Source organism: Deinococcus sp. (genome assembly GCF_018260555.1).
Taxonomy (GTDB): domain Bacteria; phylum Deinococcota; class Deinococci; order Deinococcales; family Deinococcaceae; genus Deinococcus.
Genome location: NZ_JAGLBB010000001.1, coordinates 57,672 through 109,832, shown reverse-complemented (window position 1 = coordinate 109,832; position 52,161 = coordinate 57,672). Strand labels below are relative to the sequence as shown.

Below are 52,161 nucleotides of genomic sequence, written 5' to 3'. Positions count from 1 at the left end.
CGCAGCGCCGTGTTTCCCCTGACGCCCGAGCAGGACACCCAGACGCGCGAGGTGATCGCGGATCTGACCGCGCAGGCCGCGTTCGACCGGCCCATCGTGACCAGCATCGAGCCCGCCACCGAGTTCCACGTGGCCGAAGCCTACCACCAGGATTACTACGCGAATAACCCACGCCAGCCGTACTGCGTGGCCGTCATCGCGCCGAAAGTCGCCAAGCTCCGCACCTATTACGCCGACCGCCTGAAGGGCTGATACGGACTCTGACTGATGATACGGACTCTGACTGATGATACGGACTCTGACTGATGATACGGACTCTGACTGAAGGGTCTACGCCATCGCTTCCATCCCAGCGGACGCCCGTGGGAGGAGGGCGGGGTGCGGGCGACGGGTTGGCAGTCCCGTGCGGTGGGGGATTGTGACCCGAACAGACGGCAGACTGTCTCACCACCGCTTTACTCGCGCCTTTCCAGTTTCTCCAACCGTTTCAGCAGGTCCGCGCGGCTACGGGCGGCCAGCGGGTGCTTCAGCATCCGGCGCAGGTCGTCCGGCGTGACCGGCTGGCCCCGGAAGGTGCCGTGCAGGTCCAGGTGAAACAGGTCCCCGATGCTGGGCGCGCCGTCCAGGGCAGCGGGCGTCAGGGTGACCGGGTCGCCCGCCTGCACCGTCCCGGTCTGAAGAACGCGCGCGTACAGGCCGGGACGGCAGGCCAGCGCGAACCGCCGTACGAACGTCGGGTCGCCCAGGTGCGCGGCCAGCGTGGCGCAGGGAATGCGGGGCGCCGTGAGTTCCAGGATCACGCCCTGCGGCCCGGTACCCAGGTGCAGGCGGTCGCCCACGCGGAAGTCTGCGCTGTCCGGCCCGCCCAGGGTGAAGTTCTCACCGAACAGGCCGGGCCGCACTGCCAGTCCCTGCGCGGCCCACCAGTCGTAATCCGCGCCCGTGTACAGGTACACCGCCTGATCCGGCCCGCCGTGATACCGGGTGTTCAGGACGTGATCGCCAGCCAGGCCCAGCGTGCCCACCTGAATGGGCCCCCCGACCGGGCGTTTGTCGATACCACTGCGGGCGGCGCGCGCCCCGACCTTCAGCGCGGTCGCCTGCCCGACATTCACGTACCGGAGCTGGGCGGTCCCCGGAGGATGTGTGATGACAGGCGGCTGCGTGGTCATGCCCGCAGGCTACGGCACGCGCTCCCCTCGCGGAGCACGCTACCGCGTGCGCTGGTGACCTCCGCCCCCGTCTGCGGCGCGTCGGTGTGATGAAATGAAGGCTGTGAGCCCCGAGCCCCGCCCCCCCCGCCCCGCCTCTGTCACAGAGGCGTCCGCTCGTCGTCCGGGTCCGTCCCCGCAGCCTGCCCCCGATGCGGCGCTCGCGCAGGCCGGGCGCGTGCCGACCCTGGCGGTCCTGATGGGCCTGCTGATGACCAGTTCCACGCCGTTTCTGGCGGGCCTGCTTCAGGGTCAGACGCAGAACCTGGGCCGCAACGTGCTGTACACCTGCCTGACCGTGTTCCTGCTGGGCATGGTGTGGCGCGGCAGCGTATGGGCGTGGCGCCTGACCGTTGGTTTCTCGATGGTGGCGGGCCTGCTGGTATTCATCGTCGGCATGCTGGCGGGCTCGGTCGCGTGGCAGGGCTGGCTGGTCAGTGGTGCGGGACTCGTGTACCTGCTGCTGGGTACAGCGCTGGTGGGTACGGCGTCCATCCGTGCGTTCCTGAACAGTCGCTGGGCTGCCCGCACGCAGGGGCGCGTGGGGAGCCGCACATGAGCGGCCGGCGTTTCACGGTGGTCGGTACGAACAACCCGTTCACCTGCGGCCACTGCGGCGCGCCAGTCCAGCCGCTGCGCAACGGCAGCGTGCGCAACCACTGCCCCGAGTGCCTGCACAGCCGCCATGTGGACGTGCAGCCCGGCGACCGCGCCTGCACCTGCCAGGGCATCATGGAACCCGTCGCGGTCGAGCAGAGCGGCAAGAAAGGCTGGATCATCACGCACCGCTGCCAGAAGTGCGGATTCGAGGGTCGCAACCGCGCCGCGACCGATGATCCCGGACAGCCCGACCGCTGGGAGGCCCTGATCGCCGTCAGCGCCCGAAGACGCGACTGACCCACCATACGCACACCACCCAGGCACCCGAGCGGATCATCACGGAAATCACCCTCCGTCATGCCACTCCAGCGCAGACCCCTGCCGCCTCCTGCCAGGGTGCGCTCTGGGAGAGGACTTTGGATGGGTGCCACAAACAACGTGACGGCCGAGCAGAAATGCTCAGGGGGGCCAATTCGCTCTGCGGGGAGGGCGAGCCAGGGAGTCAGAGCGACAGACGGCAATCTCAGGAACCCGTCTGCCGTTCAGCAGCCCGCTCAACCAAGATGCGGCGGCATGCGCACGATGGTGAGCATGTACTGTCCGAGCGCCTGGATGGCCGCGTAGAACCGTCCGAACTCGACGGGTTTCACCACGTAACTGGCCGCGAAGGTCTGGTACGAACGCAGGATATCCTCCTCGGCCTGGCTGGTCGTCAGCATGATTACAGGAATCGTCATCAGGTTCGGGTCGCGTTTGATTTCCTGCAGGAATTCAAGTCCGTTCATGCGGGGCATGTTGATGTCCAGCAGAATCACGTCCGGACGGGGAATGCTCCCGGCCCCCACCTGCGCGCCGCCGCGGTGGGCGGCGCGCAGCAGTTCCAGTCCTTCCACGCCGTCACGGGCGACATGCAGGTTATTCAGCACGCCGGCCTCCGCAAAGGCCTCGCGGGTCAGGACGATATCTGCCTCGCTGTCCTCGACCAGCAGGATCTCGATGGGGGTCGGCAGCGCGGGCTGGGAGCTGTGGGCTATGGGCATGGCGGGTTCCTTGGGGTGGCAGGGTGCTGGGGTGGCTCTGATCGTGGGTCGGGGTGGCAATGGGGTACCGTGCCCCCTGGCTCGGTCAAGTCTGACAGCCCACTCTGAGTGCTGAGCCTGAGCAAACTTTACGCACCCGCCACGCAGCCTTGATGATCCCTTGACACATGCGTTGGCGGTGGTCAGGTCGAGGGAGAGGCATGCGTGCTTACTACCCCCGTGCAGTGTTCGGCGGCGCCGCCGCAATTTCTTCCGCACCTTTATCCGGCATGACACCTGTACCCGCGTGGGTAAACACCGCTCCTGCCCTATCCCTAACGAACGTCTGTTAGCCTCGGTCGCATGTCCTGGACCCATACCCGCCAGATCGGCCACGCGCAGGTTCACTCGCTGACCGACGGACAGTTCCGCCTTGACGGGGGCGCCATGTTCGGCAGCGTCCCCAAAACCCTTTGGGAACGCGCCGCGCCCGCCGACGACCTGAACCGCATCCGCCTGCGCATCAATCCCCTGCTGATCCAGATGGGCGGCGAGAACATCCTGATCGAGACCGGCTTCTGGGATCAGGGCGGCGAGAAATTCGAGGGCCTGTACGCCCTGGACCGCGACGAGACCGTTTTCCGGGGCCTGGACCGCCTGGGCCTGACCCCGGAAGACATTCACCTTGTCATCAACACGCACCTGCACTTCGACCACGCCGGGCGCAACGTCACCCTGCTGGGCGACCCGACCTTCCCGAACGCCCGCTACGTGGTGCAGCAGCAGGAACTCCGGGACGCCCTGCACACCCATGAACGCAACCGCGCCAGTTACATTCCCGCGTACATAGAGCCCATCCGGCACGCGGGCCTGTTCGACCTGATCGAAGGCGAACACGAGCTGCGCCCCGGCCTGGGCGTCCTGCCCTTACCCGGCCATAACCTTGGCCAGCAGGGCGTGGTCCTGCGCAGCGAGGGACAGACGCTGGTATACGTCGCGGACCTGATTCCCACCCTGGCCCACGCGCCGCTGCCGTACATCATGGGCTACGACCTGTACCCGGTCACCACGCTGGAAACCCGCAAAGCCCACCTGGGCGCGTGGTTCGAGCAGAACGCCATCATCTGCACCCCCCACGACCCGGACGCGCCCTTTGCCCGCCTGCACGAGAACCCCAAGGGGGGATTCACCCTGCAAGCTGACCGCTGAGACGGACTGCGATTGATTCGCTGCGGTTCCGATTGGGTCGGAACGGATGCCAGGCGGAAGAACAGACGCCCGTTTGAGGTTTGCAGCGGAATCCGTATGCGGCTCCGTACAAGGCCCGCCAGAAAGGACCGGGCGGGCCGTTCGCTGCCATCCTGGGAAGTAGAGCGGGGCAGGCCACCACCCCACTTTTCACGTTTTGCCTAGGCCGGGTGCAGCCCCGCGAATTCCAGCCCGGTCGTTTCGGGCCAGTCCAGGGCGATGTTCAGGCTCTGGATGGCGTGCCCGGCGGTGCCTTTGACCAGGTTGTCGATGGCAGACATCAGGACGACACGGCCGCTGTCCATGTCCATCTCGAAGCCGATATCGCAGTAGTTGGTGCCGTCGAGCAGCATGGGGTCCGGGTAGCGGTGGATGCCCTTGGCGACCTTCACGATGCGGATGAAGGGTTCCTGGGCGTACACCTCGCGGTAGGCGCTCCACACGTCGCGGTCGCTGTACCCGTCGGGAATCCAGGCCTGCGCGGTCGTCAGGATGCCGCGCACGCGGGGGGTGCTGATGGCGGTCAGGTGCAGCGGGAAGTGCCCCGGTAACTCCTGCTGCGCCTCGGCAGTGTGGCGGTGCCCGACGGGTTTGTACACCCGCAGGCTCCCGGCGCGCTCCGGGTGGTGGCTGCTGTCGCTGGCGCTCGCTCCGGCGGCGCTGCTGCCGACCAGTCCAGTGGCGATGATGTCCTTGGGCAGCAGTACGCCCAGTTTCAGCAGCGGGTACAGGGCCAGGATGACGCTCGTGGCGAAGCACCCGGCGCAGGCGATACGGGTTGCGCCGCGCAGGTCCTCGCGGTGCAGTTCCGGGTTGCCGTACACCCACTCGCCCAGTTTCGTGGGGGTGGGGTGATCCTCGCCGTACGTGGCGCGGTACACCGCGGGGTCTTTCAGGCGAAAGTCGGCCGAGAGGTCCACGATGATCTTGCCCTTGGCCTCGTACTCATCGATCTTCTTGGCGGCGCTGCCGTGCGGGAGGGCCAGCACGATGATGTCGGCCTCGTCCAGCTCGGCCGCGCGGCGGAATTTGAGGTTGGTGCGGCCGCGCAGGTTGGGGTGCACCATGCTGACCATGGTTCCGGCGTTGCGTTCGCTGGTGACCTGCGTGACGTTCAGGTGGGGGTGGTTCAGGGCGAGGCGCAGGAATTCGCCTCCGGCGTAGCCGCTGCCGCCGACAATGGCGACCGTTTTCTGATCGTGCATGCTCATCGCCGCGCAGCATACCCCGACCCGACCTCGCCTGTCGAGTGATATGTCATCTGGCTGTCAATGTATCAAATGAAAACCGCCTCCGGGGTGATCCGGGGGCGGCCTTCAGGCAGCAGCGCTCAGGCTTTCGCGGGCTGCGCGCCCTCCTTGCGGCGGCGGTTCCACTCCTCGAAGTACACCACCAGCGGCGCCACGATGTAGATGCTGGAGTACGTGCCGATCAGGATACCGACGAGCAGCACCAGACTGAAATCCCGCAGCACCGGCCCACCGAAGATCAGCAGGCTCAGCAGCGGCAGCATGGTGCTCACCGAAGTCATCACCGTGCGCGACAGCGTCTGGTTGATGCTGACGTTCACGATCTCGCGGTACGGGCGGCCGCGCATCTCCCTGATGTTCTCACGGATGCGGTCAGACACGATGATCGAGTCGTTCAGCGAGTACCCGATCAGCGTCAGGAGCGCCGCCACGCTGGCAATCGAGAACTCCAGGCCCAGCAGCGAGTACAGACCCATCACGATGGCCACGTCGTGCACCACCGCCAGGATGCTGCCCAGCCCCATGATGAAGTCAAAGCGGAAGCCCACGTACACCAGAATGAGCCCCATGCCCAGCAGCACGGCGTAGATGGTCTTCTGCGTCAACTCCTGACCCACGGCCGGCCCCACCGTCTCGGTGGACTGAACCTCGCCCTGCGGAAGCGCCGTGATCGCCCCGGTCAGCTTCCGAACCTCGGCGGTCGTCAGTTCCGGCACCTTGATGGTGTACGTCGCGCCGTCCACGCCGGGCGTCACGTCACGCTGCACCACGGTGCTCTGCCCGTTGATCTTCTCCACGCCCGCCCCGGTCGCGGCCTCCCGCACCTGCTCGGTCGTCGTGGCGGATGAAGTCTTGATGGCGACCGTCGTGCCGGACGTGAAGTCCACGCCGTAATTCATGCCCTTGCTCGCCAGGACGCCCGCACCCACCAGCGCCAGCAGCACGCTGAGCGTCGTGATGAACTTCGCCGGACGGATGAAATCAATCCGCGTGTCCTTGATCCACTGCGGCGCACTCATGTGCGGCCTGCGCTGCGAGAGCCACTCCATGAACCACTTTGCGAACACCAGGTTCGAGAAGGTCGCCGCGACCACGCCGATCATCAGCGTCACCGCGAAGCCCTTGACGGGGCCCGTCGAGTAGTTGTACAGCGCCAGCGCAGACAGCAGGTGCGAGGCGTTCACGTCCAGAATCGCGGCCCTGGAGTGATCGTACCCGGCGCGGATCGAGTTCTTGATGCCCTTGCCCCGGTACAGTTCTTCCTTGATGCGCTCGAAGGAAATCACGTTGCCGTCCACGGCCGCGCCGATGGTCAGCACCAGGCCAGCGATACCGGGCAGCGTCAACGTGGCTCCAAAGCCCGCCAGCATCCCCAGAATCACGATGCTGGAGAACAGCAGACCCAGCGCCCCCACCAGCCCAAACCAGAAACCGTAGTAAGCGAACAGCATCACGAACACCAGCGCGATCCCCACCAGGGCCGCCGTGGCGCCGCTGCGAATCGCGTCGGCCCCCAGCGTCGGCCCGATGGCCTTCTCGGCTTCCGTCCTGATCTTGATGGGCAGCGCCCCGGACTTCAGCACCAGCGCCAGCTGACTCGCTTCCTGCGCGTCGAAATTGCCACTGATCTGCACGTCACGGAACAGACGCTGCTGAATGGTCGCCACGCTCTGAATCTGATCATCCAGCACCACCGCCATCAGCTTCCCGACGTTCTTCCCGGTGAACTCCCCGAAGGTGTTGGCCCCCTTGTCCGTGTTCTGGAAGGTCACCACCCACCGCCCCGTCGTGGGGTCCGTGGCACTCTGCGCGTTCGAGATGACCTCGCCCGTCGCCTCGACCGGCCCCAGCTGCGCCGTCGTGTAGCCGCCAGTCTGCGGTTTCTCGCTGGCCAGCTTCGGGTCGGGTTTCGCGTTCGCCTGCACGATCCGGAATTCCAGGCGGGCCGTCTGCCCAATGATCTCACGCGCGCGGCTCTGGACGGCGGGAGTGGCCCCCGGAATCTCCACGACCACGCGCTTGCCTCCCGCGACCGTCACGGTCGGCTCGGCCACGCCCAGCGCGTTCACGCGGTTCTCGATGACGGTCTTCACGCGCTCCAGTTCTTCCTTGGTCGCCGACCCGGACTCTGGGGCCAGCTCGATCCGTAGGCCCCCCTTGAGGTCCAGCCCCAGCGTCATGAACTGGAACTTGTCGTTCCAGACGCTCCACACGTTGTCCTTATGTTCCCAGGGACGCCAGATGTACGCCACGCTGGCCAGCAGCACCAGCAGCAGCAGCAGGCCCGTGATCAGGCTCGGTTGACCGGCGGACGGCGCGGCGCGGCGCGGCGGCGGACGCCGACCGTTCTTGTTGCGATTGTTGCTGTAAGTCACGAACACACTCCAGAGAAAAGATTGAAAGAAAGCGGTAGGAAAGGAAGCGGGACATCCCACCCGTTTGGGAGGGCTGATTCAGGGCGGGTCCACGCGGCGCAGGCAGCGGCGGTCCAGCCGCCGTCCGCTCAGCCGCCGTCGGACTGGCGCCGCCCCAGCACGCTCAGGTCCACGCGGCGCTGCGGCGCGGTCCACACCCACGGGTGCACCACGGCCAGCAGGCGCGGCGCAGGTAGCCGGTATGGTTCCGGCGGCGGCGCAGAGGCCAGCGGGACCGGCGCCGGTGGCGACGGAGCCGGCCGGGCTTCCGGCAGCGCCGGCGCGACCCGGCCCGCCGACAGGCGTGCCCCCACATCCGGCGCGGGCACCGGCGTGCCCAGCAGCACGGCCAGCAGCGACATGAGCGTCAGCAGCCCAGGCCACGCATGCAGGTGCACCTGCCACGCACGGACGGAAGACGGCAGACGGTTCAAAGCGCCGCAGCATACCAGACCCGCGCCCTGTCCCGATCCCACCCGCACACCATGCGCGCCCCAGGTCTTCAGCCCTGGCCCTGGTCGTTAGCGGCCCCTTAACACGTTCTGGGCAGACTGCCGGTGTGGCCGAGCTCCGGAGTCAGCCACGCGCCGCACCACACCCCCATCTACCCGCCCGGCCTCGCCGCGCCCGCCGTCTCGTGAACGGCCCGCGCCGCACCCCGGACCTCCACCCAACCAGCACGGAGCGTGACCCCATGAAGAACCGACTGAAACGCCTGCCCCTGATCGCCCTGGCCGCCCTGCCCCTGACCGTGGGCCTCGTATTCGCCCAGCAGGGCAGCGTCAGCACCGCCGACACCACTGGCACTGACATCGCCGCCCAGGCGCCGCAGCGCGTGAAACCCACCCAGCCCGGCCAGATCCAGAAGGGCCAGACCCAGCGCGGACAGACGCAGGGCCAGGCGGACCGCGCCACTCGCAGCGGCACCAACTACACTGACACTTTCATCAAGAACCTCGCAGCGCAGCTGAACACCACCCCCGGCAAGCTCCAGGCCGCCGCTCTGAAGGCCGGAACGACCACCATTGACGCCGCCGTGAAGGCCGGGGACATCCCCGCCGACCGCGCCGCCGACATGAAAACGCGCCTCGCGGAGAACCCCTTCGCGTTCGGCGGCCGTGGCCCCGCCGGCCGCGGCGACCATGGACCCCGTGACGGCGGCGGCCCCCGTGGCGGCGACGGTCGGTGTGGCCCGCGCGGTCAGCAGCCCGGCGCTCCGGCCGGCAGCGCGGATCAGGGCAGCACCGGCCAGGGCCGTGTCAATCAGGGCAGCGCCGCTGGCAGTGATACCACCCGCGGCACCTGAACCCCGCACCCTGATCCCTCCAGAAGCCCCCCGTCCCCGTGGCGGGGGGGTGGTCATGTGAGGCGCCCACGCCGTCAGCGGGCAGGCACAATCGGTAGGGTGACTGCCTTTACCCTCAAGACCGCCCGCGTCCCGTCCGGACTGGGTGTTCGCTGGCTGGCGTGCTGGCTGCTGCTGACCCTCCTGAGCTGGTACGGCGTGACCCTGACGCCCCTGGCGCGGCGGCTGGCGGGCGAGACCGGACCGCCCCTGACGGGCAGGACTCTCAACTCACCCTGACCGGCCAGGAGGACGGCGTTCCCTTCACCGTGACCCTGGAACCCGCGCCCGCCCGCAACACCCGCCTGCGTGACGATCACTGGCGACTGTTCGTCCCGCCTGCCGCGAACGAGTGAAGGCCACAAAGGAAGCCGGAACCCCACGCGGAGGTTCCGGCCTTTACGGTGAAGCTCAGTTCTGCTCGACTTCCACCATCTCGCTGGCTTCGATGATGTCGCCTTCCATCACGTCGTTCCAGTCCACGTTGATACCGCACTCATAGCCGGTCTGCACTTCGCGGACGTCGTCCTTGAAGCGCTTGAGGCCCACGATGGTGCCCTCGTACACGACCTGCTTGCCGCGCGTGACCTTGGCTTTCGCGTTGCGTTTCAGGCTGCCGTCCGTGACGTACGAACCGGCGATGGTGCCGCTCTTGGGGTGCTTGATCAGCATGCGGACCTCGGCGCGGCCCAGGTACTTCTCCTCGAATACGGGTTCCACGTTGCCCTTGATCAGGCGGTCAACCTCATCGATAAGTTCGTAGATGATCCGGAAGGACTTGATGTCCACGTCCTTGCTGTCCGCAACTTTCTTCACGCCGCCCGAGGCAGTCACGCTGAAGCACAGGATGGTCGCCTCGGCGGTGCTGGCCAGCAGCACGTCACCCTCGGTGGGCGCGCCGATTCCGGCGAGCATCACGTTGATCTTGACATCCTCGCTTTCCTTGCGGGCCAGGATGCCCTGGATCGCCTCGACGCTGCCCTGCGTGTCGGCGCGCAGGATCAGGTTCACGGTGCGCACGCTGCCGAGCGGCCCCATCATCTCTTCGAGGGTCAGGCGGCGCTGCACGCGGGCGTTCTCGGCGTCACGGCGGTCACTGGCGCGCGCGGCGACGATCTCGCGGGCGGCGTGCTCGTTCTTGGCGCTCTGGACTTTCTCGCCGCTGTTGGGCACCTCGCTGAAGCCCAGGACCTGCACGGGCGTGCTGGGTCCGGCTTCCTTGATGCGCGCGCCGTTACTGTCGGTCATGGCCTTGATCTTGCCGTAGTTCTCACCGACGACCAGGAAGTCGCTGACGTGCAGCGTGCCTTCCTGCACCATGACGGTTGCCAGAACGCCCGCCTGCTTATCGACCTTGCCCTCGATGATCACGCCACCGAAAGTCCCGTTGGGGTCGGCGCGCAGGTCCTCGAGTTCGGCCGTCAGGCTGATGTACTCCAGCAGGTCCTCGACCCCCTCGCCGGTCTTGGCGGAGACAGGCACGACCACGAGGTCGCCGCCGTACTCTTCGGGCACGAGGTTCAGCTGGGTCAGGTCGGTCTTCACGCGGTCCGGGTCGGCCTGCGGCAGGTCCACCTTGTTGATGGCGATCAGCATGGGCACCTTGGCAGCCTGCGCGTGCGCGATGGCCTCGCGCGTCTGGGGCATCAGGCTGTCGTCGGCGGCAATCACGATGATTGCGATGTCCGCGACGTTCGCGCCGCGCGCACGGATGGTCGTGAACGCCTCGTGGCCGGGCGTGTCGATGAACACGATCTTGCCCTTGCTGGTTTGCGCCTCGAAGGCCCCGACGTGCTGGGTGATACCCCCGGCTTCCTTGGCGGCGACCTTGGTTTTGCGGATGTAATCCAGCAGGCTGGTCTTCCCGTGGTCCACGTGACCCATGATCGTCACGACCGGCGCGCGGTGCGGCACTTCCCCGCCAGAGGCGGGTGCGGCGGCCTGCGCGGCGGGCGCGGCACTGTCGGCTGCGTCATTTGCCGGAGTGCTCCTCTCAGGCGTGGCGGCGGTCTGCGTGGTCGCCTCGCTGGCCGGCGCGGCTTCCTCGGCGAGCATTTCCTTGATCAGGACCACGGTTTCTTCCTCGATGGTGCTGCTGACGCTCTTGTACGAGACGCCCAGACCGTCGAGCAGTTCCAGCATCTTGGCATTCTCGACACCAAGGTCCTTGGCGAGGGTATAAATTCGAACTTTCGACATGCTCACCTCCGGTGAGACCCGTCACGGCCCCTGGGGGGCAGCGTGCGGGGTTGATTCGTTTGAAGCGGCTGTGGCGGCTGAGGAGGCTGGTGCGGCGTGGCCGACTCCGTTCCCCGTCCAGAACGCGCGGGGGCGGCCGTGACCAGACGGGGCTCCCCGCCGCAAGGTGTCAGCGCCGTTGTCAGGGCGGCCGCCACCTGCGGGGCCTGCGCGCCGAAGGCGCGGCGCAGGCGGCGGTCCTGCCAGCACTCCGGCGTGTCGCTGCACACGTACGCGCCGCGCCCGGCCCGGTGCCCCGTGCTGAGGCTCCACACGCCGTCCACCCGCGTCAAGCGCGTGAACGCCGACTGGGGCCGCCTGCGGCGGCACGCCACGCAGGTCCGTTCCGGCGTGTGCCGGTTCTGCGCTTGCTGGCCCTGCGCGTGCCGGTTCTGCGCTTGCTGGTCTGGGGCGTGGGTGGGAGCGGGGGAGACCGTCAACACTTACTCCTGAACGTCGTCGGGGCTGGCGACCGCGACCGACTTGCTGTCCTTGAACAGCGCGTCGAACGCGGACTGGGCAGTGCCGCTGTCGCGACCTTCCTGCTCGTCGGCCAGCGCCTGCTGCATCGCGGCGTCCAGGTCGCTGATCGCGGCCGTTTCGCGCAGGTCGATCTTGAACCCGGTCAGCTTGGCAGCCAGGCGCACGTTCTGCCCGCCCTTACCGATCGCCAGGGACAGCTGGTCGGGCGTGACGGTCACGGTCGCCTCGCGCCGGTCGGGCAGCACCTCGATCAGACCCACCTTGGCGGGCGACAGGGCGTTACGGATGAAATCGCGGGTGTTCGCGTCCCACAGGATCACGTCCACGCGCTCGCGGCCCAGTTCGCCGGTCACGGCCTGAATGCGGTTGCCCCGGTGACCGATGCACGCACCGATGGGATCCACGTTGCTGTTATGAGAGAACACCGCGACCTTGCTGCGCTGACCGGCCTCACGGCTGATCGCCTTAACTTCCACGATGCCGTTGGCGACCTCGGGAATCTCCTGCCTCAGCAGGTAATCCAGCAGGCGTTCGTCGGCGCGGCTGGCCAGGATGGTCGGGCCCTTGGGGGTCTTGCGGACCTCTTTCAGGTAGATCTTCACGCGGTTGCCCGGCGTGAGTTTCTCGCCCGGAATCTGCTCGCGGGGCGGCAGGATCGCCTCGCCGGCCCCCAGTTCCACGAACCAGTTGCCCTTGTTGTCACTGCGGACCACCTGCGCGGTCAGCACCTGACCCTCGCGGTCCTTGTACTCGTTGAACACCACGTTGCGTTCCGTTTCACGCATCTTCTGCGTCAGGGTCTGCTTCGCGGCCTGCAGGGCGATCCGCGAGAACTTCTCACGGTCCACGGGGAACTCCATCTCCATGCCGACTTCCACGCCGGGATCGAGTTCCAGCGCGTCGGCCAGAGAGATCTGCATGTGCTCGTCCTCGATCTTCTCCACGACCTCACGCACCACGAGCACTTCCAGCTCGCCGCTCTGCGGGTCCAGGTGAACTTCGATGCGCTTTTCCGGCTCCACGTTGCGGGTGTACGCCTGTGCGAGCGACTGCTCGAACGCCTCGATCAGCTGCATCTCGTTGATGTTACGGGCCTGCGCCACTTCACGCAGGGCGTCGGCAAAGTTGAATTCTGGCTGGGTCATCTCACTCTTTTCCTTTACTAGAATCCGGGCGGGCCGCCCGTGGCAGACCCCGCCCGAGTTAACGGTGGCGGTCCGGGAACTCCGCGAGGTTCGCCTGGAACGACCCGGCCCTCAGGGTCACGCGCTCACCAGCCACATCGAACGAGATCATCTCGCCGTCCACTGCCGCGATCGGGGCGGTGAAGGCCTGACCCTCACCACGCACGCGGGCCTTGAGGCCCAGCATCCGCTCGAAGTGGCGCGCACGCGTCAGCGGCCGCTTGCTCCCGGGCGACTCGAACTCCAGGCGGTACTCGCCGGCGATAGGGTCCACCCGGTCGAACTCGGCTTCCGACGCGCGGCTGGCCTTCGTCAGGTCCTCCACGGTCACGGGCTGCTCGTCCAGACGGTCGATGCGGACCAGCACAATCGGCTGCCCACCCAGATTCTGCACCTGCACTTCCAGAACCTCGAACCCCAGCGGGGTCAGGGCGGTCTGCGCGATCTGCATCAATTGATTGTTACTTCCGTTGTTATTCATATTGTGTCGGCCGGGAACCAGCCTGGAAACCACCCCCTCCACGAAAAAAGGTGGGTTGCCACCCACCCCTCGTTCGAGGAATTACCCACCCAGTATACCCGAACACCCACCTGCCGCGCGCCTCCGCTCACAATGGGGCGTGACCGCCCCCCTTGCAACGCCGCCCGCCGCCCCGTAAGATGTCAGGCCGCAGCGGGCGGTTAGCTCAGCGGTAGAGCGCTCGCCTTACACGCGATTGGTCGGGGGTTCAAATCCCTCACCGCCCACCACATACAGCGTCTCCGGACATTCCATCCGGGGACGCTGCTTTCGTGTACGAGCAGGGGGCGCGACTGGTCCGTAGATCCTGGTTGTCGGCGAAACTGACGCAGTGCGTATCACTCCATTTCCAGCAGCGCGCGGTGCGCCAGCCCCCGCCCGGAGGCGAGCTGCCACGCGGCGCGGGTGTCGCCCCGCGTGACGGCCCCCATGAACTTCGGGTCGGCACCCAGGGTGGTCAGCAGCCAGAAGTCCCCCCAGACCTCTATGCCCCACTCCTGGCGCATGGCGCGGGCGGCGGCCACCCAGATGGGTTCGGACAGGTGCTCCAGCGGCGCAATGAAGTGCAGTTCGCCGTCGGTGCCGGGCGTGCGGGCCACCTCGCGGCGGTACTCGGCCTGCTCACGGCGCGTCATGCGTTCCAGGCTGCCGCTCTCGCAGTACGTGGCGGGGAAGGCGCTGAAGGTGTCGCGGCAGCGGGTGGGGCGCGCCGCGTACTGACTGCACCCGCCGGTCTCGCGGTTCAGAATCGGGCAGTACCCGACCTCGTCGCGGTGGCGCTGCACGTATTGCTCGTCGCTGCGCGCGGTGCGGGCGTTGGCGACGGCGGCGCGCGCGTGCGCCTCTACCGCGCGGGCCTGCTCGGGGTTCAGGGCGGCCGTCATGATCAGCGCCTCGGCCAGACTGACGCGGATGGGCATGTTGCAGCACGCGAAGCAACCCGCGCCGCAGAACACCTGGCCGCCCTGCTGCGTGTAGCGGCCGAGCCAGCGCGAGGCCTGCTGCTCGTACCGGGCGTACCCGTGCCGGACCGGGTCGGTCACGTTGGAATGGGAGGTGGGTGAGGCGTCCGTCATGGCGCGCAGCGTAGCGCGGGTATACTACGCGTACCGTGTTCCGACGCTCCCGCACCCCGCCCCCGGCCACAGGCAGTCCCGACCCGCGCAAGACCGGCATCTCGGTGTCTGGTGGGCGGCTGGACCTGACCCTAGTGGCCGCCGGGTATCCGGCCGACCTGATGGGCGGCGCCCTGAGTGGCCTGCGCGCCTTGATGCGGCCGCGCGTGCTGTCCGGCGGCACCCGCGGACTGTCCGGGCAGAATGGCCCAGAGCTGGCCGCGCTGCTGGACCTGGACCGCTGCGACCTGCGGGACGCGACCGTGTCGCTCGTCGTGCCTCACCACCGTGAACCCTGGGTCGGTCAGGGCGAAGCCGGCAGGCGGGCAGGCGAGGTCATCACGCCGTATGCCCGTAGCGGGGCCGTTACAAACGCGTTCGTGCGGGTGGGCGGCCTGGAACGCCTGAAACCGCAGGGCGGCAGGAACGGGGGCGCCCGGCTGATGGGCCTGCTGGAGAAACGGCCCCGGTGATCACGCCGCGTGCGCAAGCCCCCGCCGCCCGGAGTGCCTGTTGACCCCCAGACGCCCCCAAATCGGCGGGGAACCCACCCCGCGCTTCCCGGTTCTCGAAGCCCGCTTCGGGACCCTGACCCCCATGGACGCGGGCATGCAGAGCCGCGTGTACGTCACGCCGGACGACGTGATCGTGAAGGTCTACCGCAACCACCAGGGTGACCACTGCACCGAGGCCGACAACCTGCGCCGGGCTGGCCTGGGCGACTGGGTGATCGACGCGCTCGAGGCTGACGGGGTCGAGGCGCTGATCATGAAACGCTTTCCCGGCCACCCGCTGCGGCCATCTGACGTGACGCGCGCCGTGCCCGCCCTGCGCGGCGTGCTGAGCGAACTGCACCGCGAGCAACGCGGCCGCGTGGACCTGCGCCGCGTGCGCGAACGCCTGCAACGCTTCCGCAGCGCCCTGGCCGCCTATCCGCTCGAAGACCTGTTCGACGCGGTCGAAATTCCGCTCGAACGCGGGTTGCTGGATCAGCCGGCGTCGTTCTGCCACCTGGACTTGTGGCAGGACAACATCCTGATCACCGACCCGCCCGCCCCCGAACGCCTGCTGGTGATCGACTGGACCAAGAGCGCCTGGGACGACCCGCTGCGTGACCTGGCCCTGCTGAAGACCGGCACGCTGGACCTGCTGCCCCCCGATCAGAGCCTGCGCCTGGCTCTGGAATTCCTGCCGGACCACGCGCCCGCCACCCTGACCCGCTACCGCGCGTACCTGGCCATGACGGCCCTGCATGACCTGTACTGGCTGCTGATGAACGAACCGTACGAATTCGACGGCCAGCGCGCCCAGAAGGTCCCGCGTGCCTACCACGCCCTGGCCCGCCTGCCCGCCCTGCCCTGAACGAGGCAGTCGGCATCTTTATTGCGGTCGCTGCACTGACCGGCGCGGCACCGGGTGAACGGCATCCGGCCTGAGGGGCGCCCGGAGCCGGTATCGTGAGCGGCATGGTCACTGTCGTCACCCATCCCCTGGTTCAGCACAAGCTCTCGGTCATGCGTGACGTCCGAACGGGCGTCAAGGAGTTCCGGGAACTGGCGGGCGAGGTCAGCCTGCTGCTGGCCTACGAGGCCATGCGCGACCTGGAAACCGTGCCCGGGACCATCCAGACGCCCATCACGCAGGCCGAGTTCCCCATGCTGAGCGGCAAGAAACTGGCACTGGTCGCCATTCTGCGCGCCGGGCTGATCATGACCGACGCGATTGTGCAGCTGGTTCCGGCCGCCAAGGTCGGGCACATCGGCCTGTACCGTGACCCGCAGACCCTCCAGCCGGTCGCGTACTACAACAAGCTGCCTTCGGATATCGCCGAGCGCCGCGTGTTCCTGACCGACCCCATGCTCGCCACGGGGGGCAGTGCCGCGGCCGCCATCGACCGCCTGAAGGAGGCCGGCGCGACCAGCATTAAACTGATGTGCGTCCTGGCGGCGCCCGAGGGGATCGCCGTGATCGAACGCGAGCACCCGGACGTGGAGATCGTCGTGGCCGCCGTGGACACCCACCTAAACGACCACGGCTACATCGTGCCGGGCTTGGGTGACGCGGGGGACCGCATCTACGGCACCAAATAAGTTCCCGGGACCGTCAGGCCGGGCCGGGGTGGTCATCCCAAAGAGGGTTGAACACCCAACTCTCCCGGCTCAGGCTGAGCCTGTCCGCCCGTTCCCGCCGAATTTTCTGGCCTCTTTTCGCCCTCTGTCTCCGGTCCGCGCGGACCCGGCGCCCTGCTTTCACCTCCAGGCGGAGCTTGCACCGGGAGTCGTCGGAACCTGACCGGAAGCCGTGACCGGGCCGTCACCCGGCCGTCATCTACAATCGGGGCCTTTATGGATTCTTTGCAGGCACTTGCTTCTCAATTCGGTATTGCCAGTCCGTCCGGGCGAGGCTTTCTCAGCGTGCTGGTCACGTTCTTCACCGCGTGGCTGTTCACGTGGGCGTTCATTCCGCGCCTGCGGGAGTTCGCCATCCGGGTCGGCTGGGCGGACCAGCCCAACGAACGCCGCCTGAACAAGGAACCGCTGCCCAACGCGGGGGGGCTGGCCATCTACGGCGGGTTCCTGGTGAGCATCATCGTCGCGTGGGCGCTGCGGCCCATCGCGGTGGACATCGTGAACATTCAGGTGCTCGCCATTCTGCTGGGCGGGTCCCTGCTGGTCCTGGTGGGCTTCATTGACGATCAGTACGGCCTGACGCCGCTGTCACGCCTGCTGGTGCAGACCCTGGCCGCCGCGCTGCTCCTGGTCAACGACCTGCGCATCGACTTTAACGCCATTGGGTTCCTGCCGGTCGTGTCCGAACCGCTCGGCACGGTCCTGGGGAGCCTGATGACCATCGTGTGGGTCCTGGCCCTCACGAACGCCGTGAACCTGCTCGACGGCGTGGACGGAGTGGTGGGCGGCGTGGCGTTCGTGGCGAGCTTCGTGCTGCTGGCGACCGCCGCGCAGTTCCCGGACCGCGCGGCCGCCGTGGTTCTGCTCGCCGGCCTGTCCGGCGCGGCCCTGGGGTACCTGCGGCACAACTTCAACCCCAGCCGGATCCTCATGGGAGACGCGGGCAGCACCCTGTTCGGGTACACGCTGGCCGCCGTGAGCCTGCTGGGCACGCTGAAATTCAGTGCCGGGGCCAGCCTGCTCGTGCCGCTGATCGTGCTGGCCCTGCCGCTGCTGGACACCACCCAGGTCGTGATCGGCCGGCTGGCGCGCGGCATCCGCAACCCGCTGGGACACCCTGACAAGACCCACATTCACCACCGCGTCCTGGCCCGCACGGACAGCGCGCGCCGCACCGCCGTGATCCTGTGGCTGGTCGCGCTGACCTGCGGCGCCCTGGGCATGAGCCTGCAGGGACTGCCGCCCACCGTGATCGGCGCAACGATCCTGGTCGTGCTGGTCTGCCTGGTGTTCGTGGCGTACCGCCGCGTGCGCGCCCACCAACGCGAGCAGGCCACCCCCCCGCAGGCCACCACCGGGCAGGCCAGCCGCACCGATTCCAGTGAGGTAAACTGACATGACCCACTCCACCGATCCTCAGGCCGCAGTCCCCAGCCGTGACTTCACGGTCGTGCTGGCCTTCGGCACCCGCCCCGAGGCGACCAAGATGGCTCCCGTCTACCGCGCCCTTGAGGACACGCCGGGCCTGCGCCCCCTGATCCTGTCCACCGGGCAGCAGCGGCAGATGCTGGACGCCGCGCTGGGCGTCTTCTCGCTCACGCCGGACCGCGACCTGAACGTCATGACCGACCGGCAGACCCTGGCGGACCTCACGGCCCGCATCGTCCCGCAGGCCGGGCGCACCCTGCGCGAGATGGGCGCCGACATGGTCCTGGTGCACGGCGACACCAGCACCAGCTTCTGCGTGGCCCTCAGCGCCTTCTACGAGGGCATCCCGGTCGGGCATGTCGAGGCCGGGTTGCGTAGCGGTAACCTGCGAGAACCCTTCCCCGAGGAAGCCAACCGCCGCCTGACCGGCGTGCTGTCCACCCTGGATTTTGCGCCCACGAACGGCAGCCGCGACAACCTGCGCCGCGAGGGCAAAAGTGACCACGGCATCTTCGTGACCGGCCAGACCGCCGTGGACGCCGTCCGTGAGGTCGCCGGGCGCGTTCCGCTGCGCCCCGAGTGGCAGGCGCGTGTGGACGCCGCTCAGCCCCTCGTGACCGTCACCATGCACCGCCGCGAGAACCAGCCCATGATGCGCGAGATGGCCCAGGCCCTGGCCCGCGTGGCGCAGGCGCACCCGGACCATCACTTCATCTACCCCGTGCACCTCTCGCCCGCCGTGCAGGAAGCCGTGCGGCCCGCGCTGGAAGGCGTGCCGAACTTCGAACTGACCGAACCGCTCGACTACAGCGACATGGCCCCCCTGATGGCCGCCTCGCGCCTGCTCGCCACTGACAGCGGCGGCCTTCAGGAGGAAGGCGCAGCGCTGGGCGTGCCGGTCGCGGTCCTGCGTAACGTCACGGAACGCCCGGAAGGAGTCGAGGCCGGTGTGCTGAGACTCGCCGGGAACGACCCCGCGCAGCTCGAAACGGTCCTGCGTGACCTGCTGGGCAGCGAGGCTGAACTGGCTCGGATGCGCGAGTCCCGTAACCCCTACGGGGATGGTCAGGCCGCCGGACGGATCGCCCGCGCCACCGCGTGGCATTTCGGGCTTCAGGACCGCCCGGCCGACTGGGAATAGAGCGGCTCTCTGGACGGAGGCACCGGGGGAACGGGATTCCCGGTGCCTCCCTTCTGGTTGGTGCCGGGCGCCGTGGCCGCCCGCCCCTGCCGCCTTCCACGAGCAGAGGTGCGTCGTGCTCCATGCCTTATGCTGGTCGCCTGTGACTCCTGAAGGCAACCCACCCGCCACGCACGCCCCCCCACACCTGGCGGTGGTGCTCAACCCGAACGCCGGGGGCGGCCTCGCGCTGCGCTCCTGGCCGCGCCTGGAACGCGAACTGCACGCCCGGCACCTGAGCCACGAACTGATCCGCGAACCCAGCGGCGAGGCGGCGCTGGCGCGGCTGCGGGCGCTTGCGCCCGGCACGGCCGTCATGGCGGTCGGCGGGGACGGCACGGTCGGTGCGCTCCTCCCGGCGCTGGTCGGCACGGGTCGGCCCCTGGCGGTCATGCCGCTGGGGACCGGGAACGATTTCGCGGGCCTGCTGGGCCTGCGCCCCGGGGCGTTCGCCGAGGCCCTCGACCGCCTGAACTACCAGCCGCGCGCCGTGGACGCCCTGCGCGTGACCATCCGCCAGGGGGACGGCGCGGGTCGCAGCCACCTGCTCCTGAACGGCCTGGGCATGGGCTTTGATTCCGACGTGACGGCGAACATGACCCGCGCGCCCGCCCGGCTGCGCGGCTTCGTCCGTTACGCGTGGGCGGCGGTCACCTCCATCCACGAACTGAAGCTCACGAACGTCACGGTGAGCGCCGACGGGCAGCCCGTGTACGCCGGGCCCAGCGGCGTCGTGGCCGTCATGAACGGCACCCGTTACGGCGGCGGGTTCCTGATCAGCCCGGACAGCGACCTGCGTGACGGGCAGGTGAACGTCGTCGCGGGCGGCGACATGAACCGCCGACAACTCACGGCCCTGATGCTGCGCGTCCTGCGGGGCCGCCACCTGAACCACCCGCGCGTTCACACCCGCGCCGCCCGGCAGGTCACGGTCCGCTGGGACGCGCCGGTGCGCGTGCACCTCGACGGCGACCTGCACGGCCGCGTGACCGAGGTGCACGTCGAGACCCTTCCCGGCGCCGTGCACCTCCTGAACGCCTGAGGGAAGGGGTGATGGTGAATGGGTGATGGGTGATGGAGCGCCGCGCTGGCCTCCATCACCCATCAACTTTCAACCCACTCAGGGCGTTACTTCAGTTTGGCGAGGGTCGCCTTGGCGGCTTCCAGGTCGCGTTTCTCCCAGAAGGTGTTCGCGGGAATGCTGATGGCCTTCTGGAGTTGCGTGGCGGCGTCGGCCTTGCGGCCCTGGAGGATCAGGGCGTTGGCGTACTCGATGCGGTGGATGGCCACGTCGGGTTCCAGGCTGATGGCCTTCTCGAAGTTCGGGATGATCTGGTTCTTGTCGGCGCCGCTGGCCCGCACGGCGATAAAGCCCTTGGCGTCCAGGGTGGCATTCCAGAGTCCCAGCGCGACGTACGATCCGGCGAGCTTCGGGTCGAGCTTGATGGCCGTGTCGAGGTTCTTCTTCACTTCGCCGGCCAGACCGAGGCTCTGCAGGATCCCGGAGAACTGCGCGAGGCGGCCCTGGGCGCGCGCCGTCTCGAAGTACGCATCGGCGTTGTTCTTGTCCTTGGCGATGGCCTGCTTGGCGAGGCCCTGCGCTTTTTCGAACAGCGCCTTTTTCTGGTTGTCGGGCACCAGCGCGGAGCCGAACGTGGTCGCCTTGGCGGCCAGCGCGAATCCTTCGCTGCTGTTCAGGGCGGCGGCGGCAGCGGCGGCCTCCTGCCACTTGCCTTGGTCGAACAGGCTGGTGGCAGCCTGCACGGACTGAGCAGACGCGGTGACGCTAAGGGCGAGGGCGGCCGTAATGATGATTGAACGCATGAACTTCCTCCAGTGAGGTGGTGCTGTGAATTTAATGCTGTCGCGAAGTATACACATCCGCCCAGCCCGAATGCTGACGAGCCCGTCAGGTACGGCGCGCCTGTCTTTTCCTGTACTGGGTGCATGTGTCCGGGCGGATGCGCTAGGCTCCGTGGCGACATGGACTGGAAGGCCGTACTCGCTGACCTGCGCGCCCACCTCCCCCCCGGCGGGGGGGGGCAGGCGCGCGGCAGCCTGCGCTGGCTCGAAGGCCAGATGCGCAGCAGCGGCGCCAGCCCCAGCAGCGTACGGAACATCATCTACCGCGATATCGGCACGCCCGCCGACCGGGCAGCGCTGCGGGCCATCCTGACCGAACTGGCCCGCGAGACCGGCCGTCCCCTGCCGGACTCGCCGGACCCCGCCGCGCCGACCCCCGTGCCGGATGAACTGGACCTGCTGGGCCGCAGCAAGAAACGCGCGTACCGGCAGTTCCTGGCGGGGGTGCGCGCGGGCCGCGCTCCGAAACTGATCGTGTCCGGCCGGGCCGGGGCGGGGAAGACTGTGCTGCTGTCGCACGTGGCGCGCACCCTGGCTGCGCAGGGCGTACCGGTGCGGCAACTGTTCCTGTCGGGCGAGGCGGCCGGCACGCTTCAGGCCCCCGCGCCGGCCGGGTCGTCGTTCGCGGCGCTGGCGCAGGCGCAACTGGACGCCGCGCGGCAGGCCCTGCCGGTCAGCGGGACGCTGCTGGTGCACGTCGCACGGGACCTGACCCTGCACGGCGGTCCGCCCCGGTTGCCCGGCGGTCAGCCGGTAGACCCCGCCACCTGGGCCGTCAGGACCCTGCTGGAGCGGGCCTCGGCGGGTGTGGCGGTCCTGCTGGCCGTCGAGGGGGACGCCCCGGTTGACGTGCCGTGCGAGGTGATCGAACTGCGCCCCCCCACGACCGCCGAGGCCCGCGAGTACCTGATGACCCGCCTGGGCATCCCGCGCGCCGAGGCCGAGCGGCTGGTCCGCGAGACGGGTCGTCACCTGGATCGCCTGACGCTGCTGGCCAGTCTCAGCGGGGACGACGTGAGCCCCGCCGCCCTGCTGGGCGACCCGGACTCCCGGCGGCTGACCGAGGCGACCGCCGCCCTGCATGCCGCGGGCTGGCCCGCCCTGACTCCCTGGCCCGACGCGCTGCTGGGCACCCTGCTGGGCGGGCCGCCCTCCGCGCTGCCGCCGCACGCGCGGGCGCTGCTGCGCGGCTCGGCCGACCTGGGCTGGAAGCCGGCCCCGGTCCTGAGTGCCGCGTGGCCTGTCGTGGCCCGCGCCGCCCTGGTGCCGTTCCTGCGCGCGCTGGCCAGCGCGCCCGGCGCGGCGGGCCAGTACCGACTGGGCGCGCTGGCCGCCCTGAACGACTGGACGGCGCTGGCCGCGCACGTCACCGCCCACCCGGACGATATCCGTCACCTGCCGCCGCTGTGGCCGGCGCTGCGGGCCGCTCCGACCGGCCCGGACCGCGAAACGCTGGCCCGCGCGGTCGTCACGCACCACGCCGGGCGCGGCGAGTACAACGAGCCACGCGCCCGTGACGCCCTGTTCACCCTGATGGAATCCTCCCGCGATCCCGTGCGCGCCTGGGCCCGCGTGAAACTCGCCGAGAGCAGTCTCGAAAGTGGGAACATGGACGCCGCCCGCACCCAGCTGGAGCACCCGGACGTGACCGCCATGACCGCGCAGACGGCAGCCCTGGACCCCTGGACGGTCGCCGCGCAGGCCGACGCACTGCTGGTGCAGGCCGCGCTGGCCCGCTGGCAGGGTGACCTGGAAACCGCGACCCGCGCTGCCAGCGACCCCCGCGCCGCCCACGGAGGCCCCCGCGCACTGCTGTGGCGCGGCCTGATCGCCAAGGACGCCGGCCGCTGGCCCGAGGCGCTGGACGCCCTGCGGGCCGTCCCGGATTCCAGCCCGCTGCTGTCGGCCCGCGCCCGCTACCAGCAGGGCGACCTGCATCTGCGCCTGGGCCAGCCGGCCGCCGCACTGGACGCCCTGCTGGACGCCGCGCGCCGCATGGAGGCCGCCGGGGGCAGCGCCGAGGAGGTCTCGCGCATCCTGGCCCGCACCGCCACCGCGCAGCGCCGCCTGGGCCGCGCCGACGACGCCTGGATTCAACTGAGGGGCGCGCTGGACCTCGTTCCGGCTGATGACCGCCGTCACGTGGACGGCGTGCCCCGCGCCCGCCTGCTCTCGGAGGGCGTGCCGATCCTGCTGGCCCTGGGCCGCCACGACGAGGCCCTGGCGCAGGCCGTGCGGGCGCTGGACCTGCTGGGCCGCAGCGACGTACGCCCCGCCGAGGCCCGGTACCGCGAGCGCCGCACCCGCTACCGCGTGGCCCTGACGTACCTGACACGCGGGCTGGGCCGTCCGTACCTGCAACCCCTGCGCGGCCCGTCGCGCGACCACCCGGATCTCGCGCAGGCCCGCGCCATCCTTGACGACCTGCTGAGTCCCGGCCACCCGCCAGCTGCGGGTGCAGAGCGGGTGGGTTCAGAGCCGCCGATTGCAGCGCCTCCAGGTTCAGCGCCGCCACGCGGTGACCGGGAAGCCATGCTGCTCTTCGACATGCTGCTCAGCCGCGCCCTGGCCGAACCGGAACGCGGCGCGGCCCTGAGGTTTACCGGTCGGGCGCTCGACATGGCCGCCCACGCCTACGAGGAAGCTCAGGCGCGCGCCATGAGTGCCGAGGTGCAGCTGCGCGGTGACGGCGCGCCGGGCGGCGCGGCCCTGCCCGACCTGAACCGCGCCCACGCCCTGCTGCGCCGCGTGCACTCGGGTCTGGGCGGCACGCACACCCCGGACCCCGGCCTGCACGCCCAGCTGCTGGCCCTGGAAGCCCGCGCCAGCATCCTGGAAGGCGCGCCCACCCTGCGCTGGCTGGCCGACGAACTGCGCGCCCCGGCCCTCGCGGCCTTCCGGGGCGGCGTGTGGCGCGAAGCCGCCCAGGCCCTGGAAGCCGTGCATCCCGACCCCGCGGGCGTGCTACGTGAACTGGGCGTGCCGTTCGAGACTGGACTGACGCGCGTCTCGGACGCCCTGCGCCTGCATCACGCCGACCCTGCCTGAACGCCGCGGCGGCGGGCTGTGGACGGTGGCCCGGCCCGGACGTGCAGCGGGCGGGTTCAGAAGTGGGTATGCTGTGCGGCGTGAGTACCAGTGAACCGCAGGCCGGGGGCCGCGCTGCTGTCCGCCTGTTGCAGGGTTACGTGTGGCATCCGCAGGAGGCCGACATCGAACTTGAACATTACCTGCCGCACGAGCTTGACCTGACCCAGGGCACCGCCGAGGATGAGGAGGCCGCGCACGTCCTGTGGGACGGCGTGACTCCACCGTTCGCGTTCTTCGAGAACGGCGAACCGACCGCCTCGCAGGCGTTCTACCAGTTCACGGTGCTGCGCGTGTACGGCGAGAGGCCCGACAACGACGCCCTGCACGACGACGCCAGCGCGGCCAGTCAACTGCTGGAGCCGCTGCTGAACGGCACGCCCGAAGGCTTCGGCTGGCAACTCTGGGAGGACCTGCGCGACCTATGACCCGGACACCTAGGACCCGGACACCTATGAACCGGACTCCGTCTATTTCATTCGCGCCCTGCCCAGGCACCGGCTTGCCAACGCCGCGCCCGGAAGCCGCCGCCCCTGAACCCGCATCCGCCCGGATGGGGCAGTGGGTACACGCTATTTTGCCGGAGTGCGTATGAGTGCGTCCCTGGACTGGTTCGACCTGCGCGTGGAGGGTGACCCGCACCCGCGCCGCTTCGATTCGGCCGCGTCCGCGCGGGTGTACCTGCTGCGCGTGGAACGCCTGAGCGAGGAGGCGGCCGACGAGCTGCTGATCGCCGGCGAGGTGCATCCGCCGCTGTCACGCCGCTCGCTGGAACTGCGGCCCCTGCACCGCGAATGACCCCGGACGCCGCCGCCGAAACCACCGGGGACGTGCAGAGCACTCCGGGCCCCGTCGTGGCGATTCCCGTGTACGCCGGGGTCAGTGAACTGGACCTGGGCGTCATGATGACCGTGTGCCGCCTGTGCGGCGGCGAGGGCGCGGCCCTGACCGTGAACCGCTCGCGGGCCAGTATCGTCACGGCGGGCGGGCTGGTCAGCACGCCGCATGTGCTGTACGCAGCGCTGCCGGAACCGGCGGGCCTGCTGCTGCCCGGTGGCCCCGGCGCTGCGCGCGCTGCGCGGGACCCGCTGCTGCGTGCCTTCCTGTCGGGGCACGCGGCCCTGCCGACCGGCGCTTCGGGCAGCGGGGCGCTGCTGTGCGGCGAGGCGGGCACCCTGACCGGGCGCGTGGTGGGCGGTCCGGCCGACTTGAGCGACACGCTGTGGGGGTTTGGCGTGGCGGGCGTGCAGGCCGGGCAGGTCGTGACCGACGGAACGTTGATGACCACGCCGCCGGGCCTCCCTGCCCTGCAAGCGGCGCTTCATGTGGCCGCGCACGTGTGGGGCGAGCAGGCCGCCGCGCAGGCCGCAGAGCAGATCGGGTACCGGCCCGGCTGATCCCGGTCCGCCTGAATACCGGCCTGCGCGCGTTCGTCTGTCAGGCGAACCGGGCGCGGGTGATACGCTGGAGGCATGGATCAGGCCGCGTTTGACCGTTACCTTGCGCTGCGGGCCGAGGTCGCCCGTCACAACCGCGCGTACCACGAACTGGACACCCCGGACATCCCGGACAGCGAGTACGACGCACTGGCCCGCGAATTGCGCGCCCTGGAAACCGCGAACCCCGACTGGTCCGTCCGCGCCGCCGAAACGGACGGCAGCGAACTGAGTCCCGCTCAGGCCGTGGGCGGCGCGCCCGCCGGGGCCTTCGTGCCGGTCAACCACCCCACGCCCATGACCAGCCTCGACAACGCCTTCAGCGACGAGGAGCTGGGCGACTGGCGTGAGAAACTCGCCCGCGCCCTGAACCTCCCGGCCGATCACGACGACTTTACTTTCACGGGTGAACTGAAAATCGACGGCCTGAGCGTCAACCTGTACTACCTGAACGGCGAACTCCAGTGGGCCGCCACGCGCGGCAACGGCGTGACCGGCGAGATCGTGACCGCGCAGGTCGCCACCGTGCCCGGCATTCCCAAGAGCCTGCCCGGCCTGAGCGGCGAACTGGAGGTGCGCGGCGAGGTGTACATGAGCCGCGCGGACTTCGCGGCGTTTAACGAGCAGGCCGAGGAACTCGGGACGCCCCTGCTGAAAAACCCCCGCAACGGCGCGGCGGGTGCGCTGCGGCAGAAGGACCCGGAAGTGACCCGCACCCGCAACCTCCGCGCGGTCTTCTACTCGCTGGGCCGTCGTGACGGCGTGCCCGTCACCACGCAGGGCGAGGTGCTGGCGTGGCTGGCCGCGCAGGGCTTCCCGGTCAGCGCGTACAGCGAGACCCTGCGCGGCGTAAGCGCCGCCGCCGACTACCACGCCCGCATGACCGCCCAGCGCCAGAATTTCGAGTTCGACGCGGACGGCACGGTCCTGAAACTGGATCCGCTTCGCTTGCAGGAGGAAGCGGGCTTCACGAGCCGCGCGCCCCGCTGGGCGATTGCGTACAAGTTCCCGGTCGAGGAGGTCGAGACGATCCTGGAGGCCATCACCGTGAACGTGGGCCGCACCGGGAAACTCGCGCCGCTGGCGCACCTCGCGCCGCGCCTGATCGAGGGCAGCACGGTCAGCCGCGCCACGCTTCACAACGAGGACTTCATCCGTGACCTGGACCTGCGGATCGGGGATACGGTCGTGGTCCGTAAGTCAGGGGGCGTGATCCCGCAGATCATGCGCGTCCTGCACGAGAAACGCCCGGATGGCGCCCAGCCTTTCGTGTTTCCGGCCCACTGCCCCGAGTGCGGGCACGAGGTCAGCCGCGCCGACGGGGACGCGAACACCTACTGCCCGAACCCCGCGTGCCCCTCGCAGGCCTCCGAACGCATCCGGTACTTCGTGTCGCGCGGGGCGATGGACGTACGCGGGATCGGCGAGAAACTTGTCGCGCAACTCATCGAGACCGGACTGGTCCGCGACGCCTCGGACCTGTACGCCCTGACTGCCGAACAGCTCGCGGGCCTGGAGCGCGGCGGCGACAAGAAAGCGCAGAACATTCTCGCGCAGCTCGAAGCGAGCCGCACCCGGCCGCTGTGGCGACTCGTGAACGCGCTGGGCATGAGCCACGTGGGCGAACGCAACGCACAGGCACTGGCCCGCGCCTTCGGCACGCTGGACGCCCTGCTGGCTGCCACGCCCGAACAGATCGAGAACGTGCCCGGCCTGGGCGGCGTGATTTCCCAGAGCGTCACCGCGTCGCTGGCCGACCCGAGTATGCGCGGCGTGATCGCGAGGCTGCGCGCCCACGGCGTGAATCCGGCCGGGGAAGCGGTCACCCGCGGCGAGCAACTGCTGGGCCTGAACTTCGTGATCACCGGCACCCTGACCCGCCCGCGCGACGCCATCAAGGCGCAACTGGAGGCCGCCGGGGGCCGCGTGACCGGCAGCGTGACCGGCAAGACCAGCTTCCTGATCGCCGGGGAGGAGGCGGGCAGCAAACTGACCCGCGCGCAGGAACTCGGCGTGAGCGTCCTGACCGAAGCCGAACTGGCTGACCTGCTGCGCGACCGGGGCGTGACGGACGGGCCAGACGAAGGCGGGCCGGGCGCCACGGCCCCCTGAGCGCGCACAGGACCGGCCGGAAGCACGGCCGTTGCGTATAAACTGGGAGGGAATGGCGCGGGCCGGGCATCAGTGGCGGGCCGCGCGTGGAGGCAACACCAGCATGACGACCAACACCGAAATCGAAATCAGCAAGAGTGTCCTGACCGACATCGCCGCCACGACCCTGGACGGCATCGAGGGCGCCGAGATCGCCGCGGCCAGCCTGAAAGTCGGAGAGGTACTGCGCAACCAGAATCCCGGACGCAAGGCCCGCGCGCTGCGCGTCACCCGCGAAGGCAACGACGTGACCATCGAAGTCGGCCTGAACGTCGAATTTGGGCGCAACCTGCTGGCCCTCAGTAAAAAAGCGCAGCAGGCCGTGCGTGAGAACATCGAACTGATGACCGGCCTGAAAGTCCGCGCCGTGAACGTCACCGTGCAGAACGTCTGCGTACCCAAGGGCAGCGGCGCATGACGCGCCGCCGTGAGAAGGCTGCCGCGCCCGTCGGTACGCGCCGCGCCGCCCGCGAATTTGCGTTCCGGGTGCTGTTCGAGGCGGATCGGGGTGACCTGCCCATACAGAGCGTCTTTAACCGCGCCGAGAACGCCATGCGCGCCGGGGACGACACCTTCCCGGTGCTCAGCGAGGAGGCGCTGGTGTTCGCGCAACAACTCGTGAGCGGCATCAGCGCCGCCCGCCCAGACATCGACGCGACCCTGCGCCGCACCATCCGCGGCTGGAGTTTCGACCAGATGGCGCAGACCGACCTGAACATCCTGCGACTGGCGACCTTCGAGATGACCGGCACGGACGAACCCCACCCGCCCATCATCGAGAGCGCCGTGCGCATCGCCCGGAAGTTCGGCGGTGACGACTCCGGCCGCTTCGTGAACGGCGTGCTCGCCGGGCTGAGCCGGGCGCTGCCCCGCCCGGAAACCCCGGCGGCGCCCGCCCCGCAACGCGAGGTGTTCGAACAAACCCCCCCGCCCGCTGCCGGTTCCGAAGCCCAAGCGCCCCACCCCGCCGCGCCCAGCACGCCCGGCGAACCCGAGTGACCACGGACCGGGCCGCCGCCCGGAACCTGGGCGGCCCACTGGCAGCCGCCGCGCTGCTGAGCGCCGCAACCCGGCTGGCTGCCACCCTGCCCGTCACGCCGTCTGTCGCCTTTATCCGCGTTGGCGACGACCCCGCCAGTGAAAGTTACGTGCGTGGGAAGGCCAGGAAAGCCGCTGAACTTGGACTGCGCAGCCACGTGCACGCCCTGCCGGCCGACACCACCCAGGCAGACCTGCACGCCCTGATCGGCACCCTGAACGCCGATACCGGCGTGCACGGCGTGCTGCTGCAACTTCCGCTGCCCGCCCACCTGAACGCCGACGCCGCCCTGGCCTGCATCGACCCGCGCAAGGACGTGGACGGCCTGCACCCGGTCAACGCCGGTCTGCTGTGGCAGGGACAGCCGGGCCTGCGCCCCTGCACACCCACCGGGGTGATGGCCCTGCTGGACCACTACGGGCTGCCGGTGGCCGGGCAGCACGCCGTGATCGTGGGCCGCAGCGCCCTGGTGGGGCGGCCCCTGGCGGGCCTCCTGCTGAACGCCGACGCGACAGTGACCGTCGCCCACCGCGCCACGCCGGATCTGGGGGCCGTGACCGGCCGCGCGGACCTGCTGATCGTCGCGGCCGGGCAGGCCCACCTGATCACGCCGGACATGGTGCGCCCTGGCGCGACCGTCATCGACGTGGGCATCAACCGCGTGCCCACCGACACCGGCAAGGCCCGCCTGACCGGCGACGTGCACCCGGACGTGGCCGCCGTGGCCGGGGCGCTGACGCCCGTGCCGGGTGGGGTCGGCCCCATGACGGTCGCGCAACTGATGATGAACACCGTCCTGGCCGCCCAGAACCAGGCCGCCCACAAACAGGTAGCCCCGCGCCACACAGCGCCCAGTGCTGCCATCCAGTCGAACGGAGCGAGTGGTGAACTCCTTCGCTGAGCTGATCGGCAACCGCTGGTTGTGGGTCGCGGTGCTCAGCAGCACCGGCGCGCAGGTCATGAAAGTTCTGCTGATCCTGCTGCTCGAACGCCGCTGGCACCCCGGCGCATTCATGGAGACCGGCGGCATGCCCAGCAGTCACAGCGCCATGGTGGCCGCCCTGACCACCAGCGTGGGCATCACCGAGGGCGTGGGCAGCCCCCTGTTCGCCGCGAGCGCCGTATTCGCCCTGATCGTCATGTACGACGCCACTGGCGTGCGCCACAGCAGCGGCCAGCAGGCCCGCCTCCTGAACGAACTGGTCGCGGAACTGCGCGCCGTGGTCCGCGAGGGCTTCGCGCCGCTGCCCCTGCGCGTCCTGCTAGGCCATACCTACCTGGAAGTGCTGATCGGTACCCTGATCGGCGTTGCCGCCGGATTCATGGCCTTCGGAGCCCAGCGCGGCTGAGAAGAACTCCGGATGAATGGAATGCCAAACCCGTGGATTGCGCGCCCGGAGTCAGTGACCCGTTGCCAGGACGGGTCGTGAATGTAGCGACAGGAATCCCTTTGACCTGTGAAGCCGTTACACGGCGTGGATACGCAGGGTGCTGTCCAGCAGGGCGTCGAGTCGCTCACGCGTGAAGGGCCGTTTGCCTTCCAGTAGCGTGCCGCCGCTTCCGGCGTGCAGGTGCCAGTGCTTGCTGCCCCCCATCAGGCGCAATGACACGCCTTTCAGGTCCACATGGCGTGGGCTGACGGCGGCAATCAGCAGTGGCTGCCCGCCCGCGCCGACACTGACGCTCATGACGGTGGTGGGCAGGTCGTAGGGACGTTCCATGCGGTAGATGTAGTCCGGGAAGTCCGCGACCTTCTCGAACGACAGGGCGCGCGCCGCCGCGCTGCTCTCCAGCCAGCCCAGAAGCGTGACCCACTGGGTATACAGCGCCGAATCATCTGCATGTGACATGTGCCACGAGCATACCCCACGCCGCTCCCGCCCGGTCACGGCGGCCGGTCCCGTGCGTCTGTCCCGTGCGTCCGTCCTCGTGGATAGCCTCGCGCACTATCGCCACGGTGTTCTCTCTGGAGTGCAGGAGGCGTGGGCCATGATGTGGCGCCCGCGCTCCCCGGAGGGTCCGTGTCCGGCACTGCGGGTGTGCGTGGCTTCGCCAAAAAGCTGTCTGGGACGACCCGGGTAGCACTCGGCTTTGTACATCTGTGCGGCCAGCTCATGCCCGCTGAGCCAGCGTTGCCTGCTCACTGTGTGCCACACGCTGAAGGGTCTGCCCCGGCCCGTTTGGGTGGTGGCTTGCATTCATGCGGTCTACATGTAACACTGCGCATGTCTAAAACAGTTTCACACGCAAGCTCAGGTGGTTTCGCACCTGACGTTTGCGGGTCCGCTCAGACGGATGTGGGGTGAGTTCTGCCCTGCCCGCCCTGTCCCTGCCCATTTCTGAGTCTTCGCCGTCCGTGTGCCCCCTGCACGGCGCGGGGACGGCCCCTGCCCGGAGGTTCACACCGTTGCTGAAACCCGTCTCCAGCACCCGGGTCGTTGATCTGGTCCGTGATCGCCTGCGGACCGCGATCCTGTCCGGTGACCTCGCCCCCGGCACCCGCCTGAGCGTCCCGGAACTCGCCCGGCAACTGGAAGTCTCACGCTCACCCGTTCGCGAGGCGGTGCTGCTCCTGGTGGGGGAGGGACTGGCCGTCGAACACACCCGCCGGGGCGTGGAAGTCGCCCGCCTGGACCTGACCGGCCTGCTGGAGCTCTACGAACTGCGCGCCGAACTGGACGCCCTGGCTGCCCGGCTGGCGGCCGAGCGCATGACCGCCGCCGACTTGGCCGCGCTGCGCGGCGTGCTCGACGCACAGGGCGCCGCGGCCCTCGGGGACCGCCGGTGCTTCCTGGACCTCGACGCCCGCTTTCACCAGATCATCGTGCAGACCTGCGCGAACAGCCGTGTCATCCGGCACGGTGAACAGCTGCTGCGCGAGATGCGACTGGGCCGGAGACTGCTGCTCAACGAGACCTGGCACCTGAAACTCAGTCACGAGGAACACCGCGTCATCGAACGCGCCCTGCGGCAACGCGACGGACCCGCCGCCGAAACCGCCATGCGCGCCCACCTCACCCGCGTCGCCGGGGCCGTCCGGCAACACCACGCCTGACCCGCCCGCCCCTCACACCCCGCACAAGGAGACCCACCATGCGCCACACCGCCACCCTGACCGCGCTTGTCCTGCTGACCGCCAGTGTCAGCGCCCAGGCCCAGAGCACCATCAAGATCGGCGCGATCACCAGCGTCACCGGCCGCTTCGCCGAATTCGGCAAGATGCAACTCGCGGGCTTTAAAGTCGGCGTGGCCGAAGTCAACCGCAAAGGCGGCGTCCTGGGCAAGAAACTCGAACTCGTCATCGAGGACAACGCCAGCGACGTGAACAAGGGACTGGCCGGCGCCGAACGGCTCGTGAACGCCGGGGTGCCCATCGTGATCAACGAGTACTCCAGCTCGCTGGTCAAGGCGCAGGCGCAGTACCTCGCGCGCCAGAAGGTGCCGAACCTCGTCGTGGCCAGCAGCGGCGACGACATCACCAAACCCGGCAGCGACTACATCTTCCGCCTGAACCAGCCGGCCACCGAGTACGCCCGCGTGATCCTGAACATCTTCCGCGATAACAAGTTCAAGAGCATGGCCATCATCGCAGGCACCGGAGCCTTCGAGAAGAGCGTGGCCGACGCCGCGCAGACCATCGCCAAGGAGTACGGCATCCAGGTCATGGACGACCAGCGCTACGACAAGGGCCTGACCGATTTCCGTCCCGTCCTGAACCGCATCAAGGCCAAGAACCCGGACGGCATCCTGATGGTCTCCTACGCCGAGGACAGCGTCGCCCTGATGCGTCAGGCGCGAGAGGTGGGTGTCAAGCCCCGTCTGTTCGCGGGCGGCGCGGCCGGGTTCGCCCTGCCGGACTTCGTGAAGGACGCCGGGACCGCCGCCGAGAACGTCGTGACCGCCACCGCCTGGATTCCGCAGCTGCGCTACCCCGGCACGCAGAAACTGAACGTGGAACTCAAGGCCGCCCTGGGCGGCGCGGACCCCAGCTACCACGCCGCGCAGGCCTATGCGGGCGTGCTGGTCGCCGCCGAGGCCGTGCGCCGGGCAGGTAGCGCCGACCGCGAAAAGGTCAAGACTGCCCTGAACGCCCTGACCATGCAGACCGCCTACGGCCCCATCGTCTTCAAGGACTACGACGGATTCCGCAACCAGAACCCGCTCGCCATGATCGCGCAGCAGGTGCAGGGCGGCGCGTTCGTGCCCGTGTACCCCAAGACCGTGATTCCCAAGGCCATCAAGTTCGAGCGCTGAGTGACCCCGTTCCGGGCGGACCTCACCTGACCGTCCGCCCCGGCACGCCCCGCCCCCCTTCCGGCCGACCCAGTTGCCCCCCCTACTTCACGGAGGATTTCACCATGACCAGAACCGTTTCCCGTTCCCTGCTGTCCCTCGCCGCTGCCCTGAGCCTCGCCTCGTCTGCCAGTGCGCAGGGGACCCTCAAAATCGGGGCTGTGACCAGCCTTTCGGGCCGGTTCGCCACCTTCGGGCAGATGCAGCAGGCGGGGTTCCGGGTGGCCATCGAAGAGCTGAATGCCAAGGGCGGCGTGAACGGGCAGAAACTTGAACTGCTGCTGGAAGACGACGCCAGCGACACCAACAAAGCCCTGACCGCCGCCGAGAAACTCGTGAACCAGAAGGTGCCGGTCGTGATCGGCGCGTACGCCAGCGGGATCACCAAACCGCTCTCGCAGTACATGTCGCGCGCGAAAGTGCCGCTGATCGTGGCGACCGCCGTCGATGAGACCATCACCAAACCCGGCAACGCGTACACCTTCCGCGTGAACAACCAGTCCAGCGTGTACACCCGCTCCCTGATCGACCAGCTGCGCAAACTGGCCGGCCTGAAAACGGCGGTCGTGCTGACCAGCAACGACGCTTTCGGCAAAAGCGTCATGACCGACGTGACCAAACTGCTGCCCGCCGCGGGGTACACGCTGCTCGGCAAGGACACGTACGACCAGGGCCTGACCGACTTCCGGCCCATCCTGAACCGCTACAAGGCTCAGAACCCGGACGTGGTGATCTTCGCCAGTTACGAGCAGGACGCCGTCGCCCTGACCAAGCAGGTCAAGGAGGTCGGCCTGAACCCGCGCGTCATGGCGGGCATCGCCACGGGCTTCGCCCTGCCCGACTTCCTGAAAGGCTCCGCTGACGCGGGCGAGAACTTCCTGGTGACCATGGTCTGGAACCAGGACGTGCGCTACCCCGGCGCACAGAACCTGTACACCCGCCTGAAAAAAGCCCTGGGCGGCGAGGAACCCAGCCAGCACGCCGCGCAGAGTTACGCCGCCATGCTCGCCGCGGCCGACGCCGTGCGCCGCGCTGGCAGCGCCGACCCCGAGAAGGTCCGCGCGGCCCTGACCACCACCAACCTGAGCACCGCCTTCGGGCCCGTCACGTTCCGCACGTACGGCGGGTATCAGAACCAGAACAGCGTGGTGGGCCTGATTACCCAGGTGCAGAAGGGCAAGTTCGTGACCGTGTTCCCCGCCAGCGCGTCACGCGGGAAGATCATCCTGCGCCGCTGACCGGCGCTCTTCCGCCTGACCCACGGCCCGGCCGGTTGCCCGGCTCCGATGACCCTCTTTCACTCACCCCAGCGAATATTGCGCCCCTACCGCGGCCCCCTCAGGAGACTTCATGGATTCAGCCCAACTCACCGCCTTCACTCAGACACTGGCGCAGGGCCTGCTGACAGGCGGCCTGTACGCCCTGATCGGCACCGGCCTGAGCCTCATCTTTGGCGTGATGAAAGTCATCAACTTCGCGCACGGGGACTTCCTGGCCATCGGGATGTTCATCACACTGGCCCTGTTCCGCGCGTTCCACCTCGACCCGTACCTGAGCCTGCTCGTGGCCGCGCCCGTGGGCTTCGCCCTGGGGTACGCCATTCAACGGTTCGTGCTGGCCCGCCTGGGCGACCGGCTCAGTGAGGCCAGCATGCTCGCCACGCTGGGCCTGGGACTGATCATCAGTAACACGCTGCTGCTGACCTTCGGGGCGCAGCCGCAGAACATCAACGTGCCGTACGCCATCCAGACCGTGCAGCTGGGCGGCGTGCAGCTGAGCATTCCGCTGATCGTGGCGGGCCTGGGGACGCTGGCCAGCATCGGCGGCCTGAATTACCTGCTGTACCGCACGGAACTGGGCCGCGCCATCCGCGCCACCGCGCAGAACCCGCTGGGCGCCGAGTTGCAGGGCGTGAAGACCACCAACATTCAGGCCATCGTGTTCGGGCTGGGTGTGGCCTTCGCCGCCATTGCCGGGGTGCTGCTGATGCCCCTGCTGTACGCGTTCCCCACCGTCGGTGAAAACTACACCACCAAGGCGTTCATCGTGACCGTCCTGGGCGGCCTGGGTAACCTGCCGGGCGCCGTCGTGGGCGGCCTGGTCCTGGGCGGCATCGAGTCGCTTGGCGCTTTCTACATCAGCAACAACTACCGCGATGCGTACGGCCTCGTGGCCTTCTTGCTGGTGCTGCTGCTCAAACCTGAGGGACTGTTCGGCAAGACGGTGAAACGCGTATGACCGCGTCCGTCACCCCCGCGCGCCCGCGCGCCCTGACCTTCGGGAACGTATGGATCAGCCTGGCCCTGATCGCCGTGATGGCCGTCTACCCGCTGCTGTTCGGGAAGTCCATGAACTTCGGTGTGAGTACCCTCATCTTTGCTGGGCTCGCCATGAGCTGGAACCTGCTGGGCGGCTGGGCCGGACAGACCAGCCTCGGTCACGCCGCGCTGCTGGGCATCGGCGCGTACACCATGACCATCCTGGCCACGCCGGAACGCGTCCCCGCCTTCCTGGGCGGCCCGCTCGCCCCGTGGTGGGGGGCCCTGATCGGCATGGCCCTGGCCGCGCTGCTGGCCCTGGTGTGGGGCAGCCTGACCTTCCGCCTGCGCGGGAGTTACTTCACGCTGTCCACCATTGCCGTCGCCCTGGTCATCCGCCTCGTGGCAATCAACTCGGACTGGACGGGCGGCAGCGAGGGCCTGTTCATGCCGGAACTGCCCCGCTTCCTGGGCCTGGACCTGTTCGACCGCCAGGCCGAGTACTGGCTGGCCTTCGCGTTCGTGATTCTCACGCTGATCATCACGCACGCCGTGCGCCGCAGCCGCCTCGGGTACGCCCTTCAGGCCGTGCGTGAGGACGAGGACGGCGCGCGCGCCCTGGGCATCGATCCCACCCGCATGAAAGTCATCGCGTTCGTGATCAGCGCCGTCCTGACCGCGCTGGGCGGCTCACTGTACGCCATCTACCTTCAGGCGTTCGAGCCGCACACCCTGCTGGAACTCCCGATCAGCGTCCAGATCGCCCTGATGGCCATCATCGGCGGGCGCGGCAGTATCCAGGGCCCCGCCATCGGCGCGATCCTGCTGGCCGTGTTCGGCGAGGTGTTCCGCACGGTGTTCGCCAACGCCAACCTCCTGATCTACGGCGTGCTGATCCTGGCCGTCACGCTGTACGCGCCGGACGGCATCACGGGCCTGTTCACACGCGGCGGCCGCAAACTGGGGACGGCGCGGTGACCCTGCCTTCCCTGACCCCCCTGACCAGTGAGCCTGTGCACGCGCCGTCCGGTCCGCCCCTGCTGGAAGCCAGTGGCATTACCGTACGCTTCGGCGGGGTGACGGCCGTGAAGAACATCTCGCTGGCCGTGCGCCCCGGCGAAATTCTGGGCCTGATCGGTCCGAACGGCGCGGGCAAGACCACCCTGTTCAACGCCCTGACCGGCTTCGTGCGCGCCAGTGAAGGCCGAGTCACCTTCGACGGGCGGGACATCACGCACGCCCAGCCGCAGGTCCGCGCCAAGATGGGCATGGCCCGCACCTTCCAGGTCGAGCGTCCCTTCGAGGACCTCAGCGTGCTGGAAAACGTGCTGGTCGCCGCGTTCCTGAAACACCGGGGCCGCGCCGCCGAGAACCACGCCTACGACGTCCTGGAGCGCGTGGGCCTCGCCGACCGCGCCGCGCAGCCCGCCTCGCAGCTGAACCTCGCGCGCCGCCGCCGCCTCGAACTCGCCAAGGCGCTGGCCCTCGAACCACGCGTGCTGTTCCTGGACGAGAGCATCGCGGGCCTCAACCCACCCGGACAGCAGGAGATGGTCGCCCTGATCCGCACCCTGGCCCAATCTGGGCTGGGCATCGTGATGGTCGAGCACATCATGCACGTGATCATGAGCCTCTCCGACCACGTGATCTGCATGGCGTTCGGAGAACTGCTCGCCGAGGGCGACCCGCACGACGTGGCCGCGCACCCCGACGTGATCCGCGCCTACCTGGGAGACGACCATGATTGAGGTTGATAGAAGATGGTTGACAGTTGATGGAGTGCCGCGTGGCCCGGCTGGGGGTGTTCTGTGACTACTGCGCCCCCCCAGCGCCCGGGCTTCGTGGCGGGCGAGCGCGTGCTGGACGTGCGTGACCTGGAAGTCGCGTACGGCGAGGTGCAGGTCGTGTTCGGCGTGTCCCTGCACGTGGACAAGGGCGAACTCGTCGGGCTGGTCGGCGGGAACGGCAGCGGCAAGAGCACCATCCTGCGTGTCGTGTCCGGCATGCTGCGCGCCCGCGCCGGAGCAGCCGAATACCGCGGGCAGAACCTGAACGGCGTGCCCCCCCACCGCATCACCGAGATGAAGGTCGCGCACGTGCCCATGGGCCGGCAGCTGTTCGGGCAGATGACCGTCGAGGAGAACCTGCTGATGGGAGCGTACCTGCCCCGCACCAAGGCGAACCGCGCTGCGAACCTTCAGAAGGTCTACGATTTCTTCCCGCGCCTGACCGAGAAACGCCTGTCCCCGGCCGCCGCCCTGTCCGGCGGTGAGCAGCAGATGGTCGCCATCGGCCGCGCCCTGATGAGCGAACCCGAGGTGCTGCTGATGGACGAACCCAGCCTGGGCCTCGCGCCACTGGTCGTCTCGGAAGTCATGCGCGTGATCGGCAGCCTGCGCGAACTGGGCCTGACCGTGCTGCTGGTCGAACAGAACGTCCGGCAGGTCCTGAAAGTCACGGACCGCACGTACGTCCTGGAACTCGGCAAGCTCGTCAAGGAAGGCCGCAGCGCCGACCTGATGGGCGACCCGGACATCATCAAGGCGTACCTGGGCGTGTAATACGGACTGCCGCTCCACTGCGCCGCAGTCGGAAAAGCGCCGCCTGTGGCTCCATGCCGCGAAGGGGCGTCTGCCCTTCCTGCTCGCGTCCGCTCGGCTTGACCCGGGACTGGACCGAATCAATCGAAATCCCTATAACCGTACACAGGGGGGAGGCGGCCGGCCAGGTGTCGGCCGCCTCCCTGTGTACGACGGGTATTCCAGTCCGTATGACCCCCGGAGCCTCCCACCCGGAACGCTCCTTCCTGACCCGCGCGCAGGCGGGCGCGTACACTGGGCGGCATGAACCGTCGTCAGACCGTCAGCGTGAACGTCGGAGGCGTCATGGTGGGCAGTGCCCACCCGGTCGTCGTGCAGTCCATGACGAACACCGACACCGCCAACGCCGAAGCTACCGCCATTCAGGTCGCCCAGCTGGCCCGCGCGGGCAGTGAGATCGTGCGCGTCACCGTCAACACCCGCGAGGCCGCCGCCGCCATTCCCGACATCGTCGCCCGCCTTCAGGAGGTCGGGATCGAGGTCCCCATCGTCGGGGACTTTCATTACAACGGTCACATCCTGCTGCGCGAATTCCCGGAAACGGCGCGCCTGCTCGCCAAGTACCGCATCAACCCCGGCAATGTCGGCGCCGGGCAGCACCACGACGCGAATTTTGCCACCATGATTGAGGTGGCCAGAGAATTCGCTAAACCCGTGCGGATCGGCGTGAACTGGGGCAGCCTCGACCAGCAGGTCCTGGCCCGCCTGATGGACGAGAACACCGCCGCCGGTTCCCCCAGATCCGGTACGGACGTCATGATCGACGCGATGGTCGTCTCCGCGCTGGAAAGTGCCCGCTACGCCGAATCGCTGGGGCTGGCGCACGACCGCATCCTCATCAGCGTGAAGGTCAGCAGCGCCCCGGAACTCTGGCAGGTGTACCGGCAGCTGGCCGCGCTGTGCGACTACCCCCTGCACCTCGGTCTGACTGAGGCGGGCATGGGTATGAAGGGCATCGTTGCCAGCAGCGCCGCCCTTGCGCCCCTCCTGATCGACGGCATCGGGGACACCATCCGTGTCAGCCTCACCCCGGAGCCCGGCGCGAGCCGCAAACTGGAGGTCGAGGTCGCCCAGCAGATCCTCCAGAGCCTCGGTATCCGCCAGTTCCTTCCGCAGGTCACCTCCTGCCCCGGCTGCGGGCGCACCACGAGTAGCTTCTTTCAGGAACTCGCGCAGAAAATCCAGGATTACATCCGCGACACCATGCCCGACTGGAAAGCGAGGTACCCCGGCGTGGAGGACATGCAGGTGGCCGTTATGGGCTGCGTCGTGAACGGCCCCGGCGAGAGCAAGCACGCCAACATCGGCATTTCGCTGCCCGGCACTGGCGAGGACCCGCGCGCGCCCGTCTACCAGGACGGCCAGCTCCTGACCACCCTGCGCGGCCCCCGCATCGCCGAGGATTTTCAGGAACTGATGGAGAAGTACGTCGAGCAGCGGTACGGCCGCGCCGAGGTGAGTGTATGAGCGCCTGGGGCACCGGACCCTTCGAGAACGAGGCCGCCGCCGGGTACGCCTACGAGGTCGTGCAGGACGGCCCCTTCGCGCTCGCCGAAGCCTTCGATGTCGCCCTGGACCCCGACCACGAGGACCTGGCGGCCGAGGAAGGCCACCGCGCCGTCGCCGCCGCCGAGACCCTGGCCGCCGTCCTGACCGGCGACACCAGCGCCCTGACCGACGCCGCCCTGCGCGACTGGGTGCAGGGCGCCGACCCGACAGAACTGGCCCACCTGCGAGGGCACGCCCTGGAAGCTCTGGACCGCGTGACTGGCCCCGGCAGCGAACTCGCGGGGCTGTGGGAGGACAGCGAGGATGCCGATGCGTGGCAGCGGGACATCCTGCGCCTGCGCGCCGCCCTGATCTGAATGTGCAACTGGGCGCGCTGGAGAGGACGCAGGCACACACCAGACGGCCGCTGACAACGTTCACGGACGCTGCGCATTCAGGAGCGACCGAGCCTATCCCACATCCGGCGCGGCGAGGGGGAGCGAAACGAGTGGGAGTAACAGGGTTCCGGGCGTGGAGTTGACAACCTGGCGACGTTCTGGGTTGTCGGTGAAGCAGACGGAATCCGTACCAATACCGCTCAGGTTCCGGATTCCACCGCGCCACTCTGCCGCTCGTAACGCCGGGTGAGCATCAGGTGGCCACGCTGCATGCCCAGGCCCTCGTAAAACCCGACGAGGTTGTCGTCGCAGCCCAGGTCCACGGCGTACAGGTGCCGCAGTTCGGCCTGCATGCGGGTCATCAGGGCGCGGCCCACGCCCTGGCCCTGCCACGCGGGCAGGACTTCCAGCAGCGGAATATACGCGGTCAGCACGCCGTCGCTGACAGCCTGTACGAAGCCGATGACCTGCCCATCGTGGACGGCCACCACGACGCGGTACGACCCGCGCAGCAGACGCAGGAACGTATCAGAACTGGGAGGATTCGGCCAGTCCACAAAGATGCCCTGCAACTGCCCCGGTGTGACGCCGTCCAGGGAGGTGTGCAGCGTGTAGGGGGGTTCGGTGGTCACCTGCCCAGTTTGCCAGAGGACAGTCGGCAGGGTGGCGGTGGGGGTTCAGGGCGGTTAGGCGTTCAGGCGCACGGCGGCCACGCTGGCCAGCATCCGGAACGTCTGGAACAGGTGAAAGGCGTTGCCGCTTTCCCAGCCGACGGTCACGGCGTCGATGCGCGTGATGCCGGGCACACGCTCGCAGGCGTCCGCGCGGGCCTGATGATCGAAACTCAGTTGCGCGGTCGCCGGGAAGCGCGTGCCGTACGGCTGGGGCGGCGAGTGCAGCGCCTGCGTCACGGCCCGGAACGCGCCGTCGCGGATGCGCCGCTGCGCCTCGCGCGGGTGCAGGTGCGTCGCCGCGAAACTGCTCAGGCCCTCCTTGACCGCGACCGTGACCACACCCCCTCCCAGTTCCGCCGTGATTTCCGTCATGGCCACGTCGTCCCCGCACGCGAACAGGACCGGCACGCCGTAATGCCCGGCCAGCAGGGCGTTCAGGCCGTACTCGCCGGTACTCGCGCCGTTCACGCGCACGTCGCGGATAAATCCGTTCCAGGTGTGCGCCAGCGGCCCGCGCACGCTCCCGGCCCGCGCGTGGTACCCCACGAACAGCAGGCCCAGCACGCCCGCCTCCTGAACGCCCTGCACCATGCTGAGCGGCTTGTCGTTCCCGCTGGTAAATCGCACCCTCTCCGGCAGCAGTTCCGGGATCAGGTTGCGCATGGTGTCGTGACTGTCGTTGACCAGCACGTCGGTCGCCCCGGCGTCCAGTGCGCCCTGCGCAGCGGCGGCGGCTTCCAGGGTCATGCGTTCGCGCGCCCGCTCGTACTCGCCTGCGTTCACCAGCCCGCCAAACTCCGGCGGACTGACCTGCACCCAGCTGGAGACGCCGGTGACGCCCTCCATGTCCACGCTGATCACGACACTGCGCGCGCCCGGTCTGTTCTGCTCGTCACTCATGGTGGTCAGGGTACCGTGACCCACGGCAGTGAAGGGCCCGCCGGACCATGTTAGCCTCATGTGTTATGAGCCGCGTTTCCCTGAAATCCGCCCGAGAGATCGATGCCATGCGCCGCGCCGGGGCGCTCGTCGCGGAAACGTTCCGCGTGCTGGAGCCGCACGTGACGCCCGGCGTCACGCTGAAAGAACTCGACACGCTGGCCGAGGAACACATCCGCCGCGCCGGGGCCACGCCCGCGTATCTGGGGTACGGCCCGAAGAACAACCCTTTCCCCGGCACCATCTGCGCCAGCGTGAACGAAGTCATCTGCCACGGCATTCCCGACGGGCGCGTCCTGCAGGGCGGCGACGTGGTTGGCGTGGACATCGGCGTTCTGATGAACGGCGTGTACGGCGACGCCTGCTACACGTACACGGTCGGGCAGGTCAGCGCCGAGGTGCAGAGCCTCGTGGACACCACCCGCGAGTGCCTGACCGCAGGGCTGGAGGTCATCCGCCCGAACGCCCGCACCGGCGACATCGGGCACGCCATCCAGACCCTCGCCGAGGCGCGCGGGTACGGTGTGGTCCGCGAGTACACCGGGCACGGCATCGGCAAACGCCTGCACGAGGAACCCACCATCTACCACTGGGGCGCACGCTACACCGGCCTGAAGCTCCAACCGGGCATGGTGTTCACGGTGGAACCCATGATCAACCTGGGCCGCCCCGAAACGCGCCTGCTCTCCGACGGCTGGACCGTCACCACCGCCGACGGGAAACCCAGCGCCCAGTTCGAGCACACCCTGGTCGTCACCGACCGAGGCTACGAGATCCTCACGCTGTAATCAGGTCTGTCGCGGCAAGTCCCCTTAAATGGCCCGCGTCACGGCGTCTGCCCGCCAGGCCCGAGCAGTTCGAGATTAAGGGAGCCGTGCGCTTCGGGGAGGGCGACCGGCAAGCCCTGCTGGGCCCGCACCGCGTCAACCTGACCGGAAGCGTCTCGCACCACATCAGGGCGCTGGATGTGCAATCCGAGAACCGCGACCTCACTCGCACGCGCAGATTCGCGCCGCTCAGGGTGTCACGTTCGAAGCCGCGCATCTTCGCTTGCTCACGCACTGGATGGGCGTAGAGGTCGAAGAACTGCCCGGCGTCCCCTGGGGACGCCGGGCATCCAGACTCGCGCCTTAGCTTTCCAGCGCCAGCCAGGTGCTCGGCCCGACGATCCCGTCCGCCGCCAGGGATTTGCTGGCCTGGAAGGTCTTTAGGGCGCTCTCAGTGGTGGGGCCGAATGCGCCGTCTGCCGTGACCGCGTAGCCGCGCGCCGCGAGCTGCCCCTGCGCCGCCTGCACGGCCGCGCCGCTGTCCCCACGGCGGACTGTGCGGATCAGGCGTTCCCAAGTGGCCGAACCGATCAGGCCGTCCGGCGTGAGGCCCACTCCCGACTGAAAGGCACTGACCGCGCTGGCCGTGCCGCTGCCGTAACTGCCGTCCGCCGTCAGGGTCTGCCCGGCGGCCATCAGGAGACGCTGCGCGCTGCGGACGCGTTCGCCAGTCATGCCGGTCCTCGTGGTGGGCCAGATGCGCAACTGCACGCCCAGCCGCGCCGCCACGTCTGCGCGCAGCTGCGGCAGTTTGGCGTACAGCACGTCACCGGGACAGGCGGTGCTATTGAAGTCCCGGTGCCCGTACAGTTCTGTGGCGGGAATGCCGTACTGCTGGCACAGCCAAGCGCACAGGCTGACGAGTGCGCCGTACTGACCGGCGGGCGGCGAGACCGTCATGTACGTCCCCTCGTTCTCGATGCCGACTGCCACGTCGTTCTGCCCGTCGCAGTGCGCGCCCTGCACGTGCTGCGCGCCGCCCTGCGCGGCCTCCAGGCTGCGGTGCCGGCCCTCCAGGACGAACCCGCCCCGGCTGACTGTGAACTGCTGCCCAGTGTCGATCCATCCGCGCGCGAAGTGACCCTGCTGGATGTTCCGGGCCAGGCTGAACGCCTGCGCCTGCGACAGATCACTGGTGTTCGCGCTGGCCGTGTGGTGCACCAGAATGCGGGTGGGCCGCGCCGCCAGCAGCACGATTGGAGCCTTGGCCGGTTGCGCCAGCCACGCCGCGCAGCCCGAGATACCCGGCGGTGTCACCGCCAGTGCATTCAGCCGTTCAGGCATCCGCGTCAGGGGTACGCCGCAGCTCGCCAGGGCAGCACTGGCGCTCGCCAGAAGTCCCAGGCGCAGGACGTCGCGCCGGTACAGGGCGTTCATCATTTCCTCCGGGGGGTGAAGGTTGAATCCGGGGAGCGCCACCGGGCCGGGTTGCACGCCGTATGGACCGCGTGGTCGGGTGCGCAGAAAACCGCGCTGATTGGCATGGACCTGCGGGTTTCCCCGGACGCGGCTTCGGGCGCCGGGCTCAACCGTGTCGCCATGGTCAGTTCCACGCGCAGTGGACGTGGTTTTTGTGCCCGCCTGTCGGGTCATGGTACGCGTCGAAGGTCTGCGTGGAATCGCTGCCTGCCGCGATGCAGGCGTTCCGCGCCGCCGTGTGGGAGCTGTTGGGGCTGCTGAGACTCACGCCGTTCCAGATGCCGATGTCGAACGCCAGGCCCGCGTAGTGATCCGAGTACGTGGAGTGCACGCCGCCCGTGATGGACGTGACGTAAAAGCTGTTGCTGCGCGCCAGGGTGTCCATGCCCTGCAACATGCTCTTTTTCAGGTACACGGTCAGGCCGCAGTTGGCGTTGCTGGCGCAGCCGCGCGTGGCGGCTTTCCCGGCAGCGGTGTCCAGCAGATTTTGCCGGGGATTGCCGTTGGTGGTGCTGCTGCTCGTGCTCAGCGTGACGCGGCTGGTGTTCAGGAGGCCCTGGGCGAGGCTGGCGGTGGTGCTCGACCCGCCGGTGCTGGCCCCGGTCACCAGGGCGTGCCAGGTGTTCTGTCCGACCACGCCATCTGCGCTCAGGCCGCGCTTGCCCTGGAAGTCCCGCACGGCACTGTCCGTCGCTGCGCCGAACGCTCCATCCACGGTCACGCCCGAGTACCCGTATCCGCTGCGCAACTGATCCTGCACGGCGCGCACGGCATTGTTGTTGTCTCCCTGCCGGACAGTCACGATCAGCTTCTCCCAGGTGTTGCCGCCCACAATGCCGTCTGCCGTCAGGCCGCTTGCGCTCTGGAAGGACCGCACGGCGCTATCCGTTCCGGTGCCGAACGCGCCGTCCGCGCTCAGGGTGTAATTGCGGTGGCGCAGCAGGTACTGCAGGGTGACTACGTCGCGGCCACTGTCGCCCTGGCGCAGGGCCTGCCACGTGAGTACGGACTGCGCGCTTAGCGTCGGGGCGGGCACCATCGAGGACGGAGTACTCGGCGCGGCGCAGCTTGCCAGAAGCGCCGTCAGAAGGAGGGGAAGAGGAAAACGCATGGATGAACCTCCGAAACACGCGTGGGGAAAGGGCCCCGGATGCCAGCCCGAGTGGGCACCCGCAGGAACGCCGCGCGACCTAAAAGGTAGCGCTTCCATTTCTCCCGCCGATACGAGGGTGGTACAGACCAGTCGGGTATACGCCACCGCTCCTCTTGCACCATGAGAGGGCAGCGGCGTCCGCTCAGCGGAAGTCCGGCCACTCAGCGTGCGGGACGCTCAAGCGCTCGCTCAGGCGGTGCCACAACGTGAGCAGGCGGCCGGCGCTGGCGTGTTCGGGCCGTAACGGGCCGTCCTTGCCCTGGCTCTAAGTACCTTGAAGCTCACATGGCGCCATGCCGGGAAAGCACCGGAACCTCTCCATTCCCGCTCCAACGTCCTTTCTTCTGCCACGCGCTCCGCGCGGTTTATCGACAGGATAAACGCAGTGTACTTAGAGAGATCGTTGCTCACGCAGCAGCCCCTCGGTCCGGGTTGCGTCCCCCGGCGCGCAGCAGGCGTCAGGTACAGGTAAATGTTGAGCGTGTCGGGTAGGGAGGCGGCGCAGATTTGTCCCAGCATCGTCCACCCCTGGGGCTGTTGTGCCGGTAAGGCAGGGCATTCCTGCGGCCAACTGCGTTCAGGGTTCCGCTGCCTGCCCGCGCGCCGCGTGACCCTGAAGACGGAGGGCCGGTCCCTGCCCCGATCACGCGGTTAAAATCCCCTGTATGAGTCTGATTCAGAGGTCCCGTCCATAACCGGCGTCGCGTTCAAGGGCAAGCGCGCGCGTGAACTGTCCGCCGACGCGGCGGTGAGCGTCGTGGACGTCTTCAAGAGCTTCAGGTCGCCGTCGGGCGGCGAGACGCGCGTGCTGGATGACATCGACCTGGATATCCGGCGCGGCGAGTTCTTCAGTCTGCTGGGCCCGTCGGGCTGCGGGAAGACGACCCTGCTGCGCATCCTGGCGGGGTTCGAGCAGCCGGATGCCGGGCAGGTCATCATCGGCGGTCAGGACATGACGGGCGTGCCGCCGCACCGGCGCAGCGTGAACACCGTGTTTCAGAGTTACGCGTTGTTCCCGCACCTGAGCGTGCAGGACAACGTGGCGTTCGGCCTGAAGATGAAGGGCGTGCCCGCCACGCAGGCCCGGCACCGGGTCTTGCAGGCCCTGGACCGCGTGCGCATCGCGGATTTCGCCGCGCGGCGCCCCGATCAACTGTCCGGCGGGCAGCGGCAGCGGGTGGCGCTGGCGCGCGCCATCGTGAACGAACCGCAGGTGCTGCTGCTTGACGAACCCCTGTCCGCGCTGGACCTGAAACTGCGCAAGGAGCTTCAGGTGGAACTCGCCAACCTGCAGGAGAGCCTGGGCATCACCTTCGTGTTCGTCACGCACGACCAGGAGGAAGCGCTGGTCATGAGTGACCGGATGGCCGTCATGAACCGCGGCCGCGTGGAGCAGCTCGGCCGGGCCGAGGACCTGTACGAGCGGCCCCGTACCGCGTTCGTGGCGAATTTCCTGGGCAGCAGCAACCTGATCGAGGGCACCGTCCTGGGCGTGGACGGTATAGGCGCCACCGTGCAGACCGTGCACGGCCCGCTGCGCACCACGCACGGCCACGGCCTGCGCACGGGTCAGAACGTCACGCTCTCCGTGCGGCCCGAGAAACTCAGGATGGAGCGCGACGACGAGACCGAAGGCAACGAGATCCGCGCGACCGTGGACGACATCGTGTACACCGGCGCCGAGAACCAGTACCTGCTGCGCGCCGGCGGCCAGCAGCTCGTGGTGTTCCAGTTGAACGCCGACATCGGCGCCGACGAGGACTTCGATTACGAGGAACAGGTCGCCCTGTACCTGCCGCCCGACAACCTCGTGGTTCTGGAAGAAGCATGACGGGGGTTGAAAGTAGAAAGGTGATGGTTGATACAGGTCCGATCCATCAACTATCAACCTTTAACCATTCCCCCACCGCAGGTGCCCCGTGCTGACGGTCCGGCGCTTCCTCGCCACGCTGGGGCCGGGCACGCTGTGGCTGGGCGTGTTCCTGATCGTGCCCGCGCTGGTGATGCTGGGGTACTCGTTCCTGACACGCACGGACCTCGCGCAGGTGGGCGGGCCGTGGACGGTGGAGAACTGGGAGCGGGTCTTCGGGTACGACGCGCTGTTCCAGGAGTGGACGGCCGACAACCTGCGCGTGTTGTGGCGCAGCGTGTGGGTGGCGGGCCTCAGCACGGCGCTATGCGTCCTGATGGGCTACCCGCTGGCGTTCTACATCGCCCGGCAGGGCGCGCGGCGCAAGAACCTGCTGCTGATCCTGTTGATCATTCCGTTCTGGACGAATTTCCTGATCCGCGTGTACGCCTGGATTCTGATCCTGCGGCCCTTTGATCTGGTGCCCAGCCTCACGGCCACGCTGCTGGGCATGGTGTACGCGTTCGTGCCGTTCTTCGTGCTGCCCGTGTACTCCAGCGTCGAGAAGATCGACTGGCGCCTGCTGGAGGCCGCGCAGGACCTCGGCGCCCCCCCCCTGCGGGCCTTCATGACCGCCGTGTTCCCGCAGACCCTGCCGGGCCTGATCGCGGGTGTCCTGCTGACCTTCATCCCGGCGCTGGGGACCTTCGTGGTCAGTGACATCCTGGGCGGCGCGAAGACCGCGCTCGTCGGGAACCTCATCCAGAACCAGTTCGGGCAGGCCGGCGACTGGCCGTACGGCAGCGCCCTGAGTTTCCTGCTCATGGGCGCCGTGCTGCTGGGCCTGTGGGCGTACGCCCGCACCGCCGGGCACAAGGGTCTGGAGGAACTCGTATGAGCGCGCTACGCGCACTGTTAAAGGTTGATGGTCGATGGTTGATGGAACCTCTTTCAACCATCGACCATCACCTATCAACGGCCCGGAGGGGGCTGTGATCCGGCGGACGCATCCGGCCCTGAGCGTGTGGGCATGGGTGGTGTATGCGTTCCTGTACCTGCCGATCATCGTGCTGGTCGTGTTCTCGTTCAACGATTCTCGCTTCGGGGCGACATGGACGGGCTTTACCACCAGGTGGTACCCGGCGCTGTTCGCGCGGTCCGACGTGCGGGAGGCGCTGGCGCACACGCTTGAGATCGCCCTGGTCAGCACGCTGGTCAGCACGGTGCTGGGCACGCTGGTGGGCCTGGGCCTGTGGCGGTACACGCTGCGGTTGCGCACAGCCCTGACCGGCCTGCTGGTCCTACCGATCGTGATTCCGGACGTGGTGATGGGCGTGAGCCTGCTGATGTTCTACTCGTTCGTGCGTTCCGGTCTGGAACGCCTGGGCTGGACTTTCGACAACGGCTTCTGGACGGTCCTGCTGGCGCACGTGACTTTCCAGATCAGTTACGTGTCCCTGACGGTCCGCTCGCGGCTGGCCGGGTACGGCCCAGAACTGGAGGAGGCCGCGCGGGACCTGGGTGCCACCGGCCTGCGGTCATTCACGCACGTGGTCCTGCCGCTGGCCCTGCCGGGCGTGCTGGCGGGCGCGCTGCTGGCGTTCACGCTGTCCCTGGACGATTTCGTGGTCACGTACTTCACGAGCGGGTCGGGATTCAGCACCCTGCCGGTCCTGATCTACACGAACGTGAAACGCGGCGTCACGCCGGATATCAACGCCCTGAGCGCGCTACTCGTGCTCGTCACGGTGGTCGCCATCGTCGCCTCGAACGCCCTGCTGCGCCCCCGGAGGCAGGCATGAAGCGCGCGGCCCTGTTGCCCGCGTTGCTACTGCCCGCCCTGCTGAGCGGCTGCTACCGCGTGCAGAAACCGGCCGCCGCCGCGCCCGACGCACACGTCACGCGCGGCGACGGCAAGACGCTGCGCGTGTTCATCTGGTCCGAATACATCGACCCGGATCTCGTAAAGACCTTCGAAAAGCAAAGTGGCGTGCGCGTCGTGCTGGACACCTTCGAGAGTAACGAGGCCATGCTGGCCAAATTACAGGGCGGCGGCGCGCAGTACGACATTGCCGTGCCCAGCAACTACGTGGTGCAGACCATGGTCCGCGCCGGACTGCTGCAACCCCTCGACAGGAGCGCCCTGCCGAACCTGAAGAACATCGCGCCCGGCTTCCTGAACGCCGCCTACGACCCCGGCAACCGCTACTCCGTGCCGTACCAGTACGCCGCGACCGGACTGGCCTTCAACCGGGAGCGTTACGTGCCGCAGGACACCTGGGCCGAGATCTTCGGTCCCGGCGACCGCACATTCGTCCTGCTCGACGACCCGCGCGAGGTGATCGGCGCGGCCCTCAAGTACCTGGGATTCAGCGCCAACACGGCCGACCTGGGCGAACTGAAACAGGCGCGCGACCTGCTGCGACGCGTGGTCGCCAAGCGAGGCTTCCAGGGATTCGACGGCGGCCCCGGCACCCGCAACAAACTCCTGGCCCGGCAGATCGACCTCGGCCAGATCTACGTAGGCGACCTGCTGATCGCCACCGAGGAAGACGACAACGTGCAGGTCATCCTGCCCCGCCAGGGCACCACCATCAGCATGGATACCCTGGTGGTTCTCAGGCGCAGCCCCAACCCGGAGCTCGCCCACCGCTTCATCAACTACCTGCTCGACGCGCACAACGGCGCGCAACTCAGCAACTACACCTACTACGCCACGCCCAACGCCGCCGCGCAGCCCCTGCTGGACGACTTCCTGAAGGACATTCCGGCCCTGAACCCGCCCGCCGAGTGGCTCGAGGACGGCCGCCTGGACTTCATAGACGAGCTGCCTCCGGGCCGCCCGCAACGCGTGTACGACCGCATCTGGACGGAACTCAAGAGCCGCTGAGCCACCCCCACCTGACTACTGCGAGCAAGCCGCTCCCGCTGAACGTGGGGGCGCTTTGCTACCGGCCGGGTGTCGTAGGGATGTTGCGATATGGAGCGGATCTCGTATGAGCGCCTTTCACGTCCACTCATATCCGCGACCGGAGTCGGGGTCCTTCCGGCAGGACGCGTGGGGTTACTCGTCGGTGCTGAGGACCGCCAGGAACGCTTCCTGCGGCACTTCGACCGTGCCGAACTGTTTCATACGGGCGCGGCCTTTCTTCTGCTTGTTCAGCAGTTTCTTCTTGCGGGAAATGTCGCCCCCGTAGCACTTGGCCAGCACGTCCTTGCGGAAGGCCTTCACGGTGGCGCGCGCGATGATCTTCGCGCCGATCACGGCCTGCACGGGCACCGGGAACATCTGGCGGGGGATGACTTCGGCCATCTTGTCCACGATCTTGCGGCCCAGGCTGTACGTCTTGGTTTCGTGCACGATCACGGCCAGCGCGTCGATGATCTCGTTGTTCACCATGATATCGACCTTTCGCAGGTCGCCTTCGCGGTAGCCGAGCTGTTCGTAATCCATGCTGGCGTACCCGCGCGAGATGCTCTTGAGGCGGTCGTGGAAGTCGTACAGGATCTCCGCGAACGGCACCTCATAGAGCAGCTCCACGCGCTTGCCGACGTAGTTCATGGTGATCATGGACCCACGGCGTTCCTGCAGGAGCTGCATGACCGGCCCGACGTGTTCCTCGGGCAGCATGATGCTGAGCTTGATGTACGGCTCCTCGACGAGTTCAATGCGGTCGCGGGTGGGGAACTCAGCCGGGTTCTGCGTTTCGAAAATGTCACCGTTCGTGAGGGTCACGCGGTAGACCACGGCGGGCGCCGTGGCGATCAGGTCGAGGTCGTACTCGCGTTCCAGGCGCTCCTGGATGATCTCGGCGTGCAGCAGGCCCAGGAACCCGCAACGGAACCCGAAACCCAGCGCCTCACTGGTCTCGGGTTCAAATGAGAACGCCGCGTCGTTCAGTTTCAGTTTCTCAAGCGCGTCGCGCAGCTTGCGGTAGTCCTCGGTATCGGTCGGGTAGAGGCCCGAGAACACCACGGGCTGCGCGGGCTTGAAGCCGGGGAACGCCTCGGGCGTCTGCCGCTCACGGCCGGTCAGGGTGTCGCCCACCTGCGCGTCCGCGATGTCCTTGATCCCGGCGGCCACCCAGCCGACCGAGCCTGCCGGCAGCGAGTCGCCCACGACCAGGCCGGGGCTGAAGGTGCCGACCTTATCCACCTCGAAGTTCTTCCCGGCGTTCATCAGGCGAATCTGATCCTTGGGGGTCAGGGTGCCTTCCAGCACGCGCACGAACAGAATCACGCCCTGGTACGCGTCGAAGAACGAGTCGAAGATCAGGGCCTTGAGCGGCCCATCAGGATCGCCGCTGGGCGGAGGAATGCGGTCCACGATGGCTTCGAGAATCTCGGTGATACCGATCCCCGACTTGCCGGACGCGAACACGGCTTGCTCGGCGGGAATGCCGATCACCTCTTCGAGTTCCTGCGCCGCGCCTTCCGGATCAGCGGCCGGCAGGTCAATCTTGTTGATGACCGGCACGATCTCCAGGTTGCTGTCGATGGCGAGGTACGCGTTTACGATGGTCTGCGCCTCGACGCCCTGCGAGGCGTCCACCAGCAGCAACACGCCCTCGCAGGCCGCCAGGGACCGTGACACCTCGTAATTGAAATCCACGTGGCCGGGCGTGTCGATCAGATTGAAGGTGTACGTCTCGCCGCCCGAGCCGTCTGCCTGCGCCGGACGGGTGTACTCGAGGCGGACGGGGGTGGATTTGATGGTAATGCCGCGCTCGCGTTCAAGTTCGAGCGTATCGAGCGTCTGGTCGCGTTTGTCCCGCTCGGTCATCGCGCCCAGACGCTCCATGATGCGGTCCGCGAGGGTCGATTTCCCGTGGTCCACATGGGCGATAATGGAGAAGTTCCTGACGTTCACACAGAGCAGTCTAGTGCATTTAAGCCTGACGCGCCGTCCCGGAAATCCAGCGCCATGACCCAGAAAACCCCACCCTGTCTGCCGCGCGCCGGGCCTGTCAGGCTCCAGAGTGCACGGCACCTACCAGACGGTGACCTGGCATGGACCTCTCATAGGCAATCGGTGAGCGGCGCCTTAGGGGAGATGGGGGCAGAGTTGGTACGGCGTCATGGCTGTCGGCCGAGACCCATGGCGGCTGACGGCGTGACGCCTGCTACTTCCTCATTCTGAGAGAGGTATCCCGGTCGCTCGCCATTCACTCAGACTGCGGTTGATTCGGTGCATTTCTGATCGAGTTCCAACGGATGCGACTGGGAACAACAGCCTGGTGACTCGCCAGGACCTCGATTAATGCGGTCGCTGAATGGGCGCACATGGAGGCCCGCATGTTGGTCATGGTGGCTGATCCCGACT

53 protein-coding genes and 1 tRNA gene are annotated in these 52,161 nt (G+C 68.3%); 36 read left to right on the top strand and 18 right to left on the bottom strand.

Annotation, left to right across the window (positions count from 1 at the left end; all coding sequences use genetic code 11):
• Positions 1-252, top strand: a 252-nt coding sequence (locus tag QZ271_RS00520) for a peptide-methionine (S)-S-oxide reductase (protein ID WP_291427972.1), incomplete at its 5' end; no start/stop codon positions are given.
• A 203-nt stretch (positions 253-455) separates the two neighbouring features.
• Here the strand turns inward: QZ271_RS00520 and QZ271_RS00515 are convergent.
• Positions 456-1,172 carry an MOSC domain-containing protein gene (locus tag QZ271_RS00515; RefSeq protein WP_291427970.1) on the bottom strand — a complete coding sequence of 239 codons (717 nt, stop codon included), beginning with the start codon at positions 1,170-1,172 and terminating at the stop codon, positions 456-458.
• A gap of 103 nt (positions 1,173-1,275) precedes the next feature.
• On the opposite strand from QZ271_RS00515, the gene QZ271_RS00510 reads away from it, so the two are divergent.
• Positions 1,276-1,770 carry a hypothetical protein gene (locus QZ271_RS00510; RefSeq protein WP_291427968.1) on the top strand — a complete coding sequence of 165 codons (495 nt, stop codon included), beginning with the start codon at positions 1,276-1,278 and terminating at the stop codon, positions 1,768-1,770.
• Positions 1,767-2,108 carry an RNHCP domain-containing protein gene (locus tag QZ271_RS00505; protein WP_291427966.1) on the top strand — a complete coding sequence of 114 codons (342 nt, stop codon included), beginning with the start codon at positions 1,767-1,769 and terminating at the stop codon, positions 2,106-2,108. Before QZ271_RS00510 ends, QZ271_RS00505 begins: the two co-directional genes overlap by 4 nt.
• Positions 2,109-2,365: 257 nt before the next feature.
• Here the strand turns inward: QZ271_RS00505 and QZ271_RS00500 are convergent, their stop codons facing one another.
• A complete protein-coding gene (locus tag QZ271_RS00500; RefSeq protein WP_291427964.1) occupies positions 2,366-2,851 on the bottom strand; it encodes a response regulator in 486 nt (161 codons plus the stop codon).
• Between the two features lie 342 nt (positions 2,852-3,193).
• Between QZ271_RS00500 and QZ271_RS00495 the strand changes: the two genes are divergently transcribed.
• Complete coding sequence (locus QZ271_RS00495) at positions 3,194-4,039, top strand: MBL fold metallo-hydrolase (RefSeq protein WP_291427962.1); 846 nt, start codon at positions 3,194-3,196, stop codon at positions 4,037-4,039.
• 200 nt (positions 4,040-4,239) lie between these two features.
• Here QZ271_RS00495 and argC read toward each other — a convergent pair whose 3' ends face one another.
• The 3 genes from argC to QZ271_RS00480 all read right to left on the bottom strand — a co-directional run bounded on the left by argC (position 4,240) and on the right by QZ271_RS00480 (position 8,176).
• A complete protein-coding gene (gene argC, locus QZ271_RS00490) occupies positions 4,240-5,289 on the bottom strand; it encodes an N-acetyl-gamma-glutamyl-phosphate reductase (protein WP_291427960.1) in 1,050 nt (349 codons plus the stop codon).
• Positions 5,290-5,408: 119 nt separating this feature from the next.
• Positions 5,409-7,703 (bottom strand): protein translocase subunit SecD, encoded by a 2,295-nt coding sequence (gene secD / locus QZ271_RS00485; RefSeq protein WP_291427957.1) that lies wholly within the window; start codon positions 7,701-7,703, stop codon positions 5,409-5,411.
• Between the two features lie 128 nt (positions 7,704-7,831).
• Positions 7,832-8,176, bottom strand: a complete 345-nt coding sequence (locus QZ271_RS00480) for a hypothetical protein (protein ID WP_291427956.1) — start codon at positions 8,174-8,176, stop codon at positions 7,832-7,834.
• A gap of 260 nt (positions 8,177-8,436) precedes the next feature.
• Here QZ271_RS00480 and QZ271_RS00475 point away from each other — a divergent pair, with 260 nt between their 5' ends.
• Both QZ271_RS00475 and QZ271_RS00470 read left to right on the top strand, forming a co-directional pair.
• Complete coding sequence (locus QZ271_RS00475; protein WP_291427954.1) at positions 8,437-9,048, top strand: hypothetical protein; 612 nt, start codon at positions 8,437-8,439, stop codon at positions 9,046-9,048.
• Positions 9,049-9,147: 99 nt separating this feature from the next.
• Complete coding sequence (locus QZ271_RS00470; protein ID WP_291427951.1) at positions 9,148-9,327, top strand: hypothetical protein; 180 nt, start codon at positions 9,148-9,150, stop codon at positions 9,325-9,327.
• A gap of 171 nt (positions 9,328-9,498) precedes the next feature.
• Here the strand turns inward: QZ271_RS00470 and infB are convergent, their stop codons facing one another.
• From infB to rimP, 4 genes are read right to left on the bottom strand one after another with little or no spacing between them, the layout of a single operon-like run.
• Positions 9,499-11,286 carry a translation initiation factor IF-2 gene (infB, locus tag QZ271_RS00465; RefSeq protein WP_291427949.1) on the bottom strand — a complete coding sequence of 596 codons (1,788 nt, stop codon included), beginning with the start codon at positions 11,284-11,286 and terminating at the stop codon, positions 9,499-9,501.
• A gap of 2 nt (positions 11,287-11,288) precedes the next feature.
• Positions 11,289-11,768 carry a YlxR family protein gene (locus QZ271_RS00460; RefSeq protein WP_291427947.1) on the bottom strand — a complete coding sequence of 160 codons (480 nt, stop codon included), beginning with the start codon at positions 11,766-11,768 and terminating at the stop codon, positions 11,289-11,291.
• Positions 11,769-12,953, bottom strand: a complete 1,185-nt coding sequence (gene nusA / locus QZ271_RS00455; protein WP_291427946.1) for a transcription termination factor NusA — start codon at positions 12,951-12,953, stop codon at positions 11,769-11,771.
• A gap of 58 nt (positions 12,954-13,011) precedes the next feature.
• Complete coding sequence (gene rimP, locus QZ271_RS00450) at positions 13,012-13,473, bottom strand: ribosome maturation factor RimP (protein ID WP_291427944.1); 462 nt, start codon at positions 13,471-13,473, stop codon at positions 13,012-13,014.
• 194 nt (positions 13,474-13,667) lie between these two features.
• On the opposite strand from rimP, the gene QZ271_RS00445 reads away from it, so the two are divergent.
• Positions 13,668-13,742: transfer RNA gene (locus QZ271_RS00445), tRNA-Val, on the top strand.
• 108 nt (positions 13,743-13,850) lie between these two features.
• Here QZ271_RS00445 and QZ271_RS00440 read toward each other — a convergent pair.
• Positions 13,851-14,588 carry a YkgJ family cysteine cluster protein gene (locus QZ271_RS00440; RefSeq protein WP_291427942.1) on the bottom strand — a complete coding sequence of 246 codons (738 nt, stop codon included), beginning with the start codon at positions 14,586-14,588 and terminating at the stop codon, positions 13,851-13,853.
• A 35-nt stretch (positions 14,589-14,623) separates the two neighbouring features.
• On the opposite strand from QZ271_RS00440, the gene QZ271_RS00435 reads away from it, so the two are divergent.
• The 6 genes from QZ271_RS00435 to QZ271_RS00410 all read left to right on the top strand — a co-directional run bounded on the left by QZ271_RS00435 (position 14,624) and on the right by QZ271_RS00410 (position 20,406).
• Positions 14,624-15,100, top strand: a complete 477-nt coding sequence (locus QZ271_RS00435) for a hypothetical protein (protein WP_291427940.1) — start codon at positions 14,624-14,626, stop codon at positions 15,098-15,100.
• A 40-nt stretch (positions 15,101-15,140) separates the two neighbouring features.
• Complete coding sequence (locus QZ271_RS00430) at positions 15,141-15,989, top strand: phosphotransferase (protein WP_291427938.1); 849 nt, start codon at positions 15,141-15,143, stop codon at positions 15,987-15,989.
• Positions 15,990-16,093: 104 nt separating this feature from the next.
• Complete coding sequence (gene upp, locus QZ271_RS00425; protein WP_291427936.1) at positions 16,094-16,717, top strand: uracil phosphoribosyltransferase; 624 nt, start codon at positions 16,094-16,096, stop codon at positions 16,715-16,717.
• A gap of 255 nt (positions 16,718-16,972) precedes the next feature.
• Positions 16,973-18,151 (top strand): MraY family glycosyltransferase, encoded by a 1,179-nt coding sequence (locus QZ271_RS00420; protein WP_291427934.1) that lies wholly within the window; start codon positions 16,973-16,975, stop codon positions 18,149-18,151.
• A gap of 1 nt (position 18,152) precedes the next feature.
• Positions 18,153-19,325: a non-hydrolyzing UDP-N-acetylglucosamine 2-epimerase gene (gene wecB, locus QZ271_RS00415; RefSeq protein WP_291427932.1), complete on the top strand. Its 1,173-nt coding sequence runs from the start codon at positions 18,153-18,155 to the stop codon at positions 19,323-19,325.
• A 142-nt stretch (positions 19,326-19,467) separates the two neighbouring features.
• Positions 19,468-20,406, top strand: a complete 939-nt coding sequence (locus QZ271_RS00410; protein ID WP_291427930.1) for a diacylglycerol kinase family protein — start codon at positions 19,468-19,470, stop codon at positions 20,404-20,406.
• Between the two features lie 86 nt (positions 20,407-20,492).
• Here QZ271_RS00410 and QZ271_RS00405 read toward each other — a convergent pair whose 3' ends face one another.
• Positions 20,493-21,188 (bottom strand): hypothetical protein, encoded by a 696-nt coding sequence (locus QZ271_RS00405; RefSeq protein ID WP_291427928.1) that lies wholly within the window; start codon positions 21,186-21,188, stop codon positions 20,493-20,495.
• 159 nt (positions 21,189-21,347) lie between these two features.
• On the opposite strand from QZ271_RS00405, the gene QZ271_RS00400 reads away from it, so the two are divergent.
• The 9 genes from QZ271_RS00400 (at position 21,348) to QZ271_RS00360 (ending at position 30,289) form a co-directional block, all read left to right on the top strand.
• Positions 21,348-24,275 (top strand): hypothetical protein, encoded by a 2,928-nt coding sequence (locus QZ271_RS00400; RefSeq protein WP_291427926.1) that lies wholly within the window; start codon positions 21,348-21,350, stop codon positions 24,273-24,275.
• An 80-nt stretch (positions 24,276-24,355) separates the two neighbouring features.
• Positions 24,356-24,742: a DUF3208 domain-containing protein gene (locus QZ271_RS00395; RefSeq protein ID WP_291427924.1), complete on the top strand. Its 387-nt coding sequence runs from the start codon at positions 24,356-24,358 to the stop codon at positions 24,740-24,742.
• A 163-nt stretch (positions 24,743-24,905) separates the two neighbouring features.
• Positions 24,906-25,112, top strand: a complete 207-nt coding sequence (locus QZ271_RS00390) for a hypothetical protein (protein WP_291427922.1) — start codon at positions 24,906-24,908, stop codon at positions 25,110-25,112.
• A complete protein-coding gene (locus QZ271_RS00385; RefSeq protein ID WP_291427920.1) occupies positions 25,109-25,711 on the top strand; it encodes a transcriptional regulator in 603 nt (200 codons plus the stop codon). Before QZ271_RS00390 ends, QZ271_RS00385 begins: the two co-directional genes overlap by 4 nt.
• Positions 25,712-25,786: 75 nt before the next feature.
• A complete protein-coding gene (gene ligA / locus QZ271_RS00380) occupies positions 25,787-27,862 on the top strand; it encodes an NAD-dependent DNA ligase LigA (RefSeq protein ID WP_291427919.1) in 2,076 nt (691 codons plus the stop codon).
• A gap of 103 nt (positions 27,863-27,965) precedes the next feature.
• Positions 27,966-28,319, top strand: a complete 354-nt coding sequence (locus tag QZ271_RS00375; RefSeq protein WP_291427918.1) for an Asp23/Gls24 family envelope stress response protein — start codon at positions 27,966-27,968, stop codon at positions 28,317-28,319.
• Positions 28,316-28,900 carry a transcription antitermination factor NusB gene (gene nusB, locus QZ271_RS00370; RefSeq protein ID WP_291427916.1) on the top strand — a complete coding sequence of 195 codons (585 nt, stop codon included), beginning with the start codon at positions 28,316-28,318 and terminating at the stop codon, positions 28,898-28,900. Before QZ271_RS00375 ends, nusB begins: the two co-directional genes overlap by 4 nt.
• Positions 28,897-29,841 carry a bifunctional 5,10-methylenetetrahydrofolate dehydrogenase/5,10-methenyltetrahydrofolate cyclohydrolase gene (locus QZ271_RS00365; RefSeq protein ID WP_291427913.1) on the top strand — a complete coding sequence of 315 codons (945 nt, stop codon included), beginning with the start codon at positions 28,897-28,899 and terminating at the stop codon, positions 29,839-29,841. The genes nusB and QZ271_RS00365 overlap by 4 nt, the downstream gene beginning before the upstream one ends.
• Positions 29,825-30,289 (top strand): divergent PAP2 family protein, encoded by a 465-nt coding sequence (locus QZ271_RS00360; protein ID WP_291427911.1) that lies wholly within the window; start codon positions 29,825-29,827, stop codon positions 30,287-30,289. Before QZ271_RS00365 ends, QZ271_RS00360 begins: the two co-directional genes overlap by 17 nt.
• A 117-nt stretch (positions 30,290-30,406) precedes the next feature.
• Here the strand turns inward: QZ271_RS00360 and QZ271_RS00355 are convergent, their stop codons facing one another.
• A complete protein-coding gene (locus tag QZ271_RS00355) occupies positions 30,407-30,790 on the bottom strand; it encodes an NADH-quinone oxidoreductase subunit 15 (RefSeq protein WP_291427909.1) in 384 nt (127 codons plus the stop codon).
• Positions 30,791-31,347: 557 nt separating this feature from the next.
• Between QZ271_RS00355 and QZ271_RS00350 the strand changes: the two genes are divergently transcribed.
• The 9 genes from QZ271_RS00350 to QZ271_RS00310 all read left to right on the top strand — a co-directional run bounded on the left by QZ271_RS00350 (position 31,348) and on the right by QZ271_RS00310 (position 39,956).
• The gene (locus QZ271_RS00350) at positions 31,348-31,995 is read left to right on the top strand and encodes a GntR family transcriptional regulator (RefSeq protein WP_291427907.1); all 648 of its coding nucleotides are present in this window, start codon (positions 31,348-31,350) and stop codon (positions 31,993-31,995) included.
• Positions 31,996-32,033: 38 nt separating this feature from the next.
• Positions 32,034-33,194 carry an ABC transporter substrate-binding protein gene (locus tag QZ271_RS00345; protein ID WP_291427905.1) on the top strand — a complete coding sequence of 387 codons (1,161 nt, stop codon included), beginning with the start codon at positions 32,034-32,036 and terminating at the stop codon, positions 33,192-33,194.
• 104 nt (positions 33,195-33,298) lie between these two features.
• Positions 33,299-34,471: an ABC transporter substrate-binding protein gene (locus QZ271_RS00340; RefSeq protein ID WP_291427904.1), complete on the top strand. Its 1,173-nt coding sequence runs from the start codon at positions 33,299-33,301 to the stop codon at positions 34,469-34,471.
• Positions 34,472-34,583: 112 nt separating this feature from the next.
• On the top strand, positions 34,584-35,471 hold the full coding sequence (locus QZ271_RS00335) for a branched-chain amino acid ABC transporter permease (RefSeq protein ID WP_291427902.1): 888 nt from the start codon (positions 34,584-34,586) through the stop codon (positions 35,469-35,471).
• Entirely contained in the window at positions 35,468-36,469 is a 1,002-nt protein-coding gene (locus QZ271_RS00330) for a branched-chain amino acid ABC transporter permease (protein WP_291427900.1), read from the top strand. Before QZ271_RS00335 ends, QZ271_RS00330 begins: the two co-directional genes overlap by 4 nt.
• A complete protein-coding gene (locus QZ271_RS00325) occupies positions 36,466-37,239 on the top strand; it encodes an ABC transporter ATP-binding protein (protein ID WP_291427899.1) in 774 nt (257 codons plus the stop codon). The genes QZ271_RS00330 and QZ271_RS00325 overlap by 4 nt, the downstream gene beginning before the upstream one ends.
• 60 nt (positions 37,240-37,299) lie before the next feature.
• Entirely contained in the window at positions 37,300-38,052 is a 753-nt protein-coding gene (locus QZ271_RS00320; protein WP_291427898.1) for an ABC transporter ATP-binding protein, read from the top strand.
• Positions 38,053-38,334: 282 nt separating this feature from the next.
• Complete coding sequence (ispG, locus tag QZ271_RS00315) at positions 38,335-39,558, top strand: flavodoxin-dependent (E)-4-hydroxy-3-methylbut-2-enyl-diphosphate synthase (protein ID WP_291427896.1); 1,224 nt, start codon at positions 38,335-38,337, stop codon at positions 39,556-39,558.
• A complete protein-coding gene (locus QZ271_RS00310) occupies positions 39,555-39,956 on the top strand; it encodes a DUF4259 domain-containing protein (protein ID WP_291427894.1) in 402 nt (133 codons plus the stop codon). The genes ispG and QZ271_RS00310 overlap by 4 nt, the downstream gene beginning before the upstream one ends.
• 221 nt (positions 39,957-40,177) lie before the next feature.
• On the opposite strand, the gene QZ271_RS00305 is transcribed toward QZ271_RS00310, so the two are convergent.
• The gene (locus QZ271_RS00305) at positions 40,178-40,609 is read right to left on the bottom strand and encodes a GNAT family N-acetyltransferase (RefSeq protein ID WP_291427893.1); all 432 of its coding nucleotides are present in this window, start codon (positions 40,607-40,609) and stop codon (positions 40,178-40,180) included.
• Between the two features lie 54 nt (positions 40,610-40,663).
• Positions 40,664-41,551, bottom strand: coding sequence for a M55 family metallopeptidase (locus tag QZ271_RS00300; protein ID WP_291427891.1), 888 nt, complete (start codon positions 41,549-41,551; stop codon positions 40,664-40,666).
• A 65-nt stretch (positions 41,552-41,616) separates the two neighbouring features.
• On the opposite strand from QZ271_RS00300, the gene map reads away from it, so the two are divergent.
• Complete coding sequence (gene map, locus QZ271_RS00295) at positions 41,617-42,378, top strand: type I methionyl aminopeptidase (RefSeq protein WP_291427890.1); 762 nt, start codon at positions 41,617-41,619, stop codon at positions 42,376-42,378.
• Positions 42,379-42,416: 38 nt separating this feature from the next.
• Here map and QZ271_RS00290 read toward each other — a convergent pair whose 3' ends face one another.
• The 3 genes from QZ271_RS00290 to QZ271_RS00280 all read right to left on the bottom strand — a co-directional run bounded on the left by QZ271_RS00290 (position 42,417) and on the right by QZ271_RS00280 (position 44,875).
• Positions 42,417-42,539, bottom strand: coding sequence for a hypothetical protein (locus tag QZ271_RS00290; protein ID WP_291427888.1), 123 nt, complete (start codon positions 42,537-42,539; stop codon positions 42,417-42,419).
• Positions 42,540-42,720: 181 nt separating this feature from the next.
• Entirely contained in the window at positions 42,721-43,797 is a 1,077-nt protein-coding gene (locus tag QZ271_RS00285) for an N-acetylmuramoyl-L-alanine amidase (protein ID WP_291427887.1), read from the bottom strand.
• A 163-nt stretch (positions 43,798-43,960) separates the two neighbouring features.
• The gene (locus QZ271_RS00280) at positions 43,961-44,875 is read right to left on the bottom strand and encodes a peptidoglycan-binding protein (RefSeq protein ID WP_291427885.1); all 915 of its coding nucleotides are present in this window, start codon (positions 44,873-44,875) and stop codon (positions 43,961-43,963) included.
• Between the two features lie 871 nt (positions 44,876-45,746).
• On the opposite strand from QZ271_RS00280, the gene QZ271_RS00275 reads away from it, so the two are divergent.
• The 4 genes from QZ271_RS00275 (at position 45,747) to QZ271_RS00260 (ending at position 49,728) form a co-directional block, all read left to right on the top strand.
• Positions 45,747-46,820, top strand: a complete 1,074-nt coding sequence (locus QZ271_RS00275; RefSeq protein ID WP_291427883.1) for an ABC transporter ATP-binding protein — start codon at positions 45,747-45,749, stop codon at positions 46,818-46,820.
• 88 nt (positions 46,821-46,908) lie between these two features.
• Complete coding sequence (locus QZ271_RS00270; protein ID WP_291427881.1) at positions 46,909-47,736, top strand: ABC transporter permease; 828 nt, start codon at positions 46,909-46,911, stop codon at positions 47,734-47,736.
• Positions 47,737-47,830: 94 nt separating this feature from the next.
• Entirely contained in the window at positions 47,831-48,640 is an 810-nt protein-coding gene (locus tag QZ271_RS00265) for an ABC transporter permease (protein WP_291427880.1), read from the top strand.
• Positions 48,637-49,728 carry a spermidine/putrescine ABC transporter substrate-binding protein gene (locus QZ271_RS00260; RefSeq protein WP_291427878.1) on the top strand — a complete coding sequence of 364 codons (1,092 nt, stop codon included), beginning with the start codon at positions 48,637-48,639 and terminating at the stop codon, positions 49,726-49,728. The genes QZ271_RS00265 and QZ271_RS00260 overlap by 4 nt, the downstream gene beginning before the upstream one ends.
• A 174-nt stretch (positions 49,729-49,902) precedes the next feature.
• Here QZ271_RS00260 and lepA read toward each other — a convergent pair whose 3' ends face one another.
• On the bottom strand, positions 49,903-51,708 hold the full coding sequence (gene lepA / locus QZ271_RS00255; RefSeq protein WP_291427876.1) for a translation elongation factor 4: 1,806 nt from the start codon (positions 51,706-51,708) through the stop codon (positions 49,903-49,905).
• Positions 51,709-52,161 lie beyond the last annotated feature (453 nt).

What these genes read in the sequence shown, in the direction of transcription:
- upp (WP_291427936.1), top strand. Translation starts at nt 16,094, where the DNA reads ATGGTCACTGTCGTCACCCATCCCCTGGTTCAGCACAAGCTCTCGGTC.
- QZ271_RS00385 (WP_291427920.1), top strand. Translation starts at nt 25,109, where the DNA reads ATGACCCCGGACGCCGCCGCCGAAACCACCGGGGACGTGCAGAGCACT.
- ispG (WP_291427896.1), top strand. Translation starts at nt 38,335, where the DNA reads ATGAACCGTCGTCAGACCGTCAGCGTGAACGTCGGAGGCGTCATGGTG.
- QZ271_RS00355 (WP_291427909.1), bottom strand. Translation starts at nt 30,790, where the DNA reads ATGTCACATGCAGATGATTCGGCGCTGTATACCCAGTGGGTCACGCTT.
- QZ271_RS00515 (WP_291427970.1), bottom strand. Translation starts at nt 1,172, where the DNA reads ATGACCACGCAGCCGCCTGTCATCACACATCCTCCGGGGACCGCCCAG.
- QZ271_RS00400 (WP_291427926.1), top strand. Translation starts at nt 21,348, where the DNA reads ATGGACTGGAAGGCCGTACTCGCTGACCTGCGCGCCCACCTCCCCCCC.
- QZ271_RS00260 (WP_291427878.1), top strand. Translation starts at nt 48,637, where the DNA reads ATGAAGCGCGCGGCCCTGTTGCCCGCGTTGCTACTGCCCGCCCTGCTG.
- nusB (WP_291427916.1), top strand. Translation starts at nt 28,316, where the DNA reads ATGACGCGCCGCCGTGAGAAGGCTGCCGCGCCCGTCGGTACGCGCCGC.
- nusA (WP_291427946.1), bottom strand. Translation starts at nt 12,953, where the DNA reads ATGACCCAGCCAGAATTCAACTTTGCCGACGCCCTGCGTGAAGTGGCG.
- QZ271_RS00335 (WP_291427902.1), top strand. Translation starts at nt 34,584, where the DNA reads ATGGATTCAGCCCAACTCACCGCCTTCACTCAGACACTGGCGCAGGGC.
- QZ271_RS00495 (WP_291427962.1), top strand. Translation starts at nt 3,194, where the DNA reads ATGTCCTGGACCCATACCCGCCAGATCGGCCACGCGCAGGTTCACTCG.
- ligA (WP_291427919.1), top strand. Translation starts at nt 25,787, where the DNA reads ATGGATCAGGCCGCGTTTGACCGTTACCTTGCGCTGCGGGCCGAGGTC.
- QZ271_RS00440 (WP_291427942.1), bottom strand. Translation starts at nt 14,588, where the DNA reads ATGACGGACGCCTCACCCACCTCCCATTCCAACGTGACCGACCCGGTC.
- QZ271_RS00300 (WP_291427891.1), bottom strand. Translation starts at nt 41,551, where the DNA reads ATGAGTGACGAGCAGAACAGACCGGGCGCGCGCAGTGTCGTGATCAGC.
- QZ271_RS00375 (WP_291427918.1), top strand. Translation starts at nt 27,966, where the DNA reads ATGACGACCAACACCGAAATCGAAATCAGCAAGAGTGTCCTGACCGAC.
- QZ271_RS00390 (WP_291427922.1), top strand. Translation starts at nt 24,906, where the DNA reads ATGAGTGCGTCCCTGGACTGGTTCGACCTGCGCGTGGAGGGTGACCCG.
- rimP (WP_291427944.1), bottom strand. Translation starts at nt 13,473, where the DNA reads ATGAATAACAACGGAAGTAACAATCAATTGATGCAGATCGCGCAGACC.
- QZ271_RS00280 (WP_291427885.1), bottom strand. Translation starts at nt 44,875, where the DNA reads ATGGTGCCCGCCCCGACGCTAAGCGCGCAGTCCGTACTCACGTGGCAG.
- QZ271_RS00475 (WP_291427954.1), top strand. Translation starts at nt 8,437, where the DNA reads ATGAAGAACCGACTGAAACGCCTGCCCCTGATCGCCCTGGCCGCCCTG.
- infB (WP_291427949.1), bottom strand. Translation starts at nt 11,286, where the DNA reads ATGTCGAAAGTTCGAATTTATACCCTCGCCAAGGACCTTGGTGTCGAG.
- argC (WP_291427960.1), bottom strand. Translation starts at nt 5,289, where the DNA reads ATGAGCATGCACGATCAGAAAACGGTCGCCATTGTCGGCGGCAGCGGC.
- QZ271_RS00420 (WP_291427934.1), top strand. Translation starts at nt 16,973, where the DNA reads ATGGATTCTTTGCAGGCACTTGCTTCTCAATTCGGTATTGCCAGTCCG.
- QZ271_RS00330 (WP_291427900.1), top strand. Translation starts at nt 35,468, where the DNA reads ATGACCGCGTCCGTCACCCCCGCGCGCCCGCGCGCCCTGACCTTCGGG.
- QZ271_RS00340 (WP_291427904.1), top strand. Translation starts at nt 33,299, where the DNA reads ATGACCAGAACCGTTTCCCGTTCCCTGCTGTCCCTCGCCGCTGCCCTG.
- map (WP_291427890.1), top strand. Translation starts at nt 41,617, where the DNA reads ATGAGCCGCGTTTCCCTGAAATCCGCCCGAGAGATCGATGCCATGCGC.
- QZ271_RS00505 (WP_291427966.1), top strand. Translation starts at nt 1,767, where the DNA reads ATGAGCGGCCGGCGTTTCACGGTGGTCGGTACGAACAACCCGTTCACC.
- QZ271_RS00500 (WP_291427964.1), bottom strand. Translation starts at nt 2,851, where the DNA reads ATGCCCATAGCCCACAGCTCCCAGCCCGCGCTGCCGACCCCCATCGAG.
- QZ271_RS00310 (WP_291427894.1), top strand. Translation starts at nt 39,555, where the DNA reads ATGAGCGCCTGGGGCACCGGACCCTTCGAGAACGAGGCCGCCGCCGGG.
- QZ271_RS00405 (WP_291427928.1), bottom strand. Translation starts at nt 21,188, where the DNA reads ATGCGTTCAATCATCATTACGGCCGCCCTCGCCCTTAGCGTCACCGCG.
- QZ271_RS00345 (WP_291427905.1), top strand. Translation starts at nt 32,034, where the DNA reads ATGCGCCACACCGCCACCCTGACCGCGCTTGTCCTGCTGACCGCCAGT.
- QZ271_RS00285 (WP_291427887.1), bottom strand. Translation starts at nt 43,797, where the DNA reads ATGATGAACGCCCTGTACCGGCGCGACGTCCTGCGCCTGGGACTTCTG.
- wecB (WP_291427932.1), top strand. Translation starts at nt 18,153, where the DNA reads ATGACCCACTCCACCGATCCTCAGGCCGCAGTCCCCAGCCGTGACTTC.